The following is a 57,671-nucleotide window of genomic DNA, read 5'->3' as shown; positions in this document are numbered from 1 at the left end:
CGGCGGTAACCAATACCACTGGTGATTTTACAGGCTTAGCACCAGGAGATTATGCGGTAACGGTACTTAATACAGTAACGGGTTGTGAGAGTACAGTAGTTAGTTTAACGATCAATGCTGTCCCATCCGATCCAAGTGCCCCAACGGCAAGTGTTACAGTACAACCTACTTGTACAGTACCAACAGGAACAATTGATATTACGGCTCCAAGTTTAGGAAGTGATGAAGTATATGAGGTAACAGGAACAAGTCCAGTAGTTGCGGCGGTAACCAATACCACTGGTGATTTTACAGGCTTAGCACCAGGAGATTATGCGGTAACGGTACTTAATACAGTAACGGGTTGTGAGAGTACAGTAGTTAGTTTAACGATCAATGCTGTCCCATCCGATCCAAGTGCCCCAACGGCAAGTGTTACAGTACAACCTACTTGTACAGTACCAACAGGAACAATTGATATTACGGCTCCAAGTTTAGGAAGTGATGAAGTATATGAGGTAACAGGAACAAGTCCAGTAGTTGCAGCGGTAACCAATACCACTGGTGATTTTACAGGCTTAGCACCAGGAGATTATGCGGTAACGGTACTTAATACAGTAACGGGTTGTGAGAGTACAGTAGTTAGTTTAACGATCAATGCTGTCCCATCCGATCCAAGTGCCCCAACGGCAAGTGTTACAGTACAACCTACTTGTACAGTACCAACAGGAACAATTGATATTACGGCTCCAAGTTTAGGAAGTGATGAAGTATATGAGGTAACAGGAACAAGTCCAGTAGTTGCAGCGGTAACCAATACCACTGGTGATTTTACAGGCTTAGCACCAGGAGATTATGCGGTAACGGTACTTAATACAGTAACGGGTTGTGAGAGTACAGTAGTTAGTTTAACGATCAATGCTGTCCCATCCGATCCAAGTGCCCCAACGGCAAGTGTTACAGTACAACCTACTTGTACAGTACCAACAGGAACAATTGATATTACGGCTCCAAGTTTAGGAAGTGATGAAGTATATGAGGTAACAGGAACAAGTCCAGTAGTTGCGGCGGTAACCAATACCACTGGTGATTTTACAGGCTTAGCACCAGGAGATTATGCGGTAACGGTACTTAATACAGTAACGGGTTGTGAGAGTACAGTAGTTAGTTTAACGATCAATGCTGTCCCATCCGATCCAAGTGCCCCAACGGCAAGTGTTACAGTACAACCTACTTGTACAGTACCAACAGGAACAATTGATATTACGGCTCCAAGTTTAGGAAGTGATGAAGTATATGAGGTAACAGGAACAAGTCCAGTAGTTGCGGCGGTAACCAATACCACTGGTGATTTTACAGGCTTAGCACCAGGAGATTATGCGGTAACGGTACTTAATACAGTAACGGGTTGTGAGAGTACAGTAGTTAGTTTAACGATCAATGCTGTCCCATCCGATCCAAGTGCCCCAACGGCAAGTGTTACAGTACAACCTACTTGTACAGTACCAACAGGAACAATTGATATTACGGCTCCAAGTTTAGGAAGTGATGAAGTATATGAGGTAACAGGAACAAGTCCAGTAGTTGCGGCGGTAACCAATACCACTGGTGATTTTACAGGCTTAGCACCAGGAGATTATGCGGTAACGGTACTTAATACAGTAACGGGTTGTGAGAGTACAGTAGTTAGTTTAACGATCAATGCTGTCCCATCCGATCCAAGTGCCCCAACGGCAAGTGTTACAGTACAACCTACTTGTACAGTACCAACAGGAACAATTGATATTACGGCTCCAAGTTTAGGAAGTGATGAAGTATATGAGGTAACAGGAACAAGTCCAGTAGTTGCGGCGGTAACCAATACCACTGGTGATTTTACAGGCTTAGCACCAGGAGATTATGCGGTAACGGTACTTAATACAGTAACGGGTTGTGAGAGTACAGTAGTTAGTTTAACGATCAATGCTGTCCCATCCGATCCAAGTGCCCCAACGGCAAGTGTTACAGTACAACCTACTTGTACAGTACCAACAGGAACAATTGATATTACGGCTCCAAGTTTAGGAAGTGATGAAGTATATGAGGTAACAGGAACAAGTCCAGTAGTTGCGGCGGTAACCAATACCACTGGTGATTTTACAGGCTTAGCACCAGGAGATTATGCGGTAACGGTACTTAATACAGTAACGGGTTGTGAGAGTACAGTAGTTAGTTTAACGATCAATGCTGTCCCATCCGATCCAAGTGCCCCAACGGCAAGTGTTACAGTACAACCTACTTGTACAGTACCAACAGGAACAATTGATATTACGGCTCCAAGTTTAGGAAGTGATGAAGTATATGAGGTAACAGGAACAAGTCCAGTAGTTGCAGCGGTAACCAATACCACTGGTGATTTTACAGGCTTAGCACCAGGAGATTATGCGGTAACGGTACTTAATACAGTAACGGGTTGTGAGAGTACAGTAGTTAGTTTAACGATCAATGCTGTCCCATCCGATCCAAGTGCCCCAACGGCAAGTGTTACAGTACAACCTACTTGTACAGTACCAACAGGAACAATTGATATTACGGCTCCAAGTTTAGGAAGTGATGAAGTATATGAGGTAACAGGAACAAGTCCAGTAGTTGCGGCGGTAACCAATACCACTGGTGATTTTACAGGCTTAGCACCAGGAGATTATGCGGTAACGGTACTTAATACAGTAACGGGTTGTGAGAGTACAGTAGTTAGTTTAACGATCAATGCTGTCCCATCCGATCCAAGTGCCCCAACGGCAAGTGTTACAGTACAACCTACTTGTACAGTACCAACAGGAACAATTGATATTACGGCTCCAAGTTTAGGAAGTGATGAAGTATATGAGGTAACAGGAACAAGTCCAGTAGTTGCGGCGGTAACCAATACCACTGGTGATTTTACAGGCTTAGCACCAGGAGATTATGCGGTAACGGTACTTAATACAGTAACGGGTTGTGAGAGTACAGTAGTTAGTTTAACGATCAATGCTGTCCCATCCGATCCAAGTGCCCCAACGGCAAGTGTTACAGTACAACCTACTTGTACAGTACCAACAGGAACAATTGATATTACGGCTCCAAGTTTAGGAAGTGATGAAGTATATGAGGTAACAGGAACAAGTCCAGTAGTTGCGGCGGTAACCAATACCACTGGTGATTTTACAGGCTTAGCACCAGGAGATTATGCGGTAACGGTACTTAATACAGTAACGGGTTGTGAGAGTACAGTAGTTAGTTTAACGATCAATGCTGTCCCATCCGATCCAAGTGCCCCAACGGCAAGTGTTACAGTACAACCTACTTGTACAGTACCAACAGGAACAATTGATATTACGGCTCCAAGTTTAGGAAGTGATGAAGTATATGAGGTAACAGGAACAAGTCCAGTAGTTGCGGCGGTAACCAATACCACTGGTGATTTTACAGGCTTAGCACCAGGAGATTATGCGGTAACGGTACTTAATACAGTAACGGGTTGTGAGAGTACAGTAGTTAGTTTAACGATCAATGCTGTCCCATCCGATCCAAGTGCCCCAACGGCAAGTGTTACAGTACAACCTACTTGTACAGTACCAACAGGAACAATTGATATTACGGCTCCAAGTTTAGGAAGTGATGAAGTATATGAGGTAACAGGAACAAGTCCAGTAGTTGCAGCGGTAACCAATACCACTGGTGATTTTACAGGCTTAGCACCAGGAGATTATGCGGTAACGGTACTTAATACAGTAACGGGTTGTGAGAGTACAGTAGTTAGTTTAACGATCAATGCTGTCCCATCCGATCCAAGTGCCCCAACGGCAAGTGTTACAGTACAACCTACTTGTACAGTACCAACAGGAACAATTGATATTACGGCTCCAAGTTTAGGAAGTGATGAAGTATATGAGGTAACAGGAACAAGTCCAGTAGTTGCGGCGGTAACCAATACCACTGGTGATTTTACAGGCTTAGCACCAGGAGATTATGCGGTAACGGTACTTAATACAGTAACGGGTTGTGAGAGTACAGTAGTTAGTTTAACGATCAATGCTGTCCCATCCGATCCAAGTGCCCCAACGGCAAGTGTTACAGTACAACCTACTTGTACAGTACCAACAGGAACAATTGATATTACGGCTCCAAGTTTAGGAAGTGATGAAGTATATGAGGTAACAGGAACAAGTCCAGTAGTTGCGGCGGTAACCAATACCACTGGTGATTTTACAGGCTTAGCACCAGGAGATTATGCGGTAACGGTACTTAATACAGTAACGGGTTGTGAGAGTACAGTAGTTAGTTTAACGATCAATGCTGTCCCATCCGATCCAAGTGCCCCAACGGCAAGTGTTACAGTACAACCTACTTGTACAGTACCAACAGGAACAATTGATATTACGGCTCCAAGTTTAGGAAGTGATGAAGTATATGAGGTAACAGGAACAAGTCCAGTAGTTGCGGCGGTAACCAATACCACTGGTGATTTTACAGGCTTAGCACCAGGAGATTATGCGGTAACGGTACTTAATACAGTAACGGGTTGTGAGAGTACAGTAGTTAGTTTAACGATCAATGCTGTCCCATCCGATCCAAGTGCCCCAACGGCAAGTGTTACAGTACAACCTACTTGTACAGTACCAACAGGAACAATTGATATTACGGCTCCAAGTTTAGGAAGTGATGAAGTATATGAGGTAACAGGAACAAGTCCAGTAGTTGCGGCGGTAACCAATACCACTGGTGATTTTACAGGCTTAGCACCAGGAGATTATGCGGTAACGGTACTTAATACAGTAACGGGTTGTGAGAGTACAGTAGTTAGTTTAACGATCAATGCTGTCCCATCCGATCCAAGTGCCCCAACGGCAAGTGTTACAGCACAACCTACTTGTACAGTACCAACAGGAACAATTGATATTACGGCTCCAAGTTTAGGAAGTGATGAAGTATATGAGGTAACAGGAACAAGTCCAGTAGTTGCGGCGGTAACCAATACCACTGGTGATTTTACAGGCTTAGCACCAGGAGATTATGCGGTAACGGTACTTAATACAGTAACGGGTTGTGAGAGTACAGTAGTTAGTTTAACGATCAATGCTGTCCCATCCGATCCAAGTGCCCCAACGGCAAGTGTTACAGTACAACCTACTTGTACAGTACCAACAGGAACAATTGATATTACGGCTCCAAGTTTAGGAAGTGATGAAGTATATGAGGTAACAGGAACAAGTCCAGTAGTTGCGGCGGTAACCAATACCACTGGTGATTTTACAGGCTTAGCACCAGGAGATTATGCGGTAACGGTACTTAATACAGTAACGGGTTGTGAGAGTACAGTAGTTAGTTTAACGATCAATGCTGTCCCATCCGATCCAAGTGCCCCAACGGCAAGTGTTACAGTACAACCTACTTGTACAGTACCAACAGGAACAATTGATATTACGGCTCCAAGTTTAGGAAGTGATGAAGTATATGAGGTAACAGGAACAAGTCCAGTAGTTGCGGCGGTAACCAATACCACTGGTGATTTTACAGGCTTAGCACCAGGAGATTATGCGGTAACGGTACTTAATACAGTAACGGGTTGTGAGAGTACAGTAGTTAGTTTAACGATCAATGCTGTCCCATCCGATCCAAGTGCCCCAACGGCAAGTGTTACAGTACAACCTACTTGTACAGTACCAACAGGAACAATTGATATTACGGCTCCAAGTTTAGGAAGTGATGAAGTATATGAGGTAACAGGAACAAGTCCAGTAGTTGCGGCGGTAACCAATACCACTGGTGATTTTACAGGCTTAGCACCAGGAGATTATGCGGTAACGGTACTTAATACAGTAACGGGTTGTGAGAGTACAGTAGTTAGTTTAACGATCAATGCTGTCCCATCCGATCCAAGTGCCCCAACGGCAAGTGTTACAGTACAACCTACTTGTACAGTACCAACAGGAACAATTGATATTACGGCTCCAAGTTTAGGAAGTGATGAAGTATATGAGGTAACAGGAACAAGTCCAGTAGTTGCGGCGGTAACCAATACCACTGGTGATTTTACAGGCTTAGCACCAGGAGATTATGCGGTAACGGTGCTTAATACAGTAACGGGTTGTGAGAGTACAGTAGTTAGTTTAACGATCAATGCTGTCCCATCCGATCCAAGTGCCCCAACGGCAAGTGTTACAGTACAACCTACTTGTACAGTACCAACAGGAACAATTGATATTACGGCTCCAAGTTTAGGAAGTGATGAAGTATATGAGGTAACAGGAACAAGTCCAGTAGTTGCGGCGGTAACCAATACCACTGGTGATTTTACAGGCTTAGCACCAGGAGATTATGCGGTAACGGTACTTAATACAGTAACGGGTTGTGAGAGTACAGTAGTTAGTTTAACGATCAATGCTGTCCCATCCGATCCAAGTGCCCCAACGGCAAGTGTTACAGTACAACCTACTTGTACAGTACCAACAGGAACAATTGATATTACGGCTCCAAGTTTAGGAAGTGATGAAGTATATGAGGTAACAGGAACAAGTCCAGTAGTTGCGGCGGTAACCAATACCACTGGTGATTTTACAGGCTTAGCACCAGGAGATTATGCGGTAACGGTACTTAATACAGTAACGGGTTGTGAGAGTACAGTAGTTAGTTTAACGATCAATGCTGTCCCATCCGATCCAAGTGCCCCAACGGCAAGTGTTACAGTACAACCTACTTGTACAGTACCAACAGGAACAATTGATATTACGGCTCCAAGTTTAGGAAGTGATGAAGTATATGAGGTAACAGGAACAAGTCCAGTAGTTGCGGCGGTAACCAATACCACTGGTGATTTTACAGGCTTAGCACCAGGAGATTATGCGGTAACGGTACTTAATACAGTAACGGGTTGTGAGAGTACAGTAGTTAGTTTAACGATCAATGCTGTCCCATCCGATCCAAGTGCCCCAACGGCAAGTGTTACAGTACAACCTACTTGTACAGTACCAACAGGAACAATTGATATTACGGCTCCAAGTTTAGGAAGTGATGAAGTATATGAGGTAACAGGAACAAGTCCAGTAGTTGCGGCGGTAACCAATACCACTGGTGATTTTACAGGCTTAGCACCAGGAGATTATGCGGTAACGGTACTTAATACAGTAACGGGTTGTGAGAGTACAGTAGTTAGTTTAACGATCAATGCTGTCCCATCCGATCCAAGTGCCCCAACGGCAAGTGTTACAGTACAACCTACTTGTACAGTACCAACAGGAACAATTGATATTACGGCTCCAAGTTTAGGAAGTGATGAAGTATATGAGGTAACAGGAACAAGTCCAGTAGTTGCGGCGGTAACCAATACCACTGGTGATTTTACAGGCTTAGCACCAGGAGATTATGCGGTAACGGTACTTAATACAGTAACGGGTTGTGAGAGTACAGTAGTTAGTTTAACGATCAATGAGGCACTGTGTGGCGATGTTAGTGGAGTTGTTTACGGCGATACCAACGGAAACGGAACACAAGACGGTTCAGAGAGCGGTTTAGGTGGAGTTACAGTATTTGCTGACTTAGATGGCGACGGCGTTCAAGATCCAGGAGAGCCAAGTACGACTACGAATCCAGATGGAAGCTATACGTTGACAGGAGTTCCAGCAGGAAGTCCAGTAGATATTGTGGTTGTAGAAGGTGATTTACCATCAGGAAGCACACAAACAGAAGGAACAAATCCAACTTCAGTTACTCCAGTAGGAGGCGGAAGTGTTGATGCAGGAAATGACGGATACCAAACACAAGGCGATGTTAGTGGAGTTGTTTACGGCGATACCAACGGAAACGGAACACAAGACGGTTCAGAGAGCGGTTTAGGTGGAGTTACAGTGTTTGCTGACTTAGATGGCGACGGCGTTCAAGATCCAGGAGAGCCAAGTACGACTACGAATCCAGATGGAAGCTATACATTGACAGGAGTTCCAGCAGGAAGTCCAGTAGATATTGTTGTTGTAGAAGGAGATTTACCATCAGGAAGCACACAAACAGAAGGAACAAACCCAACTTCAGTTACTCCAGTAGGAGGCGGAAGTGTTGATGCAGGAAACGATGGATACCAAACACAAGGCGATGTTAGTGGAGTTGTTTACGGCGATACCAACGGAAACGGAACACAAGACGGTTCAGAGAGCGGTTTAGGTGGAGTTACAGTGTTTGCTGATTTAGATGGCGATGGCGTTCAAGATCCAGGAGAGCCAAGTACGACTACGAATCCAGATGGAAGCTATACGTTGACAGGAGTTCCAGCAGGAAGTCCAGTAGATATTGTAGTTGTAGAAGGTGATTTACCATCAGGAAGCACACAAACAGAAGGAACAAATCCAACTTCAGTTACTCCAGTAGGAGGCGGAAGTGTTGATGCAGGAAGTGACGGATACCAAACACAAGGCGATGTTAGTGGAGTTGTTTACGGCGATACCAACGGAAACGGAACACAAGACGGTTCAGAGAGCGGTTTAGGTGGAGTTACAGTATTTGCTGACTTAGATGGCGACGGCGTTCAAGATCCAGGAGAGCCAAGTACGACTACGAATCCAGATGGAAGCTATACATTGACAGGAGTTCCAGCAGGAAGTCCAGTAGATATTGTAGTTGTAGAAGGTGATTTACCATCAGGAAGCACACAAACAGAAGGAACAAACCCAACTTCAGTTACTCCAGTAGGAGGCGGAAGTGTTGATGCAGGAAGCGACGGATACCAAACACAAGGCGATGTTAGTGGAGTTGTTTACGGCGACACCAACGGAAACGGAACACAAGACGGTTCAGAGAGCGGTTTAGGTGGAGTTACAGTGTTTGCTGACTTAGATGGCGACGGCGTTCAAGATCCAGGAGAGCCAAGTACGACTACGAATCCAGATGGAAGCTATACATTGACAGGAGTTCCAGCAGGAAGTCCAGTAGATATTGTTGTTGTAGAAGGAGATTTACCATCAGGAAGCACACAAACAGAAGGAACAAACCCAACTTCAGTTACTCCAGTAGGAGGCGGAAGTGTTGATGCAGGAAACGATGGATACCAAACACAAGGCGATGTTAGTGGAGTTGTTTACGGCGATACCAACGGAAACGGAACACAAGACGGTTCAGAGAGCGGTTTAGGTGGAGTTACAGTGTTTGCTGATTTAGATGGCGATGGCGTTCAAGATCCAGGAGAGCCAAGTACGACTACGAATCCAGATGGAAGCTATACGTTGACAGGAGTTCCAGCAGGAAGTCCAGTAGATATTGTAGTTGTAGAAGGTGATTTACCATCAGGAAGCACACAAACAGAAGGAACAAATCCAACTTCAGTTACTCCAGTAGGAGGCGGAAGTGTTGATGCAGGAAGTGACGGATACCAAACACAAGGCGATGTTAGTGGAGTTGTTTACGGCGATACCAACGGAAACGGAACACAAGACGGTTCAGAGAGCGGTTTAGGTGGAGTTACAGTATTTGCTGACTTAGATGGCGACGGCGTTCAAGATCCAGGAGAGCCAAGTACGACTACGAATCCAGATGGAAGCTATACATTGACAGGAGTTCCAGCAGGAAGTCCAGTAGATATTGTAGTTGTAGAAGGTGATTTACCATCAGGAAGCACACAAACAGAAGGAACAAACCCAACTTCAGTTACTCCAGTAGGAGGCGGAAGTGTTGATGCAGGAAGCGACGGATACCAAACACAAGGCGATGTTAGTGGAGTTGTTTACGGCGACACCAACGGAAACGGAACACAAGACGGTTCAGAGAGCGGTTTAGGTGGAGTTACAGTGTTTGCTGACTTAGATGGCGACGGCGTTCAAGATCCAGGAGAGCCAAGTACGACTACGAATCCAGATGGAAGCTATACATTGACAGGAGTTCCAGCAGGAAGTCCAGTAGATATTGTGGTTGTAGAAGGCGATTTACCATCAGGAAGTACACAAACAGAAGGAACAAACCCAACTTCAGTTACTCCAGTAGGAGGGGGAAGTGTTGATGCAGGAAGTGACGGATACCAAACACAAGGCGATGTTAATGGAGTTGTTTACGGCGATACCAACGGAAACGGAACACAAGACGGTTCAGAGAGCGGTTTAGGTGGAGTTACAGTATTTGCTGACTTAGATGGCGATGGCGTTCAAGATCCAGGAGAGCCAAGTACGACTACGAATCCAGATGGAAGCTATACGTTGACAGGAGTTCCAGCAGGAAGTCCAGTAGATATTGTGGTTGTAGAAGGTGATTTACCATCAGGAAGCACACAAACAGAAGGAACAAACCCAACTTCAGTTACTCCAGTAGGAGGGGGAAGTGTTGATGCAGGAAGTGACGGATACCAAACACAAGGCGATGTTAGTGGAGTTGTTTACGGCGATACCAACGGAAACGGAACACAAGACGGTTCAGAGAGCGGTTTAGGTGGAGTTACAGTATTTGCTGACTTAGATGGCGATGGTGTTCAAGATCCAGGAGAGCCAAGTACGACTACGAATCCAGATGGAAGCTATACGTTGACAGGAGTTCCAGCAGGAAGTCCAGTAGATATTGTAGTTGTAGAAGGTGATTTACCATCAGGAAGCACACAAACAGAAGGAACAAACCCAACTTCAGTTACTCCAGTAGGAGGCGGAAGTGTTGATGCAGGAAACGACGGATACCAAACACAAGGCGATGTTAGTGGAGTTGTTTACGGCGATACCAACGGAAACGGAACACAAGACGGTTCAGAGAGCGGTTTAGGTGGAGTTACAGTGTTTGCTGACTTAGATGGCGATGGCGTTCAAGATCCAGGAGAGCCAAGTACGACTACGAATCCAGATGGAAGCTATACGTTGACAGGAGTTCCAGCAGGAAGTCCAGTAGATATTGTAGTTGTAGAAGGTGATTTACCATCAGGAAGTACACAAACAGAAGGAACAAATCCAACTTCAGTTACTCCAGTAGGAGGCGGAAGTGTTGATGCAGGAAATGACGGATACCAAACACAAGGCGATGTTAGTGGAGTTGTTTACGGCGATACCAACGGAAACGGAACACAAGACGGTTCAGAGAGCGGTTTAGGTGGAGTTACAGTGTTTGCTGACTTAGATGGCGATGGCGTTCAAGATCCAGGAGAGCCAAGTACGACTACGAATCCAGATGGAAGCTATACGTTGACAGGAGTTCCAGCAGGAAGTCCAGTAGATATTGTGGTTGTAGAAGGTGATTTACCATCAGGAAGCACACAAACAGAAGGAACAAATCCAACTTCAGTTACTCCAGTAGGAGGCGGAAGTGTTGATGCAGGAAATGACGGATACCAAACACAAGGCGATGTTAGTGGAGTTGTTTACGGCGATACCAACGGAAACGGAACACAAGACGGTTCAGAGAGCGGTCTAGGTGGAGTTACAGTGTTTGCTGACTTAGATGGCGACGGCGTTCAAAATCCAGGAGAGCCAAGTACGACTACGAATCCAGATGGAAGCTATACATTGACAGGAGTTCCAGCAGGAAGTCCAGTAGATATTGTAGTTGTAGAAGGCGATTTACCATCAGGAAGCACACAAACAGAAGGAACAAACCCAACTTCAGTTACTCCAGTAGGAGGCGGAAGTGTTGATGCAGGAAGTGACGGATACCAAACACAAGGCGATGTTAGTGGAGTTGTTTACGGCGATACCAATGGAAACGGAACACAAGACGGTTCAGAGAGCGGTTTAGGTGGAGTTACAGTGTTTGCTGACTTAGATGGCGACGGCGTTCAAGATCCAGGAGAGCCAAGTACGACTACGAATCCAGATGGAAGCTATACGTTGACAGGAGTTCCAGCAGGAAGTCCAGTAGATATTGTAGTTGTAGAAGGTGATTTACCATTAGGAAGCACACAAACAGAAGGAACAAACCCAACTTCAGTTACTCCAGTAGGAGGCGGAAGTGTTGATGCAGGAAGCGACGGATACCAAACACAAGGCGATGTTAGTGGAGTTGTTTACGGCGATACCAATGGAAACGGAACACAAGACGGTTCAGAGAGCGGTTTAGGTGGAGTTACAGTGTTTGTTGACTTAGATGGCGATGGCGTTCAAGATCCAGGAGAGCCAAGTACGACTACGAATCCAGATGGAAGCTATACGTTGACAGGAGTTCCAGCAGGAAGTCCAGTAGATATTGTAGTTGTAGAAGGTGATTTACCATCAGGAAGTACACAAACAGAAGGAACAAATCCAACTTCAGTTACTCCAGTAGGAGGCGGAAGTGTTGATGCAGGAAGTGACGGATACCAAACACAAGGCGATGTTAGTGGAGTTGTTTACGGCGATACCAACGGAAACGGAACACAAGACGGTTCAGAGAGCGGTCTAGGTGGAGTTACAGTGTTTGCTGACTTAGATGGCGACGGCGTTCAAGATCCAGGAGAGCCAAGTACGACTACGAATCCAGATGGAAGCTATACGTTGACAGGAGTTCCAGCAGGAAGTCCAGTAGATATTGTAGTTGTAGAAGGTGATTTACCATCAGGAAGCACACAAACAGAAGGAACAAACCCAACTTCAGTTACTCCAGTAGGAGGGGGAAGTGTTGATGCAGGAAGTGACGGATACCAAACACAAGGCGATGTTAGTGGAGTTGTTTACGGCGATACCAACGGAAACGGAACACAAGACGGTTCAGAGAGCGGTTTAGGTGGAGTTACAGTATTTGCTGACTTAGATGGCGACGGCGTTCAAGATCCAGGAGAGCCAAGTACGACTACGAATCCAGATGGAAGCTATACATTGACAGGAGTTCCAGCAGGAAGTCCAGTAGATATTGTAGTTGTAGAAGGTGATTTACCATCAGGAAGCACACAAACAGAAGGAACGAACCCAACTTCAGTTACTCCAGTAGGAGGCGGAAGTGTTGATGCAGGAAACGACGGATACCAAACACAAGGCGATGTTAGTGGAGTTGTTTACGGCGATACCAACGGAAACGGAACACAAGACGGTTCAGAGAGCGGTTTAGGTGGAGTTACAGTGTTTGCTGACTTAGATGGCGATGGCGTTCAAGATCCAGGAGAGCCAAGTACGACTACGAATCCAGATGGAAGCTATACATTGACAGGAGTTCCAGCAGGAAGTCCAGTAGATATTGTGGTTGTAGAAGGTGATTTACCATCAGGAAGCACACAAACAGAAGGAACAAATCCAACTTCAGTTACTCCAGTAGGAGGCGGAAGTGTTGATGCAGGAAGTGACGGATACCAAACACAAGGCGATGTTAGTGGAGTTGTTTACGGTGATACCAACGGAAACGGAACACAAGACGGTTCAGAGAGCGGTTTAGGTGGAGTTACAGTGTTTGCTGACTTAGATGGCGACGGCGTTCAAGATCCAGGAGAGCCAAGTACGACTACGAATCCAGATGGAAGCTATACATTGACAGGAGTTCCAGCAGGAAGTCCAGTAGATATTGTGGTTGTAGAAGGCGATTTACCATCAGGAAGCACACAAACAGAAGGAACAAACCCAACTTCAGTTACTCCAGTAGGAGGCGGAAGTGTTGATGCAGGAAGTGACGGATACCAAACACAAGGCGATGTTAATGGAGTTGTTTACGGCGATACCAACGGAAACGGAACACAAGACGGTTCAGAGAGCGGTTTAGGTGGAGTTACAGTATTTGCTGACTTAGATGGCGATGGCGTTCAAGATCCAGGAGAGCCAAGTACGACTACGAATCCAGATGGAAGCTATACATTGACAGGAGTTCCAGCAGGAAGTCCAGTAGATATTGTGGTTGTAGAAGGTGATTTACCATCAGGAAGCACACAAACAGAAGGAACAAACCCAACTTCAGTTACTCCAGTAGGAGGGGGAAGTGTTGATGCAGGAAGTGACGGATACCAAACACAAGGCGATGTTAGTGGAGTTGTTTACGGCGATACCAACGGAAACGGAACACAAGACGGTTCAGAGAGCGGTTTAGGTGGAGTTACAGTATTTGCTGACTTAGATGGCGACGGCGTTCAAGATCCAGGAGAGCCAAGTACGACTACGAATCCAGATGGAAGCTATACATTGACAGGAGTTCCAGCAGGAAGTCCAGTAGATATTGTAGTTGTAGAAGGTGATTTACCATCAGGAAGCACACAAACAGAAGGAACGAACCCAACTTCAGTTACTCCAGTAGGAGGCGGAAGTGTTGATGCAGGAAACGACGGATACCAAACACAAGGCGATGTTAGTGGAGTTGTTTACGGCGATACCAACGGAAACGGAACACAAGACGGTTCAGAGAGCGGTTTAGGTGGAGTTACAGTGTTTGCTGACTTAGATGGCGATGGCGTTCAAGATCCAGGAGAGCCAAGTACGACTACGAATCCAGATGGAAGCTATACATTGACAGGAGTTCCAGCAGGAAGTCCAGTAGATATTGTGGTTGTAGAAGGTGATTTACCATCAGGAAGCACACAAACAGAAGGAACAAATCCAACTTCAGTTACTCCAGTAGGAGGCGGAAGTGTTGATGCAGGAAGTGACGGATACCAAACACAAGGCGATGTTAGTGGAGTTGTTTACGGTGATACCAACGGAAACGGAACACAAGACGGTTCAGAGAGCGGTTTAGGTGGAGTTACAGTGTTTGCTGACTTAGATGGCGACGGCGTTCAAGATCCAGGAGAGCCAAGTACGACTACGAATCCAGATGGAAGCTATACGTTGACAGGAGTTCCAGCAGGAAGTCCAGTAGATATTGTAGTTGTAGAAGGTGATTTACCATCAGGAAGTACACAAACAGAAGGAACAAATCCAACTTCAGTTACTCCAGTAGGAGGCGGAAGTGTTGATGCAGGAAACGACGGATACCAAACACAAGGCGATGTTAGTGGAGTTGTTTACGGCGATACCAACGGAAACGGAACACAAGACGGTTCAGAGAGCGGTTTAGGTGGAGTTACAGTGTTTGCTGACTTAGATGGTGACGGCGTTCAAGATCCAGGAGAGCCAAGTACGACTACGAATCCAGATGGAAGCTATACGTTGACAGGAGTTCCAGCAGGAAGTCCAGTAGATATTGTAGTTGTAGAAGGTGATTTACCATCAGGAAGCACACAAACAGAAGGAACAAACCCAACTTCAGTTACTCCAGTAGGAGGCGGAAGTGTTGATGCAGGAAGTGACGGATACCAAACACAAGGCGATGTTAGTGGAGTTGTTTACGGCGATACCAACGGAAACGGAACACAAGACGGTTCAGAGAGCGGTTTAGGTGGAGTTACAGTATTTGCTGACTTAGATGGCGATGGCGTTCAAGATCCAGGAGAGCCAAGTACGACTACGAATCCAGATGGAAGCTATACGTTGACAGGAGTTCCAGCAGGAAGTCCAGTAGATATTGTAGTTGTAGAAGGTGATTTACCATCAGGAAGTACACAAACAGAAGGAACAAATCCAACTTCAGTTACTCCAGTAGGAGGCGGAAGTGTTGATGCAGGAAGTGACGGATACCAAACACAAGGCGATGTTAGTGGAGTTGTTTACGGCGATACCAACGGAAACGGAACACAAGACGGTTCAGAGAGCGGTTTAGGTGGAGTTACCGTGTTTGCTGACTTAGATGGCGATGGCGTTCAAGATCCAGGAGAGCCAAGTACGACTACGAATCCAGATGGAAGCTATACGTTGACAGGAGTTCCAGCAGGAAGTCCAGTAGATATTGTAGTTGTAGAAGGAGATTTACGATCAGGAAGCACACAAACAGAAGGAACAAATCCAACTTCAGTTACTCCAGTAGGAGGCGGAAGTGTTGATGCAGGAAATGACGGATACCAAACACAAGGCGATGTTAGTGGAGTTGTTTACGGCGATACCAACGGAAACGGAACACAAGACGGTTCAGAGAGCGGTTTAGGTGGAGTTACAGTGTTTGCTGACTTAGATGGCGACGGCGTTCAAGATCCAGGAGAGCCAAGTACGACTACGAATCCAGATGGAAGCTATACGTTGACAGGAGTTCCAGCAGGAAGTCCAGTAGATATTGTAGTTGTAGAAGGTGATTTACCATCAGGAAGCACACAAACAGAAGGAACAAACCCAACTTCAGTTACTCCAGTAGGAGGCGGAAGTGTTGATGCAGGAAGTGACGGATACCAAACACAAGGCGATGTTAGTGGAGTTGTTTACGGTGATACCAACGGAAACGGAACACAAGACGGTTCAGAGAGCGGTTTAGGTGGAGTTACAGTGTTTGCTGACTTAGATGGCGACGGCGTTCAAGATCCAGGAGAGCCAAGTACGACTACGAATCCAGATGGAAGCTATACGTTGACAGGAGTTCCAGCAGGAAGTCCAGTAGATATTGTAGTTGTAGAAGGTGATTTACCATCAGGAAGTACACAAACAGAAGGAACAAATCCAACTTCAGTTACTCCAGTAGGAGGCGGAAGTGTTGATGCAGGAAGTGACGGATACCAAACACAAGGCGATGTTAGTGGAGTTGTTTACGGCGATACCAACGGAAACGGAACACAAGACGGTTCAGAGAGCGGTTTAGGTGGAGTTACAGTGTTTGCTGACTTAGATGGCGACGGCGTTCAAGATCCAGGAGAGCCAAGTACGACTACGAATCCAGATGGAAGCTATACGTTGACAGGAGTTCCAGCAGGAAGTCCAGTAGATATTGTGGTTGTAGAAGGTGATTTACCATCAGGAAGTACACAAACAGAAGGAACAAACCCAACTTCAGTTACTCCAGTAGGAGGCGGAAGTGTTGATGCAGGAAACGACGGATATGCACCAGTAGTTATAGTTAATACTATGGATGATACAGCTACAACGAATGCTAATACATCAGTAGATATTAATGTTATACTTAATGATACTAATGTGCCAAATTCGGGAACCTTAACAGTTACAGATCCAGCAAATGGTACAGTAACAATAGATGATGGGGGTACACCTAATGATCCAAGTGATGATACAGTGACGTATACACCAAATACTGATTTTACAGGTACAGATACATTTACATATACAATTTGTGATGATCAAACACCTCCAAACTGTAATACAGCTACAGTAACAGTAGATGTTCAAGATATTCGCTTGCCAGGAGCTGTTGATGATACAGCAACAACAGATGAAGGAGAATCGGTTGATATAAATATATTAGGTAATGATACAGATACACCATCATCAGGAACATTAACAGTTACAGACCCAGCAAATGGGACAGTAGTAATAGATGATGGAGGTACACCTAATGATCCAAGTGATGATACAGTTACTTATACACCAGATCCAGGGTTTAATGGTACAGATACATTTACATATACAATTTGTGATGATCAAACACCTCCAAATTGTGATACAGCTACAGTAACAGTTGATGTATTACCAACACCAGATGCTAATAGTGACACCGCAACAACAGATGAGGATGAATCGGTTGAAATAAATGTATTAGATAATGATACTGATATACCATCATCAGGAACATTAACAGTTACAGATCCAGCAAATGGTACAGTAACAATAGATGATGGTGGTACACCAGATGATCCAAGTGATGATGTTGTAATCTATACACCAAATGAAGATTTTAACGGAACAGATACATTTACATACACAATTTGTGATGCTGCAACACCTCCAAATTGTTCAACAACTACAGTAACAGTTGATGTATTACCAACACCAGATGCTAATAGTGATACAGTAACAACAGATGAGGATGAATCGGTTGAAATAGATGTGTTAGGTAATGATACAGACATATCTTCATCAGGAACATTAACAGTTACAGATCCAGAAAATGGTACAGTAACAATAGATGATGGAGGTACGCCTGATGATCCAAGTGATGATGTTGTAATCTATACACCAAATGAAGATTTCAACGGTACAGATACATTTACATACACAATTTGTGACGATGCAACACCTCCAAATTGTTCAACAACTACAGTAACTGTTGATGTTAATGCAACACCAGATGCTGAAGATGATAGTTCTGAAACAAATGGAGACGATCCAGTAATTATTGATATATTTGATAATGATAATGATGTGCCAGACGATGGAACTTTAACAATAGAAGATGGACCAAGTAATGGTGATGTAGTTATTGATGATAATGGTACACCTAATGATCCAAGTGATGATACAGTTACTTATACACCAGATCCAGGATTTACAGGTACAGACACATTTATATATACAATATGTGACAGTGCTACACCAGCAAATTGTTCAACAGCAACAGTTACTATAGAGGTTACTGATCCTTGCTTAACAGTATATAATGAGTTTAGTCCAAATGGAGATGGAATTAATGATTACTTAAAAATTAATTGTATAAATAATTATACAAATAATACCGTTGAAATTTTTAATAGATGGGGTAATACAGTATACAAAGTAAAAGGATATAATAATGATGATTCTAGTAAGAGATTTGAAGGTATATCAAATGGAAGAGCAACGATTCAAACTCTAGACAAATTACCTGTAGGAACATATTATTATGTAATAGATTTAGGAGACGGAAGTCCTATCAGAAAAGGATGGATATATATTAATAGATAATAAAGTGTAAAAATAAATAATGAAGTCACTTTTATTAAGAAAAATAGTTTTAATGATTAGCATCTGTTTTGTGACAGATGCTATATCTCAGCAAGATCCGCATTATACACAGTATATGCTAAATACAATGTCTGTAAATCCTGCTTATGTTGGATCAAAAGGACATACAGTACTTACTGCTTTAGGAAGAACTCAATGGGTTGGTTTTGAAGGGGCACCAGATACTCAAAATTTAAGTTATGACTCACCTATAGGTTATAGTGGATTAGGTATAGGAATTAATTTAGTAAATGATAGATTAGGACCGTCACATGAAACATATCTTGATGGTAATGTTTCTTATACAGTTCAAACTGGAGATGAGGGAAATCTTGCTTTTGGTTTGAAATTAGGAGGTAGACTTTTAAATGTAGATTGGAGTATAGGTAACCCTAATGGAGATGGAGCTGATCCTACATTTGCTCAAAATATTAATAATAGGTTTTTACCAACTGTTGGTGCAGGTATTTATTATCATGAACCTAAATGGTATATAGGTTTATCTGTACCTAACTTTTTACGTCAAGAGCATTATGACGCTACTAATACAGTTGGTGAAACAGCAGTTGAAAGATTGCACTATTTTTTAATTGCAGGTTATGTTTTCGACCTTAATGAAAATATAAAATTTAAACCTGCTGCATTAGCTAAATTAGTTTTTGGAGCACCATTATCAATAGATGTTTCTGCTAATTTCTTATTTAATGAGAAGTTTAGAGTTGGAGTAGCTTGGAGATGGGACGATTCTGTTGCTGCCTTAGCTGGTTTTCAGGCAAGTGAATCATTACACATAGGATATGCTTTCGATTTAACTACTTCAAATTATAACGTAGTTAATAGCGGAACACATGAAGTACTTTTACGATACGAAATTTTTAAACAGGCTAGAATGAAATCCCCCAGATTTTTTTAAAGCTTATCATAATGAAAAAACAGACACTATCAACCACTTTAATTCTAACACTACTAACAACATTACCATTATTATCTCAAAGCAAAAGAGTTGCTGATAGATATTTTGAAGAATTTGCATATTTTAAAGCGGCTAAAATTTATGAAGCAGTTTATGAAAAAGGTGATACTTCTAAATATATTTTACAAAGAATTGGAGATTCTTATTACAACAACTCTAGAACAGAAGAAGCAGAAATATGGTATAAAAAATTAATCGAAGATTCAAAAGAAACAAATCCTAACTATCTTTTTAAGTACGCACAAGTTCTTAAAAGTAATGGTAAATCAAAAAAATCAGATTCAATTTATATAGCTTTAAATAAGAATGATGTTAGCGATAACAAAAAAAAATATATAGATAAAGTTAATCATTTTCAAGATTTTATTAATGGTGGAAGAAAGAAAATAAGTATTAGAAATTTAGCAATAAATACACCTTTTTCAGATTTTGGAGGAGTAATTTTTAAAGATGAAATATATTATGCTTCAGCTGCACCTAAAGGAATCAAAGGAGAAAAAGTTTACAGGTGGAATAATCAACCGTTTTTAAACCTATATAAATCGAAAAGCTATATTCAAAAGTTAGAAAATACAAAGTACGATACCATTTACGGTGTTCAAGATAAAAAGATATTATCATCACCAGTAAACACATCATTTCATGAATCTTCTGCCGTTTTTACTAAAGATGGAAAATACATGTATTTCTCTAGAGTAAATTATGACGGAAAAAAACTTCGAAAGGATAAAAAACAAACGGTAAACCTAAAATTATATAAAGCAGAGAATATAAATGATAATTGGGAGAATATAGAAGAATTACCATTTAACAGTGATAATTATTCAGTCGGTCATCCAGCTTTAAGTCCAGATGAAAAAACATTGTATTTTACTTCTGATATGCCTGGTTCTATAGGTGCAACAGACATTTTTAAGGTTGAAATTAACGAAGATGGTTATGGGAAACCAATCAATTTAGGAAATACAGTAAATACATCAGAAAAGGAAATGTTCCCTTTTGTTTCTGAAGATGGTGTGTTATTCTTTTCTTCTAATGGACATAGAGGCCTTGGTCTTTTAGATATTTTTCAAACAAAAATTTATGAAGATGGAACTTTTAGTAAAGTTGTAAACCTTGATTTTCCTTTCAATAGTAAAAAAGATGATTTCGCTTTTTATGTAGATGCTACAGGAAAAAAAGGATTCTTTTCTTCAAATAGGTCAAAAGGAAAAGGAGACGATGATATTTACAGTTTTTATATTTCTCAATTACCTAAACCAAAAGAATGTTTACAAACTATCACAGGTACTCTTACAGATAAAGTAACTAAAGCTCCAATAGCAAATGCTATTATAAAATTAGTAGATAAAGCCACTGGTACAATCGTAAATGAAGCTTTAACAAATAGTGAAGGTAAATACAGTTTTGATAAAGTAGTTTGTGGTACCGATGTTTTATCTGTTATTGCAGAACAAAGAGATTATAGATCGGCAGCAAAAAAAGACTTTAATTTAACAAAGGAAAATGGTAAAGTAATTAGAGTTGATTTAATATTAGATCCATTAATCGTAGGTAATCAAATCGTAATTAAACCAATTTATTTCGATTTTAATAAATCTTTTATTAGAGAAGATGCACAATACGAACTTGAGAATATTGTTGCTGTTATGAATAATCATCCAAAAATGATTATAAAAATTGAATCTCATACAGATAGTAGAGGAGGAAAAGCTTATAATAGAAAGTTATCTGATAGAAGAGCAAAATCTACAAGAGATTTCTTAATCTCAAGAGGAATTGCGTCTAGTAGAATAGAAAGTGCAATTGGTTATGGAGAAGATAAGTTATTAAATCATTGTGATGATAAGAACAGTAAAAAATGTTCAGAAGAAGAACATCAATTAAATAGAAGATCATATTTCTATATTGTTAGCGGTAAAAATGAGATAACAATAGAAAATAGTAAACCTAGAATTATTGATAGAAAAGGTTATAAAGATCAAAAAGCGATAATGCAAAGGTTAAGAAGAATACGCACTCCAAAAAGAAAACTCCTAAAAGGAAGACTTGGAAAACGTGACAATAAATGTTACAAAAGTGAAGAAGATTGTAACTAATTTTTAAATAATCCCTAAATTATTTTAAGTTTAAGCGAGAAAGTTTACTTTCTCGCTTTTTTTATGTTAAAATACTAGAGGTCGATTTATAGTTTTTATAATACTGCATTAAAATAAAAGAACACATAACAGAAGATGCAGTTCCTTCAATAGATAATGCAAATACAACCATTTCTAAACTAAGTTCTTTTCCCCAAAATGAAGAATTTTCTAATACAGACATAAAGTTTGGATCAATAAAACCTACATAAACGATTAAACCTATAATCGTTAAAGCAATACCAATAACAGAAGAACCAAAACCAACATAAAAATTATTAAAATAAGATTCCTGTTCATTTAGGTCTATATTTTGTTTTATAGCTCTGTTAACACCATAAAAAACAAAAAGAAAATTTAAAAAACGGAGTTCAGAAACATTATCTAATCCTAAGACTTTCATCAATAGAAAAAAAGCAACAATACAAGAATAGATAAGTAAACCATTCTTAAAAATTATTTTATTAGTGCTCATATTTAAGAATTTTTAAAAGTTAGATATTCTTAAATATACGAAATAAAATAATGATTTTCAATTATTTAGATTAAAGCCTCTTTTAGTAAGGTGATTGGATGTTTCGCTATTTTACTTGTTCCGTCATATATTTGATGTCTACAGCTTGTACCTGAAGCAGCTATTTCTGTGCTGTTAGAAGCATTTCTAACCTTTTTGAATAAAGTATCTTCACCAACTTGCATACTAACCTTATAATGCTCTTTTTCGTATCCAAATGAGCCAGCCATACCACAACAACCTGTATTCATAATTCGAACAGTATAGTTTTCAGGAATATTAAGCATTGTAAAAATCGAATTTGTGGTAGACAAAGATTTTTGATGACAATGACCATGAATCTTAATTTCTTTACTAGAAGAAGTAAATTGACTAGAAGTTATATTTCCTTTCTCAATTTCTTTCGAAAGAAACTCTTCAATAGTAAATGTATGTTCAGCAATTTCAGTAGCCGCTTTTTTATTATCAGCTAATCGTAAATATTCATCTCTAAAAGTTAAAATAGCAGAAGGTTCAATTCCTATTAAAGGTTTGTTTTTGGAAACTTTATCTTTAAATAATTCAACATTTTTATTCGCGATAGTTTTAGCTTCTTTTAGAAAACCTTTTGAAATATAACTTCGTCCGCTTTCTTCATGATTTAAAACCTCAGCCTTATATCCTAAAGCATTTAATACAACTATTGAATCTTTTCCAATTTCAGTATCATAAAAATTGGTGAACTCATCATTAAATAACAATACCGTTTTTTCGCTATCTTTCTGATTCGTTTTCTTTAACCAAGCATCTAAGGTTTGTTTAGCCAACTTTGGAACTGTTCTTTCTGGTGCAACTCCCATTACTTTTTTAGCTAAACTCGTATTGGTTAAGAAGTTTGTAATTGTAGGAAATTTGCTTCCTAATTTATTATATTTTGCATTATTTGCAAATAATTTACTTCTGAAAGAATATCCATTAGTTTCTTGATATTGATATAAAAACTCTGCTTTTAAAGAAGCAACATCAACATTACTAGGGCATTCACTAGCACAAGCTTTACAACTTAAACATAAATCGAAAACAGTTTTTAATTCTTTATGATTAAACTTATTTACTTGATCTGAGTTCGTTAAAAATTCACGTAAAGCATTGGCTCTCGATCTAGTAGTGTCTTTTTCGTCTTTAGTGGCTCTGTAACTCGGACAAAGAGTTCCGCCTGCTTCAGGAGATTTTCTACAATCACCAGAGCCATTACATTTTTCCGCTAATCTTAAAATTCCTTCACTATCAGAAAAATCAAAAATGGTATTAATTTCTGGTTCATTTCGATCAACTTCATAACGCAAACTTTCATCCATTTTAAAAGCATCAGTTATCTTTCCTTTATTGAATACGTTATTCGGATCAAAAGCTTTTTTAATACGTTTTAAAAGTTGGTAATTACGATCACCGATCATTAAAGGAATAAATTCAGCCCTTACAATTCCATCTCCATGTTCACCACTAAAAGAACCATTATATTTCTTTACAAGTTCTGCAGTTTCCGTTGTTATTTTTCTAAATAAATCAACATCTTCTGCTTTCTTAAGATTCAAAATAGGTCTTAAATGCAATTCTCCAGCTCCGGCATGCGCATAATACACAGCCTGTTGCTGGTATTTGTCCATAATTGCAGAAAATTCTTCAATGTATTCAGGTAAATCATGTAAATCCACAGCAGTATCTTCAATACAAGCTACCGCTTTTTTATCACCAATCATATTCCCTAATAATCCAAGTCCAGCTTTTCTTAAATCTAGAACTTTTTTAATATCATCACCAAAAACTTTAGGATAATGATATCCGAAATTATTGTCTTTTAAATCTTGAATTAATTTATCGGCTAACTCTTCAACTTTTTCTTTAGAATCGGCTTTAACTTCTAACATTAAAACAGCTTCAGGATCTCCCTGAATAAAAAATCTATTCTTAGCTTGTTCTCTGTTATTTTTAGTACAATCTAAAATCACTTTATCCATTAATTCACAAGTGAATAAATTATGATTCATAGTTGTAATTGTAGCTTTTAAACTCTCATTTACACTGGTAAAATGCGGAGTAACCATAATGCTATGAGTAGGAGGAAGGTCGTCTAATTGAATCGTAATAGCAGTCATAAAAGCTAAAGTTCCTTCACTTCCTGAAAGAAATTTGGCTGTGTTAACGGTATCATCTTCACCTCCAAATAAATTTGAAGTCAAAAACTCATCAACAGCATAACCTGTATTTCTTCTATGAATTGCAGCTTTCGGAAACTCTTTTAAAATTTCATCTTGAGTTTCTTTAGAACTTAATTCAAAGAAAATTGATTTATATATTTTCCCTTCTAAATCATCTTGAGTTGTCTTTTTACGGAATTCTTGAGAGGAAATTTCAGAAAAAGTAGCTTTAGATCCATCGGATAAAAGAGCATCGATAGCGATTACTTTATCTCTTGTAACACCATATCGAATAGAAGTACTTCCAGAAGAATTATTTCCGACCATACCACCAATCATACAACGATTTGAAGTAGATGTATTCGGACCAAAAAATAATCCGTAAGGTTTTAAAAAACGATTTAAATCGTCTCTAATAATTCCTGGTTCTACAGTAATGGTTTTATTTTTTTCATCAAAGGCAAGAACATTTGTAAAGTGTTTTGAAACATCAACAATAATTCCATCACTAACACACTGTCCAGCTAACGAAGTACCTGCAGTTCTAGGAACTAAAGTAATATTGTGTTGTATAGAAAAATCGATTAATATTTTAATATCTTCAATAGTTTTAGGAAAAGCAACTGCTGTTGGTATTTTTCTATATACTGAAGCATCTGTTGCATATATACTTTTATGAAGATTATCAAATACGAGTTCACCTGATAATTTTTCTGAAACAATTTGTAGTTGTTTGTCTAGTGTCATGATAAATAAGGAATTTACCTTTTAAATGTTGTGTTGATTTCTATTGATTTTTGAATCAAAACCTCTAATTTACTACAATCTTATGATTCAAAACATCAATTTTTCTTTAAAAACTATTTTGCTGAGAATATGGCAAAAAAAGTGTTGTTATTTCACAAAAAAGACAATTATTGAATTACAGAATTTCTTTTGAAACAAGTATCAAAACATATGAAAGAATCTGTACCGGCAACACCATTAATTAAATGCACTTTGTCGTATAAAACTTTTTGTAAATGTTCGTTATCACGAGTGTAGGTAAGAATAAAAATAGCGTAACTACCAGAAACAAAATTACATTCAACAATTTCATCTATTTTTTCAAGCTCTCGCATTACTTCTTTTGCAAATCTAGCTTCTCTTAAACGAATACCAGTATACGATTTTGTTTTATAACCTAGTTTTTTCTCATCAAGAACAAACTCAGCATTTTTAATCACTCCTTCAGCAGTTAATTTTTTAATGCGTTGATGAATTAAAGAATTAGAAACATTTAATTCTTCAGCGATTTGTGAAAATGCTTTTCTAGCATCTTCTCTAAGTTTTGATAAAATTTGTCGATCTATATAGTCAAATTGATTTTTCAAAAGAATGATTTTGTAAAATTAAATATAAAACTATGCATTTAATTCAACTAAACATTTCAGGATAGTTTCATCTTGCATATCTTCATACCATTTCATTAATTCATATACTGGAGCTCCTAAATCTTTTTCAAATAATAATTGATTAGAAGTTCCTTCATAATTACGTTTGGCATCTTCTGTTCCTAAGTTTGAAGCAAAAATTCCTGCTGCACTTACAGGCAAGAAATCCTCGTAAACCATAGGTTCTATTTTTAAATAACCGTCTTCTAATAGCTGAAAAAGATCTTCCTTAGTAAATAAACGATCTTTAGAAATATTTTTAGCTTTTTCAGTAGTAAAATAATGGAAATAAGCTAATTTCTCTGAATGTAATTCAGCATAATTATCTGGAAAAACTGTAAAGTTTTCTTGTAATAATTTGTTGTACTCAGCTGCATTTTCGGCATTTGGAGAACCTCCAATTGCTTTACGTGTTTTACCAAGTAAATCATTATATAAGTCAAGTCCTTTTTGAGTCAAAGCGGCTCCACGTTGTTCAATTTCCCCAAAACGAGCTTTATGTTCACCCATTTTCCCATTTTCTGCATCATTTTTAAAAGTAACCTTTTCAGTCAGTGCCTTAAAACTTGTTTGACGTAGTAAAATAGGGCATTTTCTAGTTGGTGGTCCTTCGATATTATCTTTTGGTGGAATATTACGAGCTTCCATACTTGCTTGTACTTTATCTATATCTAAACTTCTTGGGGTTAGGTGATTGATGTGTGGGCCTTTAAATGCAACTACATCAGCAATTAAACGATGTTGCCCAAGTAACGCTTCATACATTTCATAATCTACAGTTGCTGTATCATGCCATCTAAATGTTTCTAATGCTTCTTGAACAAATATTTCAGCATCTTCTTTGTTTAATCCTCCTTCTTTTTCAGATTTATCGATTAACTCCAAGGCTTTGTCTGTAAATATTTGTCGATCTTCTAAAATATTTTCAACACGTTCACGTAAATCATTATCATCAATTAAATCTAAACGTAATAAAGAAGTAAAAACTCTAAATGGAGCTTGATTAAGAGCTGTATTTTCAATAGCTCTAAACGCTGTAGAATGTACAGGTACGCCAGCAGTTGCTAAATCATAGTATCCAACCGGAAACATTCCCATAACTTTAAATAAACGTCTCATTGTAAATAACTCATAAGGTTTACCTAAACGAATTGCTCCATGTCGTTCCATGTTTAATCGAGTTATTTCTCCTGTATTAGCTAACTGTTCTTTAATTTCTTTTGATTCTTTAAGAACAGAATCGTTAATATCATGTACTAAATTTAGTAATTCACCGTAAAGAGGTACTTCGTTTTTATACATGTCAGACATGATTGAAGCAAAACGATTACGAATATATTCTGGTGTTACAAATGAATTTGTAATGTCATTTGAACTTTCTACTATATTTTTTGAAGACATTTTTTGTTAAATTTTAATACAAAATAAATGAATTTAATTTTTATTTTATCTATTAAAAGTAAAATTTGCATTTAAAAAGGTTTTTTTGAGTTTATATGATTTTATAGTGGTTGTTTCTAAAATAGAAAAAACATTTTTAATTAAAAAAGAGGTTGTAAAAAATCAATTTGATTTTTTATAATAATTTGTATGCTATGGAGAATAGTAATCATCTAGTGTAACAAAATGAATTTTTAGACGTCTTTTAAATAAAAAAGGCAATTTTATATATGAATATATTAAGAGTTTTACTAGCTATTATCTTTCCTCCACTTTCTATAATCGATAAGGGTTGTGGTTCTTTTATTATTATTTTTCTATTAACACTTTGCGGATGGATTCCAGGAGTAATCGGTGCTTTAGTGATTTTAAATAATCCTAACAGTTAACTTTTATTTATTTTAGTTAAATATTAATTTTTTCTTAAAATTTAGTTTCATTTAGGTATTCTACTAAAGTTCAAACTATTGGTTATATCTTTGTTATATACACCGAATACTTCAAAATGAAAAAAAAAATTACACTATTACTGTTTTCAGTAATCTTGTCTTCTTTTGCACAAAGCAAATTAGATTTATCTTATTATTTACCAAAAAATGTAACTTATAATAAAAATATTCCTACTCCCAAATCAGTAATTGGTCATGAAGTAGGAGAGTGGCACATTACTCATGATAAGTTGATTTATTATATGAAAACTTTAGCTAAAGTTTCAGATCGAATTGTTATTGAAGAAAGAGGAAAGACTTATGAAGATAGGCCTTTAATTTTGTTAAAGATTACTTCAGCCAAAAATCATAATAGATTAGAACATATAAGAAAGAAACATATTGAATTAACAGATAATAGTACCGTTGATGTTTCAAATTTACCTGTTGTAGTTTATCAAGGTTTTTCTATTCATGGAAATGAAGCAAGTGGTTCAAATGCTGCATTAATTGCGGCCTATTATTTAGCGGCAGCTCAAGGAAACCAGATAGATGATTTATTAAAAAATACAGTGATTTTATTTGATCCTTCTTTAAACCCAGACGGTTTACAACGTTTTTCGTATTGGGCAAACAGTAATAAGTCTAAAAATATTAATGCAGATCCAAATGATAGGGAGTATACTGAGGTTTGGCCAAGAGGAAGAACAAATCATTATTGGTTTGATATGAATAGAGATTGGTTACCTGTACAATTGCCGGAAAGTAAAGTTCGTATTAAAACTTTTCATGAATGGTTACCAAATGTACTTACTGATCATCATGAAATGGGAAGTAATTCTACATTTTTCTTTCAACCAGGTATACAAAGTAGAACGCATCCTTTAACTCCAAAGTTAAATCAAGAATTAACTAAAGAAATAGCTAAATATCACGCTAAAGCTTTAGATAAAATGGGTTCGTTATATTATTCAGAAGAAAATTTCGATGATTTTTATTATGGAAAAGGTTCTACTTTTCCTGATATAAATGGCGGAATAGGAATTTTATTTGAACAAGGAAGTTCTAGGGGGCATGCACAAGAAACAGACAATGGAATTTTAACGTTTCCATTTACTATTCGTAATCAGTTTACAGCAACGCTTTCTACTTTAGAAGCAGCAAACAAAATGCGTGTTAAATTATTAAATTATCAACAAAATTTTTACAAGAATTCAAAATCGTTTGAAAAAGATAAAGCTATTATTTTTGGTGATGAAAAAGATGCAGCTAAGGCTTATAAGTTAGCAGAAGTGTTACACAGGCATAAGGTTAAAGTACACAAATTAAAGAATGATTTTAAAGAAGGAAATATAAGATTTAAGAAAAACTCTAGTTATGCAGTACCTTTAAATCAGAAAAATGTACGATTAATAAATGCAATGTTCGATGTAAGAAAGAGTTTTCAAGATAGTTTATTTTACGATGTTTCTGCATGGACATTCAATCATGCTTTTGGTGTAGATTTCTTAAAAGATGTTTCTTTATCTAAAGTAGGTGATGAAATTAAGAAGCCAGTATTACAAGAAGGAAATATTGATTTTAAAAGTGAAGTAGGTTATTTAATGCCTTGGAATGAATATTATGCACCTAAAGTATTAAATAGTATATTAAATAAAGGCTTACGTGCAAAAGTTGCTATGAAAACTTTTATAAATGGTAAGAATACTTATGATTATGGAACTATTTTTATACCTGTTCAAAATCAAGAACTTAACAGTAAAGAACTTTTTGAATTTTTATCTGAAAGAGCTAAAGATAGCCATTTAAATATTTTTGGTGTTAATACAGGACTTAATGATGGTATTGATTTGGGTAGTAATAATTTCAGAAACATTAAGAAACAGAAAGTCGCTGTTTTAGTAGGAAATGGAATATCGCCAAGCGATGCAGGAGAGATCTGGCATTTATTCGATCAAAGATTTGATATGCGTATTACAAAGCTTGATGTTTCTAATTTCAAGAGAACTGATCTTTCAAAATATTCAACGATCATAATACCAAATGTATCTTCATTGGATAATATTGTTGATAGCAAGTTAAAAGAGTGGACAATAAATGGAGGTATTCTTATTGGTTATAAAAATGCATCTCGTTGGTTATCTAATAAGAAGTTTATTAAGTTAGAGTTTAGTAGTAAAAAACCTCTAATAGCTAAAAAAATTAAATTCGAAGATAGAAGGTTGTTTTCAGGAGCTCAAGTAATTGGAGGAGCAATATTTAAAGCAAGTTTAGACAGATCACATCCTGTAAATTTTGGATATAAAAATAATTCAATTGCATTATTTAGAAATAGTACTTTATTTATAAAAGCTGATAAAAATAGTTTTAATAATCCTATTCGTTACACTAATGAACCATTATTGAGTGGATATATTTCTAAAGCTAATTTAGAGCAATTAAAAGAAACAGTACCTTTCAAAGCTAGCCAATTAGGTAGAGGAAAAGTTTTAGTTTTTACAGATAATACTAACTTTAGAGCATTTTGGTTCGGAACAAATAAGTTATTGATGAATGCAGTTTTCTTTGGAGACAAAATGTAAATGAATAATATCAGAAATGGAATTCAAGTAATTTTAAGAAACTTGAGTTCCATTTTTTATATTTTGTTTAGAATTAGATAATAAGACTACTTTATTATTATCATTATATACACCCAATACTAAGCATTCACTCATAAAATTTGCTATTTGCTTAGGTTTAAAATTAATAATACAGTTTACCTTCTTATTAATTAAATCTTCTTTACTATATAAACTTGTAATTTGTGCACTAGTTTTTTTAATACCTATAGTATTACCAAAATCTATTGTTAATTGATAAGCTGGTTTTCTTGCTTTAGGAAAGTCATTAACACTTATAATAGTACCAACTCTAATATCTATTTTTAAAAAATCATCAAAATTAATAGTAGTATCCATTACCAGTTATTTTTTAGATGATAATTTCTCTATGACCCATAATGGACCAATTAATAAGAATTGTAAATCTTTAATAAATGAAGGTTTTTTTCCTTCAACTTTATGTCCATAAAATTGACCAATCCAAGCAATAACAAAAGTAATTATTGAAATTATTAATAAGTTTGAATGATTATTTATCCAATTGTTACCAGCAATAGCAAGAAGCATAAAAATTAACATTTTTATAAAGTACCAAAAACCTAATCTTAAATAGAAGAATACTGATAAGAAAATACCAATTATAAAAGCCCAATTTTCAATAAGTGGATTATAAAGATTTAAAGTGTTTTTAAGAATAGTTTTAGGTATAGTCATTAATAACCCCATAACACTAAAAAAAATTGCAGGTACGCATATATAATGAATTAACTGGTTAGTTTTATTTTGGTGACTTATAGCATATTCTTCAAACCATTGTTGAGCTGTTTTCATAATTTTTTAAATTAAAAAAAGGTCAGAATTAATTCTGACCTTTAAAATATATAAATCTCTTTTAGTATATTACTTGTTAAGTGCAAAGTTAATAGGGAAGCTGTATCTAACTTTTACCCTAACACCTTTTCTAATAGCAGGCTTTAACTTTGGCATTCTATTTAATATCGAAACTAAAGCATCTTCTAAAACTTTACCTCCTTCAGGTCCTTTAGCTCTTATGTTTACAACATCTCCATTTGTATCTACAATAAATGATGCAGTAACTTTACCTTGAATATTTTTTCTCTTAGCTTCTTCAGGATATGCAAAGTTTTCATTAATGAATTTTGAAAACTGAACATTAAAACAACTTTGAGAATCTTTAGAATTACAATCACTAAATAAAGGAACTGAATCTACACTTTTAAACCCGAAGATATCTTTAGTGTTTTCTGGAATCTTTTTTACTCTTTTAACGTTAGAAGGTCTTTTTCCTGGGATTCTAAAATTAATTGGAACACCATATTTAACTTTAACGCTTTTTCCATTATGCTTACCTGGTTTAAATTTAGGTAACCTCTTGATGATACGAATAGCTTCTTTTTCTAATAATTCACCTTGGTAAGGTCCTCTTACGTTTAAATCAGCAACATCACCATTTTTATCAATAACAAATTGTACTAATACTCTACCTTGAATAGACTCTTCATAGGCTTTTCCAGGATATGAAAAATGTCTTTTGATATGATCGTCTATATTTTTCTTAAAACATTTTTCTTGTTTAAAAATTGCAACTTTTTCACAATCTTCAAATAAAGGAATTTCTTCAACAAGGTTGAAAGGAACTTTCTCTACAACATCTTCACTACTTAAATCTAAATTACCTACTAAAGAAGCTTTTTTCTTTAATTCAGCTAATTTGTTAGAAGTAGCACTAGAAGTATTTACACCTGTAACAGCATCTCTTTTACGAATAACTCTTCGTCTAGATGTTACTTCAACAGATATTTTTTTTGTTTTTCCATCTTTGCTGTCTACTGAACATTTTGTAATACTGTTTAAGTCTAAAGCAGGATCACCTGCAGGAGTATCACATGTTTCATCTTTTGATTGAGAAAATGCAAATTGCTGAAATAGGAAGATAGCAGCAATTGCGAAAACTTTTTTAAACATACTTTCTTAGGGATTAGAGATTATCTATGCGGCTAAGATATGAATTTATGTCGATTAAAAAAAATTTATACGATTTTTTTAATCTGTTGCAAATTAACGCTATACATAAATTAGCTACGCAAATATTCTATCCCAAAAAATATGCCAAGAATTTTAATGTCTATTTTAATTACTGAAATTTATGGGTAAACTATACTTAACATTAACAGGTAAACCATTGTGTTTTCCTGGAGAAAACTTTGGTAATTTACTTACCACTCTTTCAATTTCTAATTCAAGTTGTTTATTGTTTTTTTTAGATTTAATAAGAAGATTGTTTACATTTCCTTTTATATCAATAGTAAATTGTAAAAATACACGTCCGTTAATTCCTTCATCTGAAGCTCTTTCTGGATCGAAATATTTTGCGAAATGTTTTGAGAATTGTTCGTTAAAACAATCACTTTTATTATCAATATTACTACATTTTGGAAATAATGGAACTTCGTCAACTATAGAAAATAAAATTTCTTGTGTAACTACTTTTTTGGTTATAAGTTTGTTACGGACTTCAATTTTATTATGGTTGTTAATTTCTTTTTTTAGTTTATTGGTTGCATTTCCTAATGAATTTACCTTGTCTCTTTTTCTAATTACTCTTTTTCTTGTTTTATTAGAGGAAATATTTAAAGTGACTTTTCTTTTATTGTCTGATTCTTTTTTAATAGTGCATTTTGATATACTATTAAGATCATTAATAAGGGATTCATTTGGGGTATCACAAGTATTTTTTGATTGAGATTTTAAAGAGATTGAAAATAATATAAAAATCACTACAAGGACTGGGGGGAAAGTATGTTTCATGCTTTTGAGGGGAATTTTATTGTTAAATTTACTATATCATCATTTACAAAGTTCGGTTTTAAGTTATTTTATTATGTTAAGTATCTTTTATAGAAAAGTTAAATCAGATAAAAAAGATAGTTATTAATTATTATTTTTTTTATAATAAATTTACAATCAGTTAATATCTGTATCAGTAAATCTCTAATTAATTCAAAATTAAATAATTAAAAAAGCTAATTCATTAACATTTGTTAATAAATTAGCTTTTTATTTGATTGGTTTACTGTTTATTAACAGTTTTATTTTACATTCATTAATTCCACATCGAAAATTAAAGTAGCATCAGGAGGAATTACACCACCAGCTCCACTTGATCCATAAGCTAAGTTTGAAGGAATAACTAAGCGTGCTTTATCTCCAACTTGTAATAATTGGATTCCTTCATCCCATCCAGGAATTACTTGACCAACTCCAATAGCAAAATCAATTGGTTGTTTACGCTTGTATGAAGAATCAAAAACAGTTCCGTCTAATAATTGTCCTTTATAGTGTACAGAAACCATTGCTCCTTTAGTTGCTTTTTTTCCTTCACCTTTTTGAATGATTTTATAACGTAATCCGCTTGGAGTTTCATCATAACCAGCAGCAACTTGATCTAAAAGTTCTTTTTGCTTTGCTTTTTCAGCTGCTTCTCTTTTTTCACGTTCTCCTTCAAAAGATCTGAAAGCTTCAACTGCATTCCAAGCTTCAGCAGTTTCACCAACTCTTAAAATTTCAACATTCATATCGTCACCTTGCTCAACAGCATCAACAACATTTTGTCCTTCAATTACACTACCAAAAACAGTATGCTTTCCGTCTAACCATGGTGTAGCAACATGAGTAATAAAGAATTGAGAGCCGTTAGTTCCTGGTCCTGCATTTGCCATAGAAAGTTTTCCAGGAGCATCGTGCTTTAATTCTGGGTGAATTTCATCGTCAAATTTATAACCTGGATTTCCAGTACCTGTTCCTTGTGGACAACCACCTTGAATCATAAAGTCAGCAATAACTCTATGAAACTTTAATCCATTATAATAAGGCTCACCTTGAGGACGAGCTGCATTTTCTAAATTTCCTTCAGCTAAAGCAACAAAGTTACCAACTGTTCCAGGAGTTTTTTCGTATTCTAAATTCACTAAAATGTCTCCTTTTGGAGTAGTGAACTTTGCGTATATTCCGTTATTCATTATAAATTATTATTTGTCAGTGTTATTTTTAAGTGAGGCAAAGTTATAACTTATACCTATATTAAAGTTGTTTGAATTTACATTTCCGAAAGGCGAATATAATTTTCCACCAGAAACATGTAAAGCTATATTGTTAGTTGCGAAATAATTGAATCCTACAGTTGGTCTTACTACAATTCCTTCATCAGTATCTACACCGGCACCACCTGCAGCACCTCCAACTAAATTTACAAAAGCATTTACTTTATGATTTAAAAATGTATTTGTTTTTACACCAAAACCAGCTAATCCATGTGCATAACCACCAGATCTTCCTCCGTAAGCAAAACCAGCTTCACCAATTAAGTATACATTATTAAAGATATCGTAAGTAAAGTTTAAAGCCAATAATTGCAAATCGGTTACTAATACATTATTAGGATCATCTGTTTTTTGGACTTTAAAATACGTTTGATTTTGTATAGATGCTGAAATTCCTTGAGTTTTAAAGTTTGTATTTGTTGTGCTTTCTGAAGTTTCAGTTCCGCTACTTAAGTTCATATATTTTAATCCGAAACCTAAAGTGTAGGCTTCAAAATTACCATCTAAAGCTTTGTAATATCCACCATGTCCGCTTAATGCTAGATTATCTGAAATTTTTAAATCTAACCCAGCAGAAGGATAAACAGTTAGTCCGCCTTCAGGAGCAATTCTTCCTCCAGCTGCACCAACAGCTAGTTTTCCAAAAACATTGATATACTTTGATTGATACGGATGATAACCAGCACCAACAAATAAATCCATAAAACCAGCTCTTAATCCTTTATATATAGCATCGGTATGCGCGAATAAAAATGTGTTATTGTTAATATACTTCTGATATTCGAAACCTAATACATATAAGGTATTATCTAAAGGATTTCCATTATCTTTTTTAGATGCTCCGAAAGGGAAAAAGAAATCGAAACGAACTTGCTGTGTATTTTTAACAACAGGTCTTTTCCAATAAGAATCATTTCCTAAAGTATTAGTAAATTGTTGATTTGCATTTTCATAATCTGTATATCTGAAAATACTTGGAATTTCAACAAAGAAAGAAACAGAGTTATCTTTTATACTTCCTGTATAAAAATTTAAATGACTGAATTGTACTCCAAAACCATAGTTTTTCTTTTTGTATTGTAAACCAATATTCGGATTGATAAATGCTCCATCATTTACTAAAACTCTATAACCACCACCGCCACCGAAGTGGAAGTTAGCATCAAAATAAAGATTGTCAATTATTTTTTTATTGATACCTAGTTCTGCACCTAAAGTGAATAATCCACCTTGATCTCCAGTTACAGCAAAATGAAAACCAACTCCACCGTATAACCAGTCGTTAAAAGGTATTTGATAATGTAGTCCGACCAACCCCATTTTAGATTCTGTAAATCTAGGATTGTCTGGCATTGAAACTGGAATAAAATTTAAACGAACTCTGTTGTTTAATTCTTTTCCTTTTAATTCAGAAATATCTTTTTGACTACATACAGTTGTGGTAACAAAAAGAAGAAAAATGAACTGAATCGTTTTTTTCATAAATCAAAAAATTAATTGAATTCACTTGTAAAATGTAATTTCACTGTTGGAAATTTACTTTGAGTCATTTGAATAGTAAATGGAGAATCTGCTAAGAAAACTAATTGTCCTTGTTTGTCTTTAGCTAAATAACGTTGCTTTACACGTTTGAATTCTTTGAATTCTTCGTTCTTTTCATCTTCTGGTTCTACCCAACAAGCCTTGTGTACAGCAATATTTTCGTAAGTACATTTAGCATTGTATTCATGTTCTAAACGATATTGAATTACTTCATACTGAAGTGCACCAACAGTACCAATAATTTTTCGTCCGTTCATATCTAAAGTAAATAACTGGGCAACTCCTTCATCCATTAATTGGTCTAAACCTTTATATAATTGTTTCGCTTTTAATGGATCTGCATTGTTTACATAACGGAAATGTTCTGGAGAGAAACTTGGGATTCCTTTGAAGTTTAATTTTTCTCCTTCAGTTAATGTATCCCCAATTTTAAAGTTACCAGTATCGTGAAGTCCAACAATATCACCAGCAAAAGATTCTTCAACAATTTCTTTCTTTTCAGCAAAGAAAGCATTCGGACTAGAAAACTTTACCTTTTTATTATTACGAACGTGTAAATATGGAGTATTTCTTTTGAATGTTCCTGAAACGATTTTAACGAAAGCCAAACGGTCTCTGTGTTTAGGGTCCATATTCGCGTGAATTTTGAAAACAAATCCTGTTAATTTATTTTCTTTAGAATCGACTAAACGAGTGTCCGACATTTTAGGTTGAGGATTTGGAGCAATTTCAATAAAACAATCTAATAGTTCTTTAACTCCAAAATTATTTAAAGCAGAACCAAAGAATACAGGTTGTAGTTGTCCGTTATCATAAGCTTGTTTATCAAAGTCGGGGTATACTTCGTAAACCAATTCTAATTCTTCGCGAAGTGTTTCAGCAGCAGCTTCTCCAACAAGTTCGTCCAACTCAGGATTATTTACATCGTCAAACTCAACACCTTCAGAAATAGTTTGTTTATTATCACCAGAGAAAATATTAATTTTCTTTTCCCAGATGTTATATATTCCTTTAAAATCGTATCCCATTCCGATAGGGAAACTTAAAGGTGTAACTTTTAGTCCTAATTTTTGTTCAACTTCGTCTAAAAGATCAAATGCATCTTTACCTTCACGATCTAACTTATTGATAAAAACAATCATTGGAATATTACGCATCCTACAAACTTGAACTAGTTTTTCAGTTTGTTCCTCGACACCTTTTGCTACATCAATAACAACAATTACACTATCAACAGCAGTTAACGTTCTAAATGTATCTTCAGCAAAATCCTTGTGACCAGGAGTATCAAGAATATTAATTTTCTTTTCTTTATAATTGAAAGCAAGAACAGAGGTTGCAACAGAAATACCACGCTGACGTTCTATTTCCATGAAATCGGAAGTAGCCCCTTTTTTAATTTTATTACTTTTTACCGCTCCTGCCTCTTGAATGGCTCCACCAAAAAGTAATAGTTTTTCTGTTAATGTTGTTTTACCCGCATCTGGGTGAGATATAATTCCGAATGTTCTTCTTTTTTGTATTTCTTCTAAAAAACTCATCTGCAAAAATTGAAGTGGCAAAGTTAGTTTTTTAAAAGAGGATTAACAATTAGAATTTTAATTGAAAAAATACTATTTAATTACTTAATAATTTCAACAGTCATTGGAATATCTACGAGTGGCCAATCGTCGCTACCAACTCTAACCTGTGCGATTTTTTCAATAGTAGAGAACCCAGAAATCACTTCGCCAAATACAGTATGATTACCATCTAGGTGTTTTGCTCCAGCTTTACTTTGTACAATATAAAAGTTAAATGGACTTGATAATTTTTTAGGATTATTTTCTGCATCTTTTGCTGCAGCCAGCGAACCATAGCGATGTCTTCTTCTTTTTCTGATCTCTGGTTTTAATCGATAATGTTGATATTTTTTTCTAAATCTAGCAGTCGATTGTAAATCTGAATCACCACCTTGTACTACAAAGTCTTTTGTAACTCGATAAAAATAAGCAGTATTAAAATATTTAATTTTAGTTAAAAAGATAAAATTTGCTCTATGTATCGGGGTGTCATTATATAATTTCAATTTAATATTTCCAAAGCTAGTTTTTATAATAACTTTTGTCTCTTTATTCAGTTCTCCGTATTTCTTAAAAAACTCTTGAGCATTTTTTTTAGTTAAAGTATCCCAACTAGGTTCTATTTCCTTTTTATTTACTGGTTTCTTTTTTTTATCTTCTCTTTTTACAATGATAGGCTCAGCTTTTGGTTGTATTGTTTCTTTTTTAGTTTGTGTACAATTACACATGGAAAAGCAGATAAAGAATAAGATAAAAAACCTTAAAAAAATCATGATTTTTATTTTAATGAAAGTGTAAATATAGTTGATGTTTACATAAGAATGATTTATATCAATACTTTTTGTAGGAGATATAATTTATTACATTTGTATTGTATGATAGAAAACGTAATTTTAGTTGATGAGCAAGACAATGAAGTTGGATTAATGCCTAAAATGGAAGCTCATGAAAAAGCATTACTTCACAGGGCTTTTTCAGTATTTATATTTAATAATAAAAATGAATTAATGCTTCAGCAAAGAGCTAAAGATAAATATCATTCTCCTTTGTTGTGGACGAACACTTGTTGCTCACACCAAAGACAAGGTGAACAAAATATTGAAGCTGGTAAAAGACGTTTACAAGAAGAAATGGGGTTTTCGTGTGAGCTAGAAGAGGTGTTTTCTTTCATTTATAAAGCCCCTTTTGATAATGGTCTTACAGAACATGAATTAGATCATGTAATGATTGGATATTATAATGGTGAGCCAGAAATTAATCCTGAAGAAGTAGAAAGTTATAAATGGATGCTATTAGATGATGTAAAATCAGATATAGAGAAAAATCCAAATGAATATACTGCTTGGTTTAAAATTATATTTGAAAAATCATACGATAAAATAGCTAATTTTAATAGTAATAAAAATGCCTAGAGTTACTGTTCATAGAAAAGCACATTTTAATGCTGCTCATAGATTGTATAGAAAGGATTGGTCAGATGAAAAGAATTTTGAGATTTTTAATAAATGTAGCAATGTTAACTTTCATGGGCATAATTATGAACTTATTGTTTCTTTAACAGGTGAAATAAATGAAGAGACTGGTTATGTTTACGATTTAGGAAAATTAAAAAATATTATAAAATCAGAAGTAGAGGAGGCATTCGATCATAAGAATCTTAATGTTGAGGTAGAAGAATTTAAAGATTTGAATCCAACTGCAGAAAATATTTCGGTGGTTATTTATAATAAATTACGCTCTCATATTTCTGAAGATTTAGATATGGAAATTACTCTCTATGAAACTCCAAGGAATTTTGTAACATATTCAGGGAAATAATAAAATACTAAAATGCTTAATCAATTTTTTAAATTCACTCCAATATTAAAGGAAAAGATATGGGGTGGAAACAAACTAGGTAAATATTTAAACAAAGAATCTGAATCTGAAAGTTTAGGTGAAAGTTGGGAGATTTCAGATGTAAAAGGAGATACTTCTGTTGTAGCAAATGGAAATTTAAAAGGTACAGATTTAAAAAAATTGATAAAAACTTATCAAGGTGATTTAGTTGGAGATAAGGTTTTTAAGCAATTTGGAGAAAAATTTCCTTTATTAATAAAGTTTATAGATGCTAAAACTCCGTTAAGTATTCAATTACATCCTAATGATAAATTAGCAAAAGAGCGCCACAATTCATTTGGTAAGACGGAAATGTGGTATGTAATGCAAGCTGATGAAAAAGCAAACTTAATTGTAGGGTTTCAAAAAGACAGTAATAAAGAAGAGTATTTAAAACATTTAGATGACAAATCACTTCTAGATATCTTAAATGTTGATGAGGTTAAAAAAGGAGATGTTTATTTTATTCCTACAGGTAGAATTCACGCTATCGGAGCCGGAGTATTATTAGCAGAAATTCAACAAACTTCAGATATTACTTATCGTATTTATGATTGGGATCGCCAAGATTCAGAAGGGAATTACAGAGAATTACATACAGAATTAGCTTTAGATGCTATTGATTTTAAAGCTATTCCTGATTATAAAACTTCTTATAAAGAGGAACTTAATGCTTCTTCAGAAATCGTTTCCTGTCCTTACTTTACAACTAGTGTTTTGCCGATTGAAGGAGAGCAATCAATAAATCATCAAGATAAAGATAGTTTTGTGATTTACATATGTATATCTGGTAAGGTAAGTTTCAAGTATGAAGATCAAGAAGAAGTTTTAATAGCTGGAGAAACATTATTAGTTCCTGCAAAATTTAAAGAGTTTAGTCTTAAATCAGTCGAAAAATCTGAGCTTTTAGAGGTGTATATAAAATAAAAAGCCCAAAATCTAAGTTTTGAGCTTTTTAAACAAACAAACCAAATTAACTTACAAAAGAATTTACTCAAACATAGTCAGATTACTATCAGTAGCAAAACCGACTCCGTATTATAAATGTTAAAGTTTTGGTTTTTTAACATTTTTAAAGTGCTATTTTCAGAATATGTAAATATGTATCTTTGACCTATTATAATGACCATTTTTTATGAAAATTATCGCAATGATTCCTGCTCGATTTAATGCAAGTCGATTTCCTGGAAAACTGATGAAAGACTTAGCAGGTAAGCCTGTTATTTTACGAACTTATGAAAGTGCATTGCACACGAAATTATTCGATGATGTATATGTTGTAACTGATTCAGATGTTATTTATGATGTAATTAAGGCTGCAGATGGAAAGGTAATTATGAGTAAAAAAGAACATGATTGTGGTTCTGATAGAATTGCAGAAGCTGTTGAAGATTTAGATGTAGATATTGTGATTAATGTACAAGGAGATGAACCTTTTATAGACGAAGTTTCACTAAGAAAATTAATTGAAGTATTTAAAGACGATGTTAATAAGACGATTGATTTAGCTTCTTTAAAAGTGAAAATGAATACTCTTGAGGATATAGAAAACCCAAATAATGTAAAAGTAATTACCGATCAGAATAATTTTGCAATTTATTTTTCAAGATCTGTAATTCCTTATCATAGAGATCAAACTTTAAAAGTGAATTATTTCAAGCATAAAGGTGTTTATGCATTTAGAAAAAATGCATTAATGGATTTTTATAATACACCAATGACTCCTTTAGAAGCAGCAGAAAAAATTGAGGCTATACGTTATTTAGAAGTTGGTAAAAAAATAAAAATGATTGAAACTTCAGTAGAATCCATTGGTATAGATACTCCTGAGGATTTAGAAAAAGCAAAAAAATTATTTTAATATGTATAAAGATGTAAAAGTGATAGCATTTGATGCGGATGATACGTTGTGGGTAAATGAGACATATTTTAGAGATGCAGAAGATGAATTTGCTGAGCTTTTAAATGATTATGAGACTGAAAATAAAATTCATCAAGAGTTATTTAAAAAGGAAATTGATAATTTAGAATTATATGGATATGGTGTGAAAGGATTTACACTTTCTATGATAGAAAGTGCTTTAGAATTATCTAACTACCAAATACCTCAAAAAACTTTAGATAGAATCCTTAATATTGGTAAAGAAATGTTAGAAAAACCAATAGAATTATTAGATGGAGTAGAAGAGGTTTTACAGCAATTACAAGGAAAATATAAATTAATTGTAGCAACTAAAGGTGATTTGTTAGATCAACAACGTAAACTAGAAAAATCTGGAATTTCTGAATATTTTCATCATGTTGAAGTAATGAGTGAAAAAAAGCCTGTTGATTATAAAAAAATGTTACGACGTTTAGACATAAACCCTTCTAACTTGTTAATGATAGGGAATTCTTTAAAATCAGATGTATTACCACTTATAGAAATAGGAGCCTCGGCTATTCATATTCCTTTCCATACAACTTGGGCACATGAAACAGTTTCTAAAGAACAAAAATCAATAACAGAGTACAAAACATTGTCTAAAATTAAAGAAGTTATCAAATTATTGTAATGAAGTCATATTTAGATATTGAAAAATGGAATAGAAAAGAAATATATGAACATTTTAGATCATTAAACGATCCTACTTTTGCAACTGTAGTAAATATTGATGTAACTAATGTTCATAGTATTTGCAAAATAAAACAAAAATCTTTTTTTACTACATATTTACACGAGTGCACTAAAGCACTAAATTCTGTGGAAAATTTTAAATATAGAATTGAAGAAAACAAAATTACGATTTATGAGAAGTTAGATGCTTCAGCAACAATTTTAAGAGAAGATAAAACCTTTGGTTTTTCATTTATTGAATTTGATAATAATTATGAAATTTTCCATAATAACTTCTTGAAAGAAAAAGAACGTATTTTAAACTCTGTAGATCTATTTCCTTTAAAATATTCTTTAGGTTGTTTTCATTGTTCTGCTTTACCATGGTTTAGTTTTACTAGTCATAAAGAACCTGTTTCTGGAAATAAAAATGATAGTGTTCCTCAATTGTCATTTGGTAAAATTTTTAAAGAAAACAAGAAATGGTTAATGCCAGTAGCAGTTAATGTAAATCATGCTTTGGTAGATGGGTATCATGTTGGTAAGTTTTTTGAAAATTTTCAGAAAGGTTTGGATAAAATCGACTAATTTTGTCAAAAATTTTAATTATGGCAAGCGTTAAAAATTTAAAGAAAGATATCAATTATACTCTAGGAGATATTATTGAAGAATGTTATTTGTGGGAGTTAGAAAATCCTGGAGCTGACACTGCTAAATCACAAGGAATAATTGATGAGGCTATTGCTGCTTTTGATGGATTATTAGACAAGGTGAATGCTAAAGATGTAGAAAATAGAAAATCTCATTTTAAAAGCATTAGTTCTGAACTAGAACAACAAGCAAGAACTTTAGTCGATAAAGTAAATGCATTATAAAAAAATAAATTTCAAACAAAAAAACTCTATTTCTTTAAGAAATAGAGTTTTTTTTGATAGTATTTTAACAAGTAGCTTTTGTTTTTTTTGTATATTTAAAATGTAATAATTCAAATTCCCTTAACTTATGCCAAGAGCAATGTTCGAATATACCAAAGTGGTATTACAGAAAGTGAGTTTTAATACAGAACTATTTTGTAAAGAATTAGAAAAAGCAATGAAAAGATTATTACCTTATGAAATAAATGAGTTAGTTATTTGGGTAAAAGAGTATACTGCGAATAAACCTGAACTTTATGTTTGTATGGGAGTAATAGATAATAAATAAAAAAGAAGCTATAAAATAGCTTCTTTTTTATTTATATACATTTTTTATTTTAATTATCTATTCGTCTATTCCTTCCTCTTCTTTCTTTAAAACGTTTAATCATTGTTTTATTAAATCGATGCTCTAAAATTTCTAATTGAAGAACTTTTTTTGCAGACAAAAAAACTAAGAGATCTTTATGAAATGAAGCTTTAATTTCTTCGTGTGAAGCTTTAATTTTATGAAATAATTTTAAGTATCGTCGAGCTTGTTCTTCACTGATATTATTTAAACCACCAGCGGATTTTATTTTGTTTTTGATTTCTTCCTTTTCTTGTTTATACAACTTATGTTTAGCTTTAGTGTATTTATTATACAAAGGCCAAAATTTTTCTGCTTCTTTCTCAGAAAGATCTAAGTTTTCTGTTATAAAAGCAATTTTTTTTGCTTTTAGAATCCTTGCTTTATCTGGTTTTTGAGCAAAAGTTGCGAATGAGATAAAAATTAATATTATAAAAAGTATTATTTTTTTCATTTTCTAAAATTTCATTTATTGTATTTCATCTAATAAAGACGAATTATCAATATTGTCTAAATAGTCTTCTATATTATTGTTTTCGGTGGCGTAAGATAAATCATTTTCAGAAAAATCTTGATCCTCAAATAGTAAAGCAAGTTCATCAGTAGTAATATCACTATTGTCAAACCACTCATCTATGGTAATATTAGTTTGCTCAGGGGGTAAGATATTTATAAATTGAAACGTGATAAATAAGATAACAGAAGCTGCTGCCGCAAAAGAAGAAAACTTTATTAACCTTTTTCTAAAAGAAATAACTTTTGATTTTTGTGCATTAATCTTATTTAAAACTGTATCCTCTAAATTATCAAAATAATACTCAGGAGCTTCAAAACCACACTTTTCTGGTAAATTTTTTGTAATTAATTTACTCATAAGATCATTTTCCAAATCGTTAAAGTAATTGTCTGGAATTTCAAATCCAGTGTTCTTACCAATCTGTTGGTTTAAAAAATCTTTTTTATGTTGTTTGTTCTCGTTCATTTCTATTTGTTAGACTTTAGAATTTGAAAAAGGTTTAATTATAGTTTTTAATAAATTCTTCAATCTTTTTAACTGCGTGAAAATAAGAAGCTTTTAAAGCTCCTACAGAAGTATCTAAAACCTCAGATATTTCTTGATATTTTAAATCATTAAAATACTTCATATTAAAAACCAATTGTTGTTTTTGAGGAAGTGTGGCTATAGCTTTTTGTAAAATGATTTGTATTTCATCACCAGAAAACCAATCATCACTTTTAAGATTAGAAACAATTTGTTGTTTGTAATCAGAGATGTCTAAATTATTTTCTTTAGCTCTCTTGTTTATAAAAGTGATAGATTCATTCGTTGCTATCCGATACATCCATGAATATAATTTACTTTCACCTTTAAAATTATCAATACTTTTAAAAATTTTAATAAAAGTATTTTGTAAAACATCATCTGTATCGTTGTGAGATATTACAATTTTTCGAATATGCCAATACAAACGTTCTTTATATAGCGATATTAAATTACGAAAAGCAGCCTCTTTTGTAGCTGCATTTTGTAATTGAGATACTAATGTAATTTCGTCAGTCAAATGAATTGGTTTTTCACTATGACTTTAAAATTAGTAAAAGGTTTAATAAAAAAAAAGATTATTTTCTTCTAGAATATCCAAACAAGCGTTTTTCTTCGATCATTTCAGCGATTCCAGTAGGTAACATTTCTTGCCATCCATCTTGACCTTCTTGGATCATTTTTAAAACTTCTCTAGAGAAAATAGAAAGTATTTCAGGATTAAAATCTTCAATATCAATTAATCTACCATTTATTTTGAAGAATTTGTATAATTCTTTAATTCTTGGGTGAACCTTAAGGTTTTCTGAATTTACATATTTACCAGTTTCATTGTCTTTATATGGATACATATAAATCTTAAGATCTCGATAAAACAATTTACCAAAAGCTTCTAAAATACCACCACTAACTTCTCGGTAATATTTTTCATCAAAGATTTGAATAAGGTTATTTACTCCCATAGCTAATGCCATTCTTTCTTTAGTAAATTCACTGAAATATTCGACTAATCTATAGTATTCTTGGTAATTTGTAATCATTACGTTTTGACCTAAAGAACATAATAATTCTGCTCTATCTAAAAAGTCTCTCTCATTGATTTCTCCTTCAGCTCTTAAGTTACTTAGTGTAATTTCGAAAATAATTTGAGTTTTTTCAGGGTTTACTTTCTTTTCATTTAAGAATTGCTTTTTAGACTTTTCATACATGTCCATATTTACACTTGTAACTGGTCTAAAACTACCACGTAGAGCAAGAATATTCTTTTTGTATAAAACCTGAGCGGGTAATAAATTATTACCATCTGGCCCAAACATAACCGCATTGGTCATTCCGTTTTTAACCAATTGTAAACTCATTAAACGATTGTCAACATACATAAAGCGAGGGCCAGAAAAGTTAATCATATCTATTTCTAACTTGTCTTTGTCTATATTATCGTAAAAAGATTTTAAAAGTTCTTTTGGATTATCATTTAAATAGAAAGCTCCATAAATTAAATTAACACCTAAAGTACCAAGAGTTTCTTGTTGTAATCTTGCTTCTGTTTCTTTAAATCGTAAATGTAAAACGATTTCATTATAATCTTCCAAGGGATCTAATTGAAAACGAATACCTATCCAACCATGACCTTTAAATTTTTTTGCGAAATCAATAGTTGTTACTGTATTAGCGTAACTAAAGAATAATTTTTCAGGATGTTTTTTACGATCTAAACGGTCTTCAATTAAATTAATTTCATGCTTAAGCATCTTTTTTAAACGAGATTCAGTTACATAACGTCTATCATCTTCAATTCCATAAATTGCATCAGAGAAATCTTTATCATAGGCACTCATTGCTTTTGCGATTGTTCCTGAAGCACCACCAGCTCTAAAAAAGTTTCTAGCAGTTTCTTGCCCAGCACCTATTTCAGCGAATGTTCCATAGATATTAGCATTTAAGTTAATTCTAAGCGCTTTCATTTTAGATGTTGGGACACTACTTATTTTTTGATCCCCTTTTAAGATAATAGCCATTTTAGTCGTTTTTGTTTACGTGGACAAATGTACTGAAAATAGAAAGTATCAGTCAATTTTTATCTTATTTTTGTGGAATCAATGAATAATAAAAAACAATTAAAAGTAACATTTTTAGGAACAGGAACATCAACAGGTGTACCTATGATAGCTAGTAAGAGTCCTGTGCGATTTTCTAAAGATGAGAGAGATAAAAGATTGAGGGCATCGATTGTGTTTACTTGGGAATATAATAAAGAAGAGATATGTTATATTATCGATTGTGGACCAGATTTTCGTCAACAAATGATTAAGGCTAATATAGAATCGATTAATGGAATTTTTTTTACACATGAACATGCAGATCATATTGCTGGATTTGACGAAATAAGACCTTATTATTATCAAATGGGACCTGTGCCAATTTATAGCGATAGTAGAGTTTTAAAATCGTTAAAAAGACGTTATGAGTATATTTTTACAACAGAAAATAGATACCCATCAGCACCTGAGGTTAAACCAACTATAATCTCTGAGAATGATGTTTTAGAGTTTTATGGAGTAGAGGTAAAGCCAATAAAAGTAATGCATGGCGATTTACCAATTTTAGGATATCGTTTTGGTAAAATAGCTTATTTAACTGATGTTAAGTCGATTCCTGAAGAAGAAAAAGATAAGTTAAAAGGTTTAGATATTTTAATAACAACAGCTTTACGTTTAGATCCTCATAAAACTCATGCAACGCTTAATGAAGCATTAGAATTAGTTGAAGAGTTAAAACCTAAAAAGGCATATTTTAGTCATGTTAGTGAATTATTAGGTTTTCATGCAGACATAGAGAAGGGATTGCCAGAAAATGTTTTTTTAGCTTATGATGGTTTAGAAATCACTAATGATTTTTAATATTATTTCTTTAATATATATTATATAAAACCAAAAAGTCATCAATTTAATTGATGACTTTTTGATTTTATATTTTTTCTATTAATTATCTTCTAAAGAGAAGTTAATAGGAAAACCATACTTTACTGAAACGTTTTCGCCATTTTTAGTAGCGGGTATAAATTTTGGTAAATTAGAAACTACTCGTACAGCTTCATCATTTAAAATTTTTCCTCCTTTTGGTCCTAATGTTTTTATGTTGGTAACATTACCATTTTTGTCGATAATAAAACGAACCCATACTTCTCCTTCTTGCTTGTTTAGTAATGCTTCATCAGGATAAACAAAATATTCTTGAATATGTTTAATCATTTCTGTATTAAAACAATCTAATCGATCTCCATCGTTTTTACAATTAGGGAAAGTTGGTATAACATCTACAGTAGCAAATTTTTCAGCTTTTCTTAATTCTTCTCTTGATAAACTATTTTTTAATGCCGTTACATTAGTTTTAATTTTTAAAGATTTATTAAGATTAGAGGAATTATGAATTGTAGAAATACCAGAACTATTTAATTGATTAGCTTCTGATGCTACATTTTTTTTCCTTCTTTTTAAGAAACGTTTTTTTGAAGCTGAAACTCTAACACTAATTTGTCTACTATTTTTATCTTTTTTGTCTGTAGATTGTTTTACGGTACATTTAGTGATACTGTTTAAATCTTCTACTAATTTTTCTTCTGTATCACATGTTTCTTTTTGAGACCAAAGTAGAGCAGTCATCATAAAGAAAAACAAGTATATTATTTTTTTCATAAGTTGGGGATTAAGTAATTAACACACATTTATGACCCATTTTATCCCAAAAGTCACTTTACTAACGAAATAGACTTAAAAATGTTTCAAAACTTACATCAAAATAAATAAAAATATTAGTTAAAAAATGTTAAACATCGTTAAGTGGTTGGTTTTTAGCTTTTATTGGTGATTTTTAATAGTTTGTTTGCACTAAAAAAAGGAGTAGTATTACCAAGGTTTAATTGGTTAATTTCTTTTGTTAATTGTTTATTAACTTCAGGGTTTTCATAAAAACGTTTTTTCAATTCTTGCTCTATTGTAGAAAATAACCAATGTTTATTTTGTTTATTTCTTCTTTTTTCAAAATACCCAGTTTTATTGGCTGAATCGATGTAAGAAAGTATCATCTGATAAATTGTATCTATTCCAGAATTTTTTAAGGCGCTTGCTATTAAAACTTTAGGTTGCCAACCATTATCTTTAGGAGGATATAAATGTAACGCTCTATTAAATTCAACTTTTGCAATTTTAGCATTTTTAATATTATCGCCATCTGCTTTATTAATAACAATAGCATCTGCCATTTCTATAATCCCGCGTTTAATTCCTTGTAATTCATCCCCTGCACCAGATAATTTCAGCAATAAGAAAAAATCAACCATAGAATGCACAGCAGTTTCGCTTTGCCCAACACCAACTGTTTCAATAATAATGGTATCGAAACCAGCAGCTTCACATAAAATTATACTTTCTCTAGTTTTTTGGGCAACTCCACCAAGTGAAGTTCCAGAAGGTGAGGGTCTTATAAATGCATTTTTATCAACTACAAGTTGTTCCATTCTAGTTTTGTCACCTAAAATACTCCCTTTGTTAATAGAACTACTTGGATCAACAGCTAAAACAGCGACCTTTTTACCTATAGAAGTTAAATGTTTTCCAAAGCTTTCAATAAATGTACTTTTTCCAACACCTGGAACTCCAGTGATTCCTATTCTAATTGATTTATTAGCATGTGGTAAGCAGGCGTTTAAAATTTCATTTGCTTTTTCTTGGTGTCTTTTATTAGTACTTTCTATTAAAGTAATAGCTCTACTTAAAAATGTAATATCACCTTGAAGGATTTTAGCTACAAATTCTTCCGTGCTTATTTTCTTTTTTCTATTTAATTTTATTCTTTGAGCGGAAGTCTTGCTTGTAGTTTCAGGTTGTGAAACTCCATCTTTTTCCGATAAATTTGATTTTGAATCAGTTGCCATAAATCAAGGTGTACATCATTCTATTTGTAAATTTAGAAATAAAAAATTATCCAAAATGCAACGCACGAAAAAATGTGTCGTCTTTAAGACAAGAAATCAATAAATGAAATCAACTAAACAATTTCATCAAAAATTAATTCGTGCATGTCAGAAAAAAGATAAGAAAGCACAATTGAAACTTTACAATAGTTATAGTAAAGCAATGTTTTTAATTGCTTACAGGTATGTTAATGATCAATTTTTAGCAGAAGATATTATGCAAGAAGCATTTATTAAGGCATTTAAATATATAGAAAATTATAAAGGAAATGTAAGCTTTGGAGCATGGTTAAAAAAAATAGTAATCAATCAAAGTATAGATGAACTTAAAAAGAAAAAGTTAGTTATGATTTCTATTAATTCTGATTTACATAAAGAATTAGAAGATGAGAATGATTGGGAGGTAGATAATTCAGTAACATCACAAATGATAATTGAAGCCATAAAGAAGCAAAAAGATAAATATAGATTAGTATTAACCTTATACTTATTAGAAGGTTATGATCATAAAGAGATAGCTGAAATATTAGAAATTTCCGAAGTAACCTCTAGGACGCATTTAATGAGAGGAAAAAAATTGATTAGAGAACATTTAAAATTTGCAAATTATGCCGAAGGATATTAGAAACTTAGTAAAAGATTTAAAGGAAGAAAATATTGAGTTATCTCAAAATCATGAAGTAAGATTTTTAAATAAACTAGAAGAAGTATTTCCAGAAAAAAAGAAATCTTACCAATGGTTATACGCAGTTGCTTCTATTGTAATATTGTTGGGAATAGGTGTTAAATTTTACATAAATCAAGAAAAATATGTTACAGAAGAAAATACAATAGAACAAGTTAGTTTAGGAGAAATATCTCCTGAAATGAAGAAAATTGAAAATTATTATTTAACAGCTATAAATTACGAAATAGTTAGTTTAAATGCAACTCCAGATAATAAGGCCTTATTGGATGAGTACTTTGATAAGATTAGTAAACTAGATACAGATTATAAAAGGTTAAATCAAAAGTTAAAAACTAAGGGTATAACTAATGAAATCATTAATTCTTTAATTACAAATCTTCAATTACGTTTACAACTTTTAATTCATTTGAAGGATCAATTAAATGATCTTCAAACTAAAGAAAATAAAAATGAAAATATTACCATATAAAATAATAATAGCAATATTAATACTAAGTACGGTTCATGTGTTTAGTCAAAATAAGCAGAAAAACTTTAAGAAAGAGTTTAAAACAAAATCAGACGTGGTTATTGATATCAATACAAGACATTCAGATATTCAAGTAGAAACATGGAATAAAAATAAAGTAGTTGTAGAAGCTTTTATGATGGTAGAAGGAGTAGAAGTAACCAAAGAAATGAGAGATCATTTTTATAATAAATGGGATTTTAAAGCTAATGGTAATAGTGAAAAGATTACTATAAAATCTAGAACAAACCCAAGCTTTAATTTAAATGAAATTAATTTCGATAACCCAGATTATAGTTTTATTGTTAATGATTTATCTGATTACTCCATTGGAAGTTTAGATGTGTTAGATTCAATAGATTTTTTAATGCCTCCAACACCACCAGAACCACCAATGATTTCTAATTTTGTTTCACCACCAATGCCACCTTTACCTCCTTTAACGCCTTATACAATTTATACAGAATTTGATTTTGAAAAGTATAAGAAAGATAAGAATTATTTAAAACGTTGGAAAGAAGAAAATAAAGAAGCATTAGGGGAAAATGCAAAGGTGAAAATAGGAGATAAGTCCATTTCCATTATGACAGAGGATTCAAATGTAACGATGTCGGGTTCGATAAATGGTAAACAAGATTTAAAAATCTTTTTAAAAGAAAGAGAAGAAAGTAAAAAAGAAAGAGAGAAGAAAATGAAAGCTTATCAGAAAGAAATGGAAAAGAGGATAAAAGAGCTTGTAGAATTAAATGAAAAGGAACTTAAAGCAAAACAAAAAAAGTTAATAGAACAACTTAAAAAATTGGAGAAACAAAAAAAAGAGCGCCAAAAAATTCAAATGGTTTTGAAGGATAGAAGTAAATTGAAAGTAAAACGATTGATAATAATAAGAGCGCCAAAAAATGCAAAATTTAATATGAATGTAAAGTATGGAGAATTAAGCTTTGGAAAAGATTAATTATCACAAATAAAGAGTTTGTTAAAGCTATTTATGTTATTAAGTATCATTAAAGTTAGTGGTTAAGAGATCAATTAACTTTAATGATACTATGTTTTTTTGGTACTCCAATAAAATTAACTGAATCCTTTTGATTAATGTAATTGATTAAAATTTATTGTATGATGAAAAAATGAAAGAAAATAGAAGATAACGTATTAGTTGATCTAATTATTGAGGATGTAGTGTTTTATAAATGTTTAAAACTATCTCAGAAATAGAAGAGTATGGTTTATGAAATAAATATGTTTGAAGGAAAAGGAGATATATATTGTAGTTGCACTTTGCAAATGAAACTTTGTGTGAAAACTTTGTGTGAAAACTTTGATTGAAACTAAACATTGTAAAAACCAATTTAATGTTTCTAACGTTATAATAGCCATGCTAAATAAAGCTTAACTGTTTTTAAATAAGTTTATGATTTAACTTCATAAAAAGTACCTATATTTACACTTCAAAATAGTGTAATTTAATGGAGCTATATAAAGAAAATCAACTTAAAATATATAATTCACTTACGAAGTCTAAAGAAGTGTTTAAACCTGTAACAGAAGGAAGAGTAGGAATGTATGTTTGTGGTCCAACTGTTTATAGTAATGTTCATTTAGGTAATTTAAGAACATTCATGTCTTTTGATATGGTGTTTAGGTATCTTTTACATTTAGGATATAAAGTTCGTTATGTAAGAAATATTACAGATGCAGGTCACTTAGAAAGTGATGCAGATGAAGGAGAAGATAAAATAGCAAGAAAAGCTCGTTTAGAAGAAATTGAGCCTATGGAAGTTGTACAGTTGTATACTGTAGATTTTCATGAGATTACTTCAAAATATAATTTTTTACCACCTAGTATAGAGCCAACTGCAACAGGTCATATTGTTGAACAAATAGAGATGATTAAAGAGATCATGAAAAAAGGTTTAGCTTATGAAGTTAATGGTTCTGTATATTTCGATGTTGTTAAATACAATGAAGAAGGAAATAATTATGGGGTTTTGTCTGGTAGAAATATAGAAGATGCGATTCATAATACAAGAGCTTTAGATGGACAATCTGAGAAAAAAAATCCTCAAGATTTTGCCTTATGGAAAAAAGCAAATGAATCTCATATTATGCGTTGGCCTTCACCTTGGGGAATAGGTTTCCCAGGTTGGCATTTGGAATGTTCGGTTATGAGTTCTAAATATTTAGGAGAACAAATTGATATTCATGGTGGAGGAATGGATTTAAAGTTTCCTCATCATGAATGTGAAATAGCACAATCTCATGCTTGCTCAGGAGTACAACCTGTAAACTATTGGATGCATGCAAATATGTTATTGCTTAATGGACAAAAAATGTCTAAATCAACAGGGAATAGTATTTTACCTGGAGAAATTTTATCAGGAGAAAATACTGTGCTAAGCAAACCATTTGGAACAGGTGTTGTTCGCTTTTTTATTATGCAAGCAAATTATAGAAGTGTATTAGATTTTTCTAATGATGGATTATTAGCTTCAGAAAAAGGTTATAATCGTTTAATGGAAGCAGTTTCATTATTAAATACTTTAAAAACTAGCGGAAGTTCTTCTTTTGATGTTTCAAAATGGAGGCAAGAATGTTATGATGCTATGAATGATGATTTTAATACACCTATAGCTATAGCAACACTTTTTGAAGCTGTTAAATTTATAAATCAAATAAAAGATAATAAAGCTACAATTACTGAGAGTGATTTAGCTGTATTAAAGGAAACGATGAATGTATTTGTTTTTGATATTTTAGGATTAGTAAATGATGCTAAAGATCAAGGCTCAAATAAATTGGATGGAGCTGTAGAGTTGTTAATTAAATTAAGAAAAGAAGCTAGAGAAAATAAAGACTGGGCTTTATCAGACAAAATTAGAGATGAATTAGCTGAGATAGGAATTCAGTTAAAAGATGGTAGAGAAGGAACAACGTTTACTGTAAACTAAACTTTTTTGAAAAAAATACTAATATATCCATTCGTATTGTTAATCCGTTTCTATCAAACGGCTATTTCACCTTTTACACCCGCTACTTGTAGATATAATCCTACATGTTCAGCTTATACACTAGAAGCATTAAAAAAACACGGATTATTTTATGGTGGTTGGTTAGGAATAAAAAGAATTTTTAGCTGTCATCCATGGGGAGGAAGTGGTTATGATCCAGTACCAGAAAAGAAAATAAAAAACAAAAACTAAACTTATTTACAATACATGAATTTTTTAGCAATTACTTGGGATTGGGATCCAGAAATATTTAACATTGGAGGTTTTAGTGTTCGTTGGTACAGCTTAATGTTTGTTATAGCATTTATACTAGGAACACATTTAATGAAAAAGATCTTTACTCAAGATGGTATTTCTCACGATAAAATGGATCCGTTATTTATGTATACTTTCATATCTATGTTAATAGGTATGCGTTTAGGAGAAGTTTTCTTTTACAATTGGCCAGATTACCAAGATAATCTTTGGAAAATCATTTTACCATTTGAAAAGAGAGAAGGAGCAGAAGCTTTTTTTGGTTTAATTAAAGGATGGAAATTTACTGGGATTTCTGGATTTGCTAGTCATGGAGCAGCAGTAGCAATACCAATTGCTTTATATTTTTATGCGAAAAAGCATTTAAACAAGTCATGGTTATTTATTCTAGATAGAATGGGTATTATGGTTGCCTTAGCTGGATTTTTCATTAGAATGGGAAATTTTTTCAATTCAGAAATTTATGGAAAATTAACAGGAACAAGTTTTGGAGTAATTTTTAAAAGAGCAGGAGAGAGATATCCAGCACATCCTACACAATTGTATGAAGCATTTAGTTATTTAGCTTTATTCTTTATCCTTTGGAGATTATACTGGAAAACAGATAAAAAGCTTAAAGAAGGTTACTTATTTGGAGTTTTTATGGTTGCTTTGTGGTCTTTACGATTTACAATAGAATTTTTAAAGAAGCCTCAAGTAGATGCAAGAGAAGATTGGATTTTAATGTTTAATACCGGGCAAGTACTTAGTATCCCTTTAATTTTAATAGGTCTTTGGTTTATTTTTAGAAAGCCAAAAGAAACAAATTAAAAATGAAAAATATAAATTAATGAAATGCAGAACTACTTTTTAAGTTCTGCATTTTTGTTAACTATTATAAGATAAAACTAATGTTAATAAAGTGTGTAATTAGTTACTTGCAAATTTATCTTTTGAGTAAACTAATAGTGTAATATCAAAGGTTAATTAACCTTAAAGCCAAAAGCTTTAAACAACAATACATAGAAAATTATAATTAACTAAAAGAAGTAATGATTAATAAGATATCTACTAAAACATATGTAAATACTTTTAGTGGTGAAAACTTTTATATGATAGAAATAGATGGTAAATCTTTAGAAGATATTATCTTAGAAAATCGTCCAGATATAAAAAAAGGTATTGTTCCTACATTTCTGAATTGGCTCACTAATGAAGATGAAAGAAAGTTAGTATGGGAAAGAGCAATTCCAAAAATTGGAGAAAAATCAAGATTACCAATATTAATGTGTTCCGATGATTTAGATTTATGGTGTACATTAATTATGGTAGAAGTTGAAACTGATAACAAATATGTGTATTGGAATAAATTTGGTCTTGAAGATTCTGATGCTGTAAAATCAGAAGAAATAGGAAAAAGCGTAGAATGGTTTATTGGAATAAAGAACATGAGGTTTGATAAAAATGAATATTTAAATCTTTTGAACGAATACAGATTAAGGTTAAGTGAAGATCAAGAATATTTACCAAAAGAAAATGAAATAGTAGAAGTTTATAAATTTTAAATAGAAAAATCCCACATCATATATGGGATTTTTAATTTTTTATAAAAACAGCCATCGCTAAACAATGGATTTATTTTAGTTTCTAGTTATAATTTCTTTGTTATTGAATTGTATAATTTGTTTTTGCAAATTGACTTAAACGGAAATAACCTAGAACTTCTTCGTTAGGATTATTAACGTTTACACAATTTCCTTTTAGTTGTGAAGGAGTAGATTGAAATGGTCCTCCACCTTGAGTTCCTGATTGTTGAATTAACTGATCAATGTAAAAATAGAAATCTTCAGATATGCCAAATACTTTAATATCTATCTCTGTTCCAGGTATGTTTTTTTCATCAAAGTGTAAGACAAAAGCTTCATTTCCATTCAAAAATTCGTCTCTAACAGCAGCTAAAGACGGAACAGCTAAATTTTCTTGAATAAATTCTCCTAAATAATAGTTAACTTCTTCTGAAGGATCATTAAAAAGTACACGAACTCTAAACTCATCTTCATTAAAACCATCTTCTTGAGTAACACTATTAATTTCTGTAAAACCAACTAATGTTTCCGAAGCAGTATATGTTTCTCCGTTGTAAACAATATTTAAATTATAAGCAGCTCCAATTTCAGGAACAAAATTAGTAGTTATATATTCTCCATTATTTTGATCGGTAAAAATAAATTGTGCCCCATCATTTTCTTTTGTAATTGTTACTGTTGCACCAGTTACAGGAACGTTAGGAGCGCTATCAAAAAATGTAGTAGAAGTACTTAGTTTAATAGTTTGTTCGTTTCCTAGAGTTCCTTTTTCCCAATTAATAGAAGCTTCAACGACTAAACGATCACCACCGTTAGGAACATCAACATCAACTACATCAGTACAAGATGAAAAAATAGTGCTGATTGTTATAAACAGGATATAAATTGATTTTTTCATGTTTTTAGAATTTAAAATTATAAGTTACTGAAGGTGTAATTCCGAAAATTGAAGTACGTTCTGCTTCATTAGCTCCAGTTTGATTATTTACACCAAAACTAATAGATGCTGCATTTCTTCTAGAGTACAAGTTGTAAATACCAAATACCCATTCCGATTGCCACTTTCTATTTTTATTATTTTTTGGTTTTAACGTTGCAGAAACATCTAAGCGATTATAAGAAGGTAATCGATCAGCATTTCTGGTAGAATATGTAGGAATTGATAAACCATTATATTGAAATTGTCCATTGGGATATGTTATAGGACGACCAGTTTGGAAAACAAAATTTGCATTGAAAGTCCATTCATTATTGTACTTGTAATTTCCAGTAACCGATAAATCATGTGTTCTATCGAAAGGAGTATTGTACCAATCACCATTATTTAAGCCAGGACCACCAGCTAGACCTCCTAAAGTTCTTTGTTCAGATTTAGAAAGAGTATAAGCTATCCAACCAGTAAAATCTCCTTTATTTTTTCTTAACAAAAACTCTAGTCCATAAGCCCTAGCATTACCGTTTAAGGTCTCTCTTTCAATTGTATTTTGAGCAATTAGTTCAGCCCCATTAATATAATCTACACGATTTTTTACAGTTTTGTAATACGTTTCGGTTTCAATAGAATACATATTGTCTTTAAAGTTTCTGAAATAACCAATAGCATATTGATCTGCAATTTGTGGTTTTAAAAATTCCCCACTCGGAGCCCAAATATCTAAAGGAGTAGCAGAAGTTGTATTAGAGATTAAATGTAAGTACTGAGCCATTCTGTTATAACTAGTCTTAATAGATGATTTCTCATTTAATTGATACGATAAAGCGAAACGAGGTTCAATATTACCAAAACTTGCAATACTTTCTTTATCTTCATAATTAACTTGTCCAGTAGGTTCTGCACGTTCATATATTCCTAAGGTAGGATTATAAATTACAGGTAAATCATTAGCATAAGTATTTAAAACTTGACTTCCAAATCTATTGAAATAACTATAACGTAATCCGTACATTGCCGTTAAGTTCTTAGAAATTTTGTGTTCTAAACTTCCGTAAATACCAGCTTCTATTGCAAATTTCTTATCTAAGAAATCTTCATTAATAGAAGATTGAGGAGTAAGCTTACGAATTTCACCAGGATTAAACTTATAGTAAATTCCACTAACACCAAAATCAAACTTTAACTTATCATTTAAGTAATAATCGATATCATATTTTAAGTTGTAATTATCAATTCTAGACAACCAGTCTAAACCTACAAATTCAAGTTGTAAATCGTAGTTGTATCTACTATATATAGCTGAAAGATTAGAGAATAATTTATCGTTAAAAATATGATTCCATCTTAAATTTGTCGATAAATTCCCGTAAGAATTAAAGAATGAATTTGTAAAGTTTACATCATCGTTTCCGAAATAAGCAGAGAAGAATAAACGGTTTTTATCATTAAGTTGATAATTAGT

The 57,671-nt window shown here is 33.9% G+C and carries 41 protein-coding genes (2 of these 41 running past the window's edge); 21 read left to right on the top strand and 20 right to left on the bottom strand.

The genetic code is table 11. The annotated features are described in order from the left end of the window. The 3 genes in view from AC2TEO_RS04450 to AC2TEO_RS04440 are tightly spaced (at most 19 nt apart) and all read left to right on the top strand, a layout consistent with a single transcriptional unit that may run on beyond the window. On the top strand, positions 1-18,530 hold the 3' portion of the coding sequence (locus tag AC2TEO_RS04450; protein WP_442266954.1) for a cadherin-like domain-containing protein. The gene continues 9,022 nt to the left of window position 1, outside the view; only the last 18,530 of its 27,552 coding nucleotides appear in the window; the start codon falls outside the window, past its left edge; the stop codon is at positions 18,528-18,530. A 19-nt stretch (positions 18,531-18,549) separates the two neighbouring features. Continuing rightward, positions 18,550-19,482, top strand: a complete 933-nt coding sequence (locus AC2TEO_RS04445; RefSeq protein WP_442266953.1) for a PorP/SprF family type IX secretion system membrane protein — start codon at positions 18,550-18,552, stop codon at positions 19,480-19,482. Positions 19,483-19,493: 11 nt separating this feature from the next. Continuing rightward, complete coding sequence (locus AC2TEO_RS04440) at positions 19,494-21,641, top strand: OmpA family protein (RefSeq protein WP_442266952.1); 2,148 nt, start codon at positions 19,494-19,496, stop codon at positions 21,639-21,641. Between the two features lie 61 nt (positions 21,642-21,702). On the opposite strand, the gene AC2TEO_RS04435 is transcribed toward AC2TEO_RS04440, so the two are convergent. From AC2TEO_RS04435 to hglS, 4 genes are all read right to left on the bottom strand, one after another. After that, positions 21,703-22,155, bottom strand: a complete 453-nt coding sequence (locus AC2TEO_RS04435) for a DUF4199 family protein (RefSeq protein ID WP_442266951.1) — start codon at positions 22,153-22,155, stop codon at positions 21,703-21,705. A 65-nt stretch (positions 22,156-22,220) separates the two neighbouring features. Further along, a complete protein-coding gene (locus AC2TEO_RS04430; protein WP_442266950.1) occupies positions 22,221-25,118 on the bottom strand; it encodes an FAD-binding and (Fe-S)-binding domain-containing protein in 2,898 nt (965 codons plus the stop codon). A 167-nt stretch (positions 25,119-25,285) separates the two neighbouring features. Continuing rightward, complete coding sequence (locus AC2TEO_RS04425) at positions 25,286-25,744, bottom strand: Lrp/AsnC family transcriptional regulator (RefSeq protein ID WP_442266949.1); 459 nt, start codon at positions 25,742-25,744, stop codon at positions 25,286-25,288. A 30-nt stretch (positions 25,745-25,774) separates the two neighbouring features. Further along, entirely contained in the window at positions 25,775-27,205 is a 1,431-nt protein-coding gene (gene hglS / locus AC2TEO_RS04420; protein ID WP_442266948.1) for a 2-oxoadipate dioxygenase/decarboxylase HglS, read from the bottom strand. 269 nt (positions 27,206-27,474) lie between these two features. Between hglS and AC2TEO_RS04415 the strand changes: the two genes are divergently transcribed. After that, a complete protein-coding gene (locus AC2TEO_RS04415; RefSeq protein ID WP_442266947.1) occupies positions 27,475-27,633 on the top strand; it encodes a YqaE/Pmp3 family membrane protein in 159 nt (52 codons plus the stop codon). 116 nt (positions 27,634-27,749) lie between these two features. Continuing rightward, the gene (locus tag AC2TEO_RS04410; protein ID WP_442266946.1) at positions 27,750-30,254 is read left to right on the top strand and encodes a M14 family metallopeptidase; all 2,505 of its coding nucleotides are present in this window, start codon (positions 27,750-27,752) and stop codon (positions 30,252-30,254) included. Positions 30,255-30,287: 33 nt separating this feature from the next. Here the strand turns inward: AC2TEO_RS04410 and AC2TEO_RS04405 are convergent, their stop codons facing one another. The 8 genes from AC2TEO_RS04405 to AC2TEO_RS04370 all read right to left on the bottom strand — a co-directional run bounded on the left by AC2TEO_RS04405 (position 30,288) and on the right by AC2TEO_RS04370 (position 38,228). Beyond that, entirely contained in the window at positions 30,288-30,632 is a 345-nt protein-coding gene (locus AC2TEO_RS04405) for a tRNA-binding protein (protein WP_442266945.1), read from the bottom strand. Positions 30,633-30,638: 6 nt separating this feature from the next. Next, positions 30,639-31,106 carry an Mpo1 family 2-hydroxy fatty acid dioxygenase gene (locus AC2TEO_RS04400; RefSeq protein WP_442266944.1) on the bottom strand — a complete coding sequence of 156 codons (468 nt, stop codon included), beginning with the start codon at positions 31,104-31,106 and terminating at the stop codon, positions 30,639-30,641. Positions 31,107-31,175: 69 nt separating this feature from the next. Then, a complete protein-coding gene (locus tag AC2TEO_RS04395; RefSeq protein ID WP_442266943.1) occupies positions 31,176-32,261 on the bottom strand; it encodes an energy transducer TonB in 1,086 nt (361 codons plus the stop codon). Between the two features lie 165 nt (positions 32,262-32,426). Continuing rightward, the gene (locus AC2TEO_RS04390; RefSeq protein WP_442266942.1) at positions 32,427-33,104 is read right to left on the bottom strand and encodes an energy transducer TonB; all 678 of its coding nucleotides are present in this window, start codon (positions 33,102-33,104) and stop codon (positions 32,427-32,429) included. Between the two features lie 281 nt (positions 33,105-33,385). Then, entirely contained in the window at positions 33,386-34,315 is a 930-nt protein-coding gene (locus AC2TEO_RS04385) for a peptidylprolyl isomerase (protein WP_442266941.1), read from the bottom strand. Positions 34,316-34,324: 9 nt separating this feature from the next. Then, positions 34,325-35,878 (bottom strand): hypothetical protein, encoded by a 1,554-nt coding sequence (locus tag AC2TEO_RS04380; RefSeq protein ID WP_442266940.1) that lies wholly within the window; start codon positions 35,876-35,878, stop codon positions 34,325-34,327. Between the two features lie 11 nt (positions 35,879-35,889). Beyond that, complete coding sequence (locus AC2TEO_RS04375) at positions 35,890-37,479, bottom strand: peptide chain release factor 3 (protein ID WP_442266939.1); 1,590 nt, start codon at positions 37,477-37,479, stop codon at positions 35,890-35,892. Between the two features lie 80 nt (positions 37,480-37,559). After that, the gene (locus AC2TEO_RS04370) at positions 37,560-38,228 is read right to left on the bottom strand and encodes a peptidylprolyl isomerase (protein WP_442266938.1); all 669 of its coding nucleotides are present in this window, start codon (positions 38,226-38,228) and stop codon (positions 37,560-37,562) included. Between the two features lie 147 nt (positions 38,229-38,375). Here AC2TEO_RS04370 and idi point away from each other — a divergent pair, with 147 nt between their 5' ends. The 8 genes from idi (at position 38,376) to AC2TEO_RS04330 (ending at position 43,177) form a co-directional block, all read left to right on the top strand. Next, positions 38,376-38,912 carry an isopentenyl-diphosphate Delta-isomerase gene (gene idi, locus AC2TEO_RS04365; protein WP_442266937.1) on the top strand — a complete coding sequence of 179 codons (537 nt, stop codon included), beginning with the start codon at positions 38,376-38,378 and terminating at the stop codon, positions 38,910-38,912. Further along, on the top strand, positions 38,905-39,318 hold the full coding sequence (locus tag AC2TEO_RS04360; RefSeq protein WP_442266936.1) for a 6-pyruvoyl trahydropterin synthase family protein: 414 nt from the start codon (positions 38,905-38,907) through the stop codon (positions 39,316-39,318). The genes idi and AC2TEO_RS04360 overlap by 8 nt, the downstream gene beginning before the upstream one ends. Before the next feature lie 12 nt (positions 39,319-39,330). Then, positions 39,331-40,305 carry a type I phosphomannose isomerase catalytic subunit gene (locus AC2TEO_RS04355; protein WP_442266935.1) on the top strand — a complete coding sequence of 325 codons (975 nt, stop codon included), beginning with the start codon at positions 39,331-39,333 and terminating at the stop codon, positions 40,303-40,305. Positions 40,306-40,513: 208 nt separating this feature from the next. Next, a complete protein-coding gene (gene kdsB / locus AC2TEO_RS04350) occupies positions 40,514-41,239 on the top strand; it encodes a 3-deoxy-manno-octulosonate cytidylyltransferase (protein WP_442266934.1) in 726 nt (241 codons plus the stop codon). A 1-nt stretch (position 41,240) separates the two neighbouring features. Next, positions 41,241-41,933, top strand: coding sequence for an HAD family hydrolase (locus AC2TEO_RS04345; RefSeq protein ID WP_442266933.1), 693 nt, complete (start codon positions 41,241-41,243; stop codon positions 41,931-41,933). Next, on the top strand, positions 41,933-42,562 hold the full coding sequence (locus AC2TEO_RS04340; protein WP_442266932.1) for a CatA-like O-acetyltransferase: 630 nt from the start codon (positions 41,933-41,935) through the stop codon (positions 42,560-42,562). The genes AC2TEO_RS04345 and AC2TEO_RS04340 overlap by 1 nt, the downstream gene beginning before the upstream one ends. A gap of 20 nt (positions 42,563-42,582) precedes the next feature. Then, on the top strand, positions 42,583-42,849 hold the full coding sequence (locus AC2TEO_RS04335; RefSeq protein ID WP_442266931.1) for a hypothetical protein: 267 nt from the start codon (positions 42,583-42,585) through the stop codon (positions 42,847-42,849). A 127-nt stretch (positions 42,850-42,976) separates the two neighbouring features. Beyond that, positions 42,977-43,177, top strand: coding sequence for a hypothetical protein (locus AC2TEO_RS04330; RefSeq protein ID WP_442266930.1), 201 nt, complete (start codon positions 42,977-42,979; stop codon positions 43,175-43,177). Positions 43,178-43,226: 49 nt separating this feature from the next. Here AC2TEO_RS04330 and AC2TEO_RS04325 read toward each other — a convergent pair whose 3' ends face one another. From AC2TEO_RS04325 to AC2TEO_RS04310, 4 genes are read right to left on the bottom strand one after another with little or no spacing between them, the layout of a single operon-like run. Next, on the bottom strand, positions 43,227-43,691 hold the full coding sequence (locus AC2TEO_RS04325) for a hypothetical protein (RefSeq protein WP_442266929.1): 465 nt from the start codon (positions 43,689-43,691) through the stop codon (positions 43,227-43,229). A gap of 15 nt (positions 43,692-43,706) precedes the next feature. Next, on the bottom strand, positions 43,707-44,219 hold the full coding sequence (locus AC2TEO_RS04320; protein WP_442266928.1) for a hypothetical protein: 513 nt from the start codon (positions 44,217-44,219) through the stop codon (positions 43,707-43,709). Between the two features lie 34 nt (positions 44,220-44,253). Continuing rightward, a complete protein-coding gene (locus tag AC2TEO_RS04315; protein ID WP_442266927.1) occupies positions 44,254-44,799 on the bottom strand; it encodes an RNA polymerase sigma factor in 546 nt (181 codons plus the stop codon). A 58-nt stretch (positions 44,800-44,857) separates the two neighbouring features. Beyond that, positions 44,858-46,297: a TonB-dependent receptor gene (locus tag AC2TEO_RS04310; protein WP_442266926.1), complete on the bottom strand. Its 1,440-nt coding sequence runs from the start codon at positions 46,295-46,297 to the stop codon at positions 44,858-44,860. 81 nt (positions 46,298-46,378) lie between these two features. On the opposite strand from AC2TEO_RS04310, the gene AC2TEO_RS04305 reads away from it, so the two are divergent. Beyond that, on the top strand, positions 46,379-47,179 hold the full coding sequence (locus AC2TEO_RS04305) for an MBL fold metallo-hydrolase (RefSeq protein WP_442266925.1): 801 nt from the start codon (positions 46,379-46,381) through the stop codon (positions 47,177-47,179). An 81-nt stretch (positions 47,180-47,260) separates the two neighbouring features. Here the strand turns inward: AC2TEO_RS04305 and AC2TEO_RS04300 are convergent, their stop codons facing one another. Together AC2TEO_RS04300 and meaB are read right to left on the bottom strand one after the other, a co-directional pair. After that, positions 47,261-47,974 (bottom strand): energy transducer TonB, encoded by a 714-nt coding sequence (locus AC2TEO_RS04300; protein WP_442266924.1) that lies wholly within the window; start codon positions 47,972-47,974, stop codon positions 47,261-47,263. 155 nt (positions 47,975-48,129) lie between these two features. After that, positions 48,130-49,212: a methylmalonyl Co-A mutase-associated GTPase MeaB gene (meaB, locus tag AC2TEO_RS04295; RefSeq protein WP_442266923.1), complete on the bottom strand. Its 1,083-nt coding sequence runs from the start codon at positions 49,210-49,212 to the stop codon at positions 48,130-48,132. A 103-nt stretch (positions 49,213-49,315) separates the two neighbouring features. On the opposite strand from meaB, the gene AC2TEO_RS04290 reads away from it, so the two are divergent. The 7 genes from AC2TEO_RS04290 (at position 49,316) to AC2TEO_RS04260 (ending at position 55,254) form a co-directional block, all read left to right on the top strand. Next, positions 49,316-49,876, top strand: a complete 561-nt coding sequence (locus tag AC2TEO_RS04290; RefSeq protein ID WP_442266922.1) for an RNA polymerase sigma factor — start codon at positions 49,316-49,318, stop codon at positions 49,874-49,876. Further along, positions 49,860-50,408, top strand: a complete 549-nt coding sequence (locus AC2TEO_RS04285) for a hypothetical protein (protein ID WP_442266921.1) — start codon at positions 49,860-49,862, stop codon at positions 50,406-50,408. The genes AC2TEO_RS04290 and AC2TEO_RS04285 overlap by 17 nt, the downstream gene beginning before the upstream one ends. Further along, entirely contained in the window at positions 50,389-51,402 is a 1,014-nt protein-coding gene (locus AC2TEO_RS04280; RefSeq protein ID WP_442266920.1) for a hypothetical protein, read from the top strand. The genes AC2TEO_RS04285 and AC2TEO_RS04280 overlap by 20 nt, the downstream gene beginning before the upstream one ends. A gap of 511 nt (positions 51,403-51,913) precedes the next feature. Then, positions 51,914-53,395, top strand: coding sequence for a cysteine--tRNA ligase (gene cysS, locus AC2TEO_RS04275; RefSeq protein WP_442266919.1), 1,482 nt, complete (start codon positions 51,914-51,916; stop codon positions 53,393-53,395). 6 nt (positions 53,396-53,401) lie between these two features. Next, positions 53,402-53,647: a membrane protein insertion efficiency factor YidD gene (gene yidD / locus AC2TEO_RS04270; protein ID WP_442266918.1), complete on the top strand. Its 246-nt coding sequence runs from the start codon at positions 53,402-53,404 to the stop codon at positions 53,645-53,647. A gap of 15 nt (positions 53,648-53,662) precedes the next feature. Next, positions 53,663-54,520: a prolipoprotein diacylglyceryl transferase gene (lgt, locus tag AC2TEO_RS04265; RefSeq protein WP_299680312.1), complete on the top strand. Its 858-nt coding sequence runs from the start codon at positions 53,663-53,665 to the stop codon at positions 54,518-54,520. Between the two features lie 221 nt (positions 54,521-54,741). Continuing rightward, positions 54,742-55,254 carry a hypothetical protein gene (locus AC2TEO_RS04260; RefSeq protein WP_442266917.1) on the top strand — a complete coding sequence of 171 codons (513 nt, stop codon included), beginning with the start codon at positions 54,742-54,744 and terminating at the stop codon, positions 55,252-55,254. Positions 55,255-55,354: 100 nt separating this feature from the next. On the opposite strand, the gene AC2TEO_RS04255 is transcribed toward AC2TEO_RS04260, so the two are convergent. After that, on the bottom strand, positions 55,355-56,173 hold the full coding sequence (locus tag AC2TEO_RS04255; protein ID WP_442266916.1) for a DUF4249 domain-containing protein: 819 nt from the start codon (positions 56,171-56,173) through the stop codon (positions 55,355-55,357). Positions 56,174-56,177: 4 nt separating this feature from the next. After that, positions 56,178-57,671, bottom strand: partial view of a TonB-dependent receptor gene (locus AC2TEO_RS04250; protein ID WP_442266915.1) — the 3' portion only. It continues 876 nt past the right edge of the window; the window shows 1,494 of its 2,370 coding nt (coding positions 877-2,370); its start codon lies off the right edge, out of view — the gene reads right to left on this strand; the stop codon is at positions 56,178-56,180.

The organism is Tenacibaculum aquaeponti, assembly GCF_057221555.1.
This window is presented reverse-complemented; position numbering and strand designations above follow the sequence as displayed.

Coding starts and splice junctions, on each gene's coding strand:
- AC2TEO_RS04445 (WP_442266953.1), top strand. CDS start 18,550: ATGAAGTCACTTTTATTAAGAAAAATAGTTTTAATGATTAGCATCTGT.
- AC2TEO_RS04440 (WP_442266952.1), top strand. CDS start 19,494: ATGAAAAAACAGACACTATCAACCACTTTAATTCTAACACTACTAACA.
- AC2TEO_RS04435 (WP_442266951.1), bottom strand. CDS start 22,155: ATGAGCACTAATAAAATAATTTTTAAGAATGGTTTACTTATCTATTCT.
- AC2TEO_RS04430 (WP_442266950.1), bottom strand. CDS start 25,118: ATGACACTAGACAAACAACTACAAATTGTTTCAGAAAAATTATCAGGT.
- hglS (WP_442266948.1), bottom strand. CDS start 27,205: ATGTCTTCAAAAAATATAGTAGAAAGTTCAAATGACATTACAAATTCA.
- AC2TEO_RS04415 (WP_442266947.1), top strand. CDS start 27,475: ATGAATATATTAAGAGTTTTACTAGCTATTATCTTTCCTCCACTTTCT.
- AC2TEO_RS04410 (WP_442266946.1), top strand. CDS start 27,750: ATGAAAAAAAAAATTACACTATTACTGTTTTCAGTAATCTTGTCTTCT.
- AC2TEO_RS04405 (WP_442266945.1), bottom strand. CDS start 30,632: ATGGATACTACTATTAATTTTGATGATTTTTTAAAAATAGATATTAGA.
- AC2TEO_RS04400 (WP_442266944.1), bottom strand. CDS start 31,106: ATGAAAACAGCTCAACAATGGTTTGAAGAATATGCTATAAGTCACCAA.
- AC2TEO_RS04395 (WP_442266943.1), bottom strand. CDS start 32,261: ATGTTTAAAAAAGTTTTCGCAATTGCTGCTATCTTCCTATTTCAGCAA.
- AC2TEO_RS04390 (WP_442266942.1), bottom strand. CDS start 33,104: ATGAAACATACTTTCCCCCCAGTCCTTGTAGTGATTTTTATATTATTT.
- AC2TEO_RS04385 (WP_442266941.1), bottom strand. CDS start 34,315: ATGAATAACGGAATATACGCAAAGTTCACTACTCCAAAAGGAGACATT.
- AC2TEO_RS04380 (WP_442266940.1), bottom strand. CDS start 35,878: ATGAAAAAAACGATTCAGTTCATTTTTCTTCTTTTTGTTACCACAACT.
- AC2TEO_RS04375 (WP_442266939.1), bottom strand. CDS start 37,479: ATGAGTTTTTTAGAAGAAATACAAAAAAGAAGAACATTCGGAATTATA.
- AC2TEO_RS04370 (WP_442266938.1), bottom strand. CDS start 38,228: ATGTGTAATTGTACACAAACTAAAAAAGAAACAATACAACCAAAAGCT.
- idi (WP_442266937.1), top strand. CDS start 38,376: ATGATAGAAAACGTAATTTTAGTTGATGAGCAAGACAATGAAGTTGGA.
- AC2TEO_RS04360 (WP_442266936.1), top strand. CDS start 38,905: ATGCCTAGAGTTACTGTTCATAGAAAAGCACATTTTAATGCTGCTCAT.
- AC2TEO_RS04355 (WP_442266935.1), top strand. CDS start 39,331: ATGCTTAATCAATTTTTTAAATTCACTCCAATATTAAAGGAAAAGATA.
- kdsB (WP_442266934.1), top strand. CDS start 40,514: ATGAAAATTATCGCAATGATTCCTGCTCGATTTAATGCAAGTCGATTT.
- AC2TEO_RS04345 (WP_442266933.1), top strand. CDS start 41,241: ATGTATAAAGATGTAAAAGTGATAGCATTTGATGCGGATGATACGTTG.
- AC2TEO_RS04340 (WP_442266932.1), top strand. CDS start 41,933: ATGAAGTCATATTTAGATATTGAAAAATGGAATAGAAAAGAAATATAT.
- AC2TEO_RS04335 (WP_442266931.1), top strand. CDS start 42,583: ATGGCAAGCGTTAAAAATTTAAAGAAAGATATCAATTATACTCTAGGA.
- AC2TEO_RS04330 (WP_442266930.1), top strand. CDS start 42,977: ATGCCAAGAGCAATGTTCGAATATACCAAAGTGGTATTACAGAAAGTG.
- AC2TEO_RS04325 (WP_442266929.1), bottom strand. CDS start 43,691: ATGAAAAAAATAATACTTTTTATAATATTAATTTTTATCTCATTCGCA.
- AC2TEO_RS04320 (WP_442266928.1), bottom strand. CDS start 44,219: ATGAACGAGAACAAACAACATAAAAAAGATTTTTTAAACCAACAGATT.
- AC2TEO_RS04310 (WP_442266926.1), bottom strand. CDS start 46,297: ATGGCTATTATCTTAAAAGGGGATCAAAAAATAAGTAGTGTCCCAACA.
- AC2TEO_RS04305 (WP_442266925.1), top strand. CDS start 46,379: ATGAATAATAAAAAACAATTAAAAGTAACATTTTTAGGAACAGGAACA.
- AC2TEO_RS04300 (WP_442266924.1), bottom strand. CDS start 47,974: ATGAAAAAAATAATATACTTGTTTTTCTTTATGATGACTGCTCTACTT.
- meaB (WP_442266923.1), bottom strand. CDS start 49,212: ATGGCAACTGATTCAAAATCAAATTTATCGGAAAAAGATGGAGTTTCA.
- AC2TEO_RS04290 (WP_442266922.1), top strand. CDS start 49,316: ATGAAATCAACTAAACAATTTCATCAAAAATTAATTCGTGCATGTCAG.
- AC2TEO_RS04285 (WP_442266921.1), top strand. CDS start 49,860: ATGCCGAAGGATATTAGAAACTTAGTAAAAGATTTAAAGGAAGAAAAT.
- AC2TEO_RS04280 (WP_442266920.1), top strand. CDS start 50,389: ATGAAAATATTACCATATAAAATAATAATAGCAATATTAATACTAAGT.
- cysS (WP_442266919.1), top strand. CDS start 51,914: ATGGAGCTATATAAAGAAAATCAACTTAAAATATATAATTCACTTACG.
- lgt (WP_299680312.1), top strand. CDS start 53,663: ATGAATTTTTTAGCAATTACTTGGGATTGGGATCCAGAAATATTTAAC.
- AC2TEO_RS04260 (WP_442266917.1), top strand. CDS start 54,742: ATGATTAATAAGATATCTACTAAAACATATGTAAATACTTTTAGTGGT.
- AC2TEO_RS04255 (WP_442266916.1), bottom strand. CDS start 56,173: ATGAAAAAATCAATTTATATCCTGTTTATAACAATCAGCACTATTTTT.